The organism is Halococcus salifodinae DSM 8989 (assembly GCF_000336935.1).
In the GTDB taxonomy this organism is placed as follows: domain Archaea; phylum Halobacteriota; class Halobacteria; order Halobacteriales; family Halococcaceae; genus Halococcus; species Halococcus salifodinae.
Window position 1 is genome coordinate 54,059 of sequence record NZ_AOME01000079.1, and the last position, 56,568, is coordinate 110,626.

Genomic DNA, 56,568 nt, shown 5'->3' on the forward strand with positions numbered 1-56,568 from the left:
TCGGTACGTGGCGGATGACCGGTCCGACGTGCCGGCGCGCCGTGTCGACCGCGCTCGATCTGGGCTATCGCCGGATCGACACCGCCCAGGCGTACGGCAACGAGCGCGAAGTCGGCGCGGCGATCGACACCGCCGACGTGGATCGCGAGGACGTCTTCCTCACCACGAAGCTCGACGCCGGCAATCGGGACCATGACTCGGTCCTCGACTCGACCCGCGAGAGCCTCGACAAGCTCCGGACCGAGTACGTCGACCTCCTCCTGATCCATCAGCCGAACCCGGTCGCCGACCTCGAAGAAACCCTCGGCGCGATGGACGAGCTCGTCGACGAGGGTAGTGTGGAGCACATAGGTGTCTCGAACTTCGGCGTCGAACGGCTCCACACCGCACGCGAGCACGCCGACACGCCGATTCTCGCCGACCAGGTCCAGTACCACCCCTTCTGGGATCAGACGACGCTGCGGGATTACTGCCAGATCAACGATATCATGTTGACGGCGTACAGCCCGCTGGCCCACGGCGGCGCGGTCGACGACGACGTGCTCCGTGACGTCGGCGCGCGCTACGGCAAGACTCCCGCCCAGGTCGCGCTCCGGTGGCTGGTCCAGCAGGAGAACGTCTCGACGATCCCCAAATCCACGAGTCCCGAACACCTCGAAGCCAACCTCCAGGTGTTCGACTTCGAACTCACTGACGCGGAGATGGACGAGATCGCGCGACCGTCGCTCTCGCGCACCGCGTCGAGCTTCCTCCACCAGCGCCTCCCGTTCTGAGACGGGCGACGGCCGCCCCAGCCGCATCGGCCGTTTTCAGGCGGCGTCGCGTTCGGTTTCGATCCGTTCGGCGTACGCGCTCGCGATGCGTTCGAGGATCGCTTCGCCCGCTTCGGCCGTTCCTTCCCGCGGATCGCCGAGAACACCGTTCTCGCTGATCGCGTCGAACCCCTCGCTGAGCAGTCGCGACGCCGAAACATCGCCCTCGTGGCCGACCGCGAGCTCGTCCGTCCGGACGAGCCCCTCGTTCACCGCGAGCACGATCGCGGTTTCGGCGGCCCCCGCGTGAATCACCGGCTCCTCGTACTCGACGCCGGCCTCGCGGAGTCCTTCGTTCATCAGCCGCATAACACTCAACAATACTATTACTACACTATCTTAGTCGTCGCTGAACCTGCCGTAGCCGAAACACTTTTTCCATACCTGTTCTTGTGAATAAATCCGACTGACCCAGCCACCCAGTCGGGACGTGAGGAGGAGTGTTCCATGTCGTCTGTCCTCTGTCCCTCCCACGTTTAGACTGAGTAACTATACACGGTTTTGTGCTGTCCTAATCGCCACAGAAGACACTCCTATCGGCTGTTTAGCTGCCGGAAACCGCCAGTAAGTGCGCAAGATCGATCCTGCGACGACAACCAGTATCCGATACAGACTCGAAACCGGGTTGCACGAGATTACCACAAAAGGCGGTACGGTCTCGAGCGAGATTGGAAGTATCCCGTTAACGGTAGATGGCGATCGGCGAAATCCCTATCGATGGGTGTGATACTTTAAATCCGAATTCTGCTGCAATATCATCGGTAAAGTGGTGGAAGGAGCCAAGACTTAAATCATCCATCTCGTCCGGTTGAGTCCCTCCCTCAGATGTAGTTATAGTTTCCACACGAGCAAGAACTGTACAATCAGGAACGCTACTTGATTGATACTTAGACAATAGTTCTGCTGGATTCGAGTTTAACTTCTCGCTTTCTACTAATCCCCAAAAACTCGGCTCAGGGTGTTCATTTTGAGCTCGAATCTCGGCTGCGACCATATTTCGATATTCCTCTGGCATCATATCTTCGAAGAGATCGAAGATCAAGCTAATAAGTTCCATTTCGGCTGAATTGATCTCAGTAATTTCTCCGAGATCATATTCTGCTTTCAATCTCTCGTCAATATCAAGATCTTCTACTTTTTGTTCGAAGTTGTCGAATCCTTCAAATATACCATTCGCAAATTCCAGACTGGTTTGAAAATCAAGAAGATCCAGATCTCCCGTAACCCGTATTATATCGCCCTCTTCGATGCGATCTCGAACTCCTCCCTGTGCTACATTAGGTTGGCGCTCATATTCCTCAAGAATTGTATCAACGTCGTGGAACCACCCTGTTTCGGCCCCATCTAGCCACTCTTCGAGTAGTGTATACGAGTAATGGTGCAGGGATTTAGTTTCCTCAGAGATCTCAGTGTTAGTTTCACCTACTTCCGTCTCATTTTGTGCTGCAAAGCCACCAATTCCGTACAGTGTAGCCTTGACGCTGGCTGTGAAACGATTAGCCCATTGGAACTCGTCTTCTTCGGCCTCTACCATTTCCTCAACAATTCCTTCGTCCATTCGCGATGCGATAGACCGGACTCGTTCCATGTCCAAGTAAAGGAAGCCGGGAACTCGCTCGGACGCCATCTCGGTCTGGGAATCACTAGCACCCATACCTTCGATACGGACGAAAGTGGATTGTATGTTCGCCCTATACAGCTAGTGCTCAGACATGAAGGTAGTAGTTGAAAGCCACATTTGCGATTATAGCTACTATGGACTGTCTCGTGTTTATCCCTAATACTGGTCGAGGAAGCACACAGCAGCGTTTAATTATCACACATCGAAAATGGCAAGCATTTAAGCCCGTTCGTTCGCTCCGGCTGTGGTGTCGTCGTTCGCGTTCCGACGCAAGCGCCGGAGATTTCACCGCGTGGGTCGTACCCCCGACATGGCCACACAGCTCGGCGACGGCATCTGGTGGTTCGGCCTCCGCGGTGTGAACGCCTACCTCGTGGAGGACGACGTGTTGACGCTCGTCGACGCCGGTACGCCGCTCGACGCGGGAGCCATCGCAGCCGGCATCGAAGCGGCGGGCCACGCCGTCGCAGACGTCGAACGCGTGCTCCTGACCCACTACGACCTGGATCACGTGGGCACACTCGACCGGCTCGACGACCTCGACGCGGTGGTGCGGACGGGTGCGGCCGACGCCGCGATGCTCACCGGCGAGACGAACCCACCGTGGCGAAACCACAAGGGTGCGCTCCAGCGCGCCACGGGGACGTTCCTCGGCTGTGACCTCCCGGTTGCGGCGATCGACGACGGCGAGGAGGTCGGCTCGTTCACGGCGTATCACACGCCCGGCCACACGCCAGGTCACACCGCATTCGTGAGCGAGGAGCGCTCTGCGGGATTTCTCGGCGATCTCGTCTTCGAGGGCGGCGGTTCGCTCGACGCCTCGCCGTGGCTCGTGAGCTACGACACCCGCGAGGCCGCAGCGAGCGTCCGCTCACTCGCCGAGCGCGCGCCCGCGTTCGACGTCCTCGGAATGGGCCACGGCGTCCCGTTCGTCCGCGACGGCGATCAGCGCCTCGCGGATCTTGCCGGATCGCTCCGGTGAGAGGGATTTTACGCAGGGGAGTCGAACCCACCGCCGATGAGCGCTACTGACGACCTTCCCGGCGGCTGGACGGAGATCGACGACACCGACGAAAAAGCCGGCCAGTACGATCCACAGCGGCCGCTTCAATACGAACACGCCGACGGGATCGAACTCGTCGTCCAGCCCACATCGCCGAACGTCGCCGACGCCGATCAGGACGTCTGGCGCGTCCGCTCGATCCGTGAGGGTGGCGACGAAACCGAAACCCTCCGTGAGGAAGTCGAAGGCCGCGACGATGCGATCGGCGTCGCCCGCGAGTTCATGACGGTGTACGAAGAGCGGTGTGTCGAGGGTGACGAATCGCCAACGGACCTTGCGGCGTCGTTCTAACCCGCGAGTTCCTCGGCGACGATGTCGGGGTCCAGCAGCCCGGGATCGACGAGCAGATCCGCCTGACCCTTCGCGAACTCGGGCAGCGACTCACGCGCGTAGACGATCACTCGGAGATCGGCCGCGAGATCGAGCGCGACCGGGATCGAGGTCGCGTGACTGACGTCTGTCAGCACGAACAGGTCCGCCTCACTGACTCCACCTTCTTCGAGCGCCGGCCGGTTCGCCGCACCGTCGATCCTGGCCACCGACAGTCCGTGCGCTTCGAGCGCGTCACCGAGTCCCTCGGGATCGGGTCCGGTGACGATTGCCGTCTCGACTTCGTCTCCCGTCATCACTCGTACTCGATGGTCGCGGGCGGTTTGTGCGTGACGTCATAGACCACGCGCGCGACGTTCTCCTGCGAGCCGGTGATCCGGCTCTGGAGGCGCTGGAGGGTCTCCCAGTCGATTTCGAGGGCGCGAGCGGTCATCCCGTCGCGGCTCTCGACTGCGCGGACCGAAACCACCCAGCCGTGAACCCGGTTGTCGCCCTTCACGCCCGTGGCTTTGCCGATGACGGCGGCGAGTGCCTGCCACGGATCGTACTCTTCGAGCTCTTCCTCGACCGCGTGGGTCGCCTCGCGCGCGACCTCCAACTTCTCCTCGGTGACCTCGCCGAGGACTCTGACGGCGAGGCCCGGCCCGGGGAAGGGCATCCGTTCGGCCACCAGCTCGTCGAGACCAAGTTCGCGCGCGACCTCGCGGACCTCGTCCTTGTACAGCTCCCGAACGGGCTCGACGATCCCCTCGAAGTCCACGACGTCGGGCAGTCCGCCGACGTTGTGGTGGGACTTGATGTTGCCCTCGCTCTCGATTCGGTCGGGGTAGATCGTGCCCTGGACGAGGTAGTCGGCCTCGGTGTCGCGGGCCTCGCGCTCGAACTCCCGGATGAACCCTTCGCCGACGATGTGGCGTTTCTCCTCGGGGTCCGTGACGCCTTCGAGCGCGTCGAGGAACCGGTCGTGGGCGTCGACGATCCGCAGGCTGTCCATGTACGAGAAGGTGTCCGCGACCTGTTCGGTCTCGCCTTTCCGCATCAGGCCGGTATCGACGTACACCGGGGTGAGGCGGTCGCCGAGCGCTTCGTAGGCCAGCGCGGCCGCGACCGACGAATCCACGCCACCGGAGAGTGCGATCACCGCGTTCGCGTCGCCGACCTCGTTCTCGATCTCCGCGACGGCTTCCTCGATGAACGATTCAGTATCGACCATCAGGCTTCGACCTCGTCGATCGTTTGGTGGTCGTCATCCTCCATCGCGGCGTCGAGCAGCCCCACGAACGGCGGGCTCGCCCGGCCAGGCCGCGATCGGAACTCGGGGTGGAACTGGGTTCCGAAGAAGAACGGATGATCGGGGAGTTCGAGGATCTCCATCCGGTTGTTCGCTCGGCCCGAGAACTGAAGTCCTGCGTCCTCCAGCCGGTCGATGTACTCGGGATTGACCTCGTAGCGGTGGCGGTGACGTTCGGTACACGACTCGCCGTAGAGGTCGGCTGCGAGCGTCTCGGGCTCGATATCGGTCTCGTGCGCACCGAGGCGCATCGTTCCACCGAGGTCCTCGATGTCGTACTGTTCGGGCAGCAGACCGATCACGGGATTCGCTGTTTCGGGTTCCATCTCGGTCGAGTGCGCGTCGTCGAGGCCGCAGACGTTTCTGGCATATTCGATGACCGCCATCTGGAAGCCGAGACAGAGTCCGAGGAACGGGACGTCGTTCTCGCGGGCGTACCGCGCGGCAGCGATCTTCTCGGTCGTCCCGCGGGTGCCGAACCCGCCCGGCACCACTACGCCGTCGGCCTCCTTGAGCCGCTGGACGTGGGTGTTCGCCATCTCCTCGGCGTCGACCCAGAGCACGTCGACCTCGACGCCGTGTTCGAGACCGGCGTGTTTGAGTGCCTCGTGGATCGAGAGGTACGCATCTTCGAGGGCGTACTTCCCGACGAGAGCGATCGTCACGGTACCGGATTGCTCGCGGGTCACGAGGTCGCGCCACTGACTCGTGCGCTCGTCGGTAGGGAGCGCTTCGCCCTCGATCCCCAGCTCGTCCATCACGTACTTGTCGAGCCCTTCGCCCTCGACCATCAGCGGGACGTGATAGATGTCCTCGACATCGGGGTTCGAGAACACCGCGTCCTCGGGAACGTCACAGAACAGCGCGATCTTCTCTTTGGTCTCGGGATCGAGCTCGTCCTCGCAGCGGCCCACCACGATGTCGGGCTGCAAACCAATGGAGCGGAGCTCCTTCACGCTGTGCTGGGTGGGTTTGGTCTTCTGCTCGCCGTTTTTCGAGTACGGGACGAGCGTGACGTGGGCGAGGAGAACGTCCTCGTCGTCTTCCTCGTGACTGAACTGCCGGATCGCCTCGTAGTACGGTCCGCCCTCGATGTCTCCCACTGTTCCACCGACCTCGATCAGACAGACGTCGTGGCCCGCGGCAGCCTCCCGAACGCGACGCTTGATGTCGTCGGTGATGTGCGGGATGATTTGTACTGTCTTCCCGAGATAATCGCCGCTTCGCTCCTTCTCGATGACGTTCTTGTAGAGCTTCCCGGTCGTGATGTTCTGGTCGAAGCTCATGTCCGCATCGAGGAAGCGCTCGTAGTTGCCGAGATCGAGGTCGACCTCGCCGCCGTCGTTCAGGACGTAGACCTCGCCATGCTGGTAGGGGTTCATCGTCCCGGCGTCGACGTTGAGGTAAGGATCGATCTTGACGGCGGTGACGTCGAAGCCAGCGTTGGCGAGTAGTCGGCCGGTGCTGGCGGCCGTGATGCCCTTTCCGAGGCCACTCATCACACCTCCGGTGACGAAAACGAACTTCGGTCCCTCGCCGGGACCGGTGTCGGGGGTTGTCGGCATATCAACGGTGCGCCAGCGGGGGACAAAATCGTTTCGGAGCCCGCGGTGCCAGCCGTGCGTCACCACTCCTCGTCGAAGAACCCGACGACCTCCGCAGCCACCTTCTCGGCCTGCCCGACGAAGAAGTGATCCGCCGACAGCGCCGTCACCGTCAGATCGAGCTCGCGGGCGCGATCAACCACCGGCTCCCAGTCGGCGGTCGTGTCGCGCTCGGCATAGAGTACCTGGGCCGGACAGTCGACCCCGTCGAGGGCGGCCACCGCGTCCGCACCCTCGCGGCCGCGATCGGGCGCGAGCGCGCTCACCGCTCGGAGGCTTTCGATCTCGGCGGCCGCACACAGCGCCATCGTCGCGCCGAAACTGAACCCGAAGAGGCCGACCGAATCGGCGTGCTCGTGTGCCCACCGCACGGCGTTTTTCACGTCGGCCTGCTCGCCACGGCCCTCGTCCCATTCCCCATAATCGAACCGGAGACACGCAACGCCACGTTCACCGAGTGCGTCGCTCACCGCTACGAGCCGCCGATCCGAGCGCGTTCCGCCGTCCTGGGGATGGGGCGGACACGCGACCACGATTTGTTCGAGTTCCGAGTCCATGCTCTCGTCCGACGTATCGTCGGGATGATCGAGCGTTCCACGCACGTCCCGACCGCCAGGCACCACGACGTCCATCGTCCGGGGTTCGCGTAGGAGGTGTTTTAAGATGACGGGACTCCAACGGGCGGCATGGGAATCCTCTCGCGCGCGTCGTACGTCATCCGGTCGCGGCTGAACTCGGTCCTCAACAGCGCCGAGGACCCGGGCGAAGCGCTGGATTACTCCTACGAACAGCTCCGCGATCAGTTGCAGGATGTGAAGGGCGGGATCGCGGATCTCACCACCCAGAAGAAACGCCTCGAGATCCAGAAGCGCCGGCTGGAGGAGAACGTCGAGAAACACAACGAGCAGGCCCGCGAGGCCGTCCGCCAGGACCGTGAGGACCTCGCGCGTCAGGCCCTCGAAAAGAAAAAGCAGAAGATGACCCAGATCGAGGACCTCGAAGGTCAGATCGCGGAGCTCCAGAACACCCAGGACCAGCTCGTCGAGAAGAAAAACACCCTTCAGGGTCGGATCGAGGAGTTCCGCACGAAAAAGGAAAGCATGAAAGCGCGGTACGAGGCCGCCGAGGCGAGTACGAGGGTGTCCGAAGCGATGACGGGCGCTGGCGACGAGATGGAGGACGTGGGCCGATCCATCGAGCGCGCGAACGAGCAGACCGAGGACATGGAAGCCCGCGCGGCGGCGATGGACGAACTCGAAGAGTCGGGCGCGTTCGAGGACGCCCTGTCGGACAAGGACCAGCTGGATCGTGAGCTCGAATCGCTCAGCTCCGACAGCGAAGTCGACGCCGAACTCGAAACCCTCCAGGCCGAAATGGGGGCCGACGGCGGCTCCGAAACGGCGAGCGACTCCACGAGTGAGGACGTCGAATCGGCGACCTCCGAGGTCGAGGCAGCCAGCAACGGGGCCGACGGCGGTAGTGACGAGTCGGCCGATCCCGCGGTCGAGGCCGAGCTCGAAGAGCTCCAAAGCGACGAGGATACGTAGCGGAACGAGCTCCCGTCGGTAGCGGGACTCCGTTCCCGACGGCCGCAACCACAACCTTTTGCCCGACAGCGATGGGACGGTGAGTATGGCCGAGTCGGACGCCGACCAGCCGAGTGACACGATGCGCGAGCGGGTCGGCGAGAGCCGGACGAAGCTGTGGCTGTTGCTCGACGCCGACCGTCGCGTGATCGCGGCCATTCCTCTCGGTCTCGTGTTCGTCTCACTCGTTCTCCTCGGCGTGCTCGATCCCGCACCGATCTCGGGAGCGATCGCCACGGGTGACCCCATCGAAACCGTTTTTCAGGGCTTTCTGACCGCCATCATCACCGGCGTCACCCTCGTGGTCACCATCAACCAGCTCGTGCTCTCCCAGGAGCTCGGCGCGGTCGACGACCAGCGCGAACGGATGGCGGGCGCGATGGACTTCCGCGAGGACGTCGAGACCGCGATCGAGGCCCCGATCAGTCCTCCGGAGCCGTCGAGTTTCCTCCGGGCGATCATCGACGTGACCCAGACCCGCGCGAACGCGCTCGAAGAGGCCGTCTCGGAGAGCCGGGACGAGCAGTTCAAAGAGCGCACCGAGGACTACGTCGACAGCCTCACGGTAAACGCCGAGACGGTCGGCAACCAGCTCGAAGACGCCCAGTTCGGCACGTTCGACCTCCTGTTCGCTGCGCTGGATTACAACTACTCCTGGAAGATCTACGAGGCGCGCCGCCTCCGCAACGAACACGGGGACGCGGTGACCGACGAAACCGACGACGCCTTCGAGGGGCTGATCGAGGTGCTCAAGTTCTTCGGGCCGGCGCGCGAACATTTCAAGACGCTGTACTTCGAGTGGGAGCTCATCAACCTCTCGCGCGCGATGCTCTACTCGGCCGTACCGGCGCTGGTCGTGGTCCTCTCGATGATGCTGTACGTCGCCAATCCCGGCTCGATCACCGGCACCACGTTCGGCGTCGAGAACCTCGTCTTGGTCGCAAGCGCCGCCTCGACGATCGCGCTGATCCCGTTCATGCTCCTGCTTTCGTTCATCCTTCGGATCGCCACGGTCGCGAAGCGGACCCTCTCGATCGGGCCGTTCATCCTGCGCGAGTCCGCCCGCACCGAGGATATCGCGTGGGACGAGTAGCGCTCCGTCTGGTGGTCTGACGCCGGGTCAATCGACGTTCTCGCCCTGATAGCTCCCGTCGTATCGGCCGTCGTGGTCGGCCTCGGCGAGCACGAGCTGGGCGATGCGCGCGCTCCGCTCGATCTCGATGTCGTGGTGGACCTGAAGAAGTCCCTCGCCCCGTCCCTCGTAGCCCGCGTCCCAGACCGCGGTGTTGAGCATACACGAGTTTCGCATGAGCGACGAGCGCGGGTGGATGAACCCGATGTGGCCATCGGGGATCCGAACGGTTTCGGCGTACCGGACGACGTACCCGCCCGGCGGGAGATAGTACGGATCGGTCGCGTCGTCGGCCCCGAAATCGGTGTCGTCGGCCCCTGAATCTTCGGTGACGTGTTCGCGCCGTCGGTGACGGTCGCCGATCTCCTTGCCGTCGACCCCGATCTGGCCCGGCTCGTGCTGTTCGAACACTGCTTCGAGCGTGAGATCGACGCCGTTGGGCTGGATCTGTTCGTCCGTGACCGGCGTGACGTGCTCGGCGACGAACCGTCCGCTCTCGTACATACACTCGCTTTCCGGCCGTGAGTAAAGGCGTATCGAAGGGTCCGCCTTCCCCGTCGGAACGGTCGGGCAGTTCGACTCGAAATCGGTCACGATGTACGACGCCACCACTGCGAATCCCGATCCAAATGAGAACCGCAGGCCACACCCTCCCCAGCCGATTCGCTCCGTTTGGTCTTCGACCTCGCGTCACTCATCCCTCGCGCGAGTCGTGCGCTTCGCGCACTCCCGCGCGCCGCCGCCTTCAGCAGTCAGTGCTTTCGAGTGTCAGCGTGTGTCCTGTCCCGTCCGGCAATTCTTGCGGAGTGTGGCGGTCTTTCGTGCGAAACGCGCGGGATTTATACCGATGGCCGGCCGAGTATTCGGTGCTATGGGAAAAACGCTGACCGAGAAGATTCTCGACGACCATCTCGTCGAGGGCGAGCTCGAAACCGGCGAGGAGATCGGGATCGACATCGACCAAGTGCTCACCCAGGACACCACCGGTACCTTGGTTTGGCTCCAGTTCGAGGCACTCGGCCTCGACGAGGTCCAGACCGAACTCGCGGCCCAATACTGTGACCACCAGACCTACCAGTTCGACTTCAAAAACAGCGACGACCACCGCTTCCTCCGCTCGGCGGCCGGCACGTTCGGTGCGCACTTCTCTCGACCGGGCAACGGCATCTGTCACCAAGTTCATAAAGAACGGTTCGCCGCGCCCGGCAAGACGATGCTCGGCAGCGACTCGCACACCCCCACCCCGGGTGGGATGGGCGAACTCGCGATCGGCTCCGGCGGTCTCGACGTGGCCGTCGCGATGGGTGGCGGTCAGTACTACATCGAGATGCCGGAGGTCGTGAGCGTCCGCCTCGAAGGCGAGCTGCCCGACTGGGCCACCGCCAAAGACGTGATCCTCCACCTGCTCGGCGAGCTCTCCGTGAAAGGTGGCGTCGGCAAGGTGCTCGAATACACCGGGCCTGGCGTCGAGAACCTCTCGGTGCCCGAGCGGACCACGATCACCAACATGGGGACCGAGCTCGGGGCGACGACCTCGATCTTCCCGACCGACGACCACACCCAGGAGTTCCTCGACCGGCTCGGCCGCGGCGACGAGCACGTCGAGATCGGACCGGACGACGACGCCGAGTACGACGACGAGATCGTGGTCGATCTCTCCGACCTCGAACCCCTCATCGCGACGCCGTCGATGCCCGACAACGTCGTTCCCGTGCGCGAGGTTGCCGGCGAGGACGTCGAACAGGTCATCATCGGCTCGTGCACCAACGGAGCCTACGAGGACATCCTTCCCGGCGCGAAGATGCTCGAAGGCCGCGAGGTCGACAAGCGCACCGAGATGATCGTCGCGCCCGGCTCGAAACAGGCCTCCGAGCTCCTCGCGCGCGAGGGCTGGACCGCCGAGATGATGGCTGCCGGCGTCAACTTCTCCGAGGCGACCTGTGGCGCGTGTATCGGTATCGGTCACGTGCCCGCCTCCGACTCCGTGAGCCTCAGAACGTTCAACCGCAACTTCGAGGGCCGATCTGGCATCGAGGACGACTCGGTGTACCTCTGCTCGCCGGAGGTCGCCACTGCGTCGGCGCTCGCGGGCGAGATCATCGATCCGCGCGACCTCGCCGACGACCTCGGCGATCTCGAGGATCCCGGCTTCGAGATGGCCGACCAGTACGACGGCTCGACCGCCGACCTCATCGCGCCCGACGAGGCGGTCGACGACGGACTCGTGAAAGGGCCGAACATCGGCGACGTGCCCCTGAAGGACCCGCTCGACGCCCACCTCCAGGGCTCGGCGCTGCTCAAGATGGACGACAACATCACGACCGACCACATCATTCCGGCCACCCAGGACATCCTGATGTACCGGTCGAACATCCCCAAACTGAGCGAGTTCACTCTCTCCCGAGTGGACGACGACTTCGCCCAGCGCGCACTGGACGCCGATGGCGGCTTCCTCGTTGCCGGCGAGAACTACGGTCAGGGCTCCTCGCGCGAGCACGCCGCGCTCTGCCCGATGTATCTCGGCGTCGAGGGCGTCCTCGCACAGAGCTTCGCCCGGATCCACAAGGCGAACCTGTTCAACTTCGGACTCCTGCCCCTCACGATCGACGAGGACACCTACGCCGACATCGAGCAGGGCGACGATATCGAAATCGTCGACGATGTCGAGGAGGCCGTCCGGAGCGGCCAGGACGAGTTCACGATCCGCGTGAACGACGACTGGGAGGCAACTGGTCAGCTCGACGCCTCCGCCCGCGAGCGCGAGATCCTCGCCGACGGCGGCAAGCTCCCGCACACGAAGGCCAAGCAGGACGAGAGCTCGGGCGCGGCTCCCGCTGACGACTAACGACTTTTTTACTTCGGGGGTTCGCGCTCCCTGCGGTCGCGCTCAACCCCTCGCAAAAACCTCGACTAAAAACACCCGCTCACTCACGCCTTCGGCGCTCACTCGCGGTACAACTGCTCGCGCTTTCCGCAACCGCCTGCTACCGCAACAGCACCGCCGAAGCCCTCGGTGCTCGCTTCGCTCGCACCTCGCCCTTCATCTGCTGTCAGAGAAACCTCCGACAAGCCTCGTGCTCGTTTCACTCACACGAGACGCCAGGAGAGCGTTGCTCTCCTGAGCCCTGCGGTCGCGGAGCGACCGCAGGACGCCAGGCCCGCACCGCCCGGCGGCCGCAGCCGCCCCCAACGAGAGCAGCGCCGCTATTCGTCGGATCGATCGCTGTATGCGGCGTATCGGAGGAGATTGAGGCTCCACTCCTCGGGGAGTTCGGCGACGAGTTCGTTGACACCGGTCGACTCGTACTCGTCGTCGAGGATGGCGGCGACGTGATCGGCTGCTTTCCCGTACGCGACGCTCTTGCCTTCGGCTTCGCCTGCCTCGCGGTCGGTCAGCTCGTCCTGGTTCTCGATGGCATCGAGCTTGTGCATCCCGCTCAGGACGCGCAGCCGCAGCCGGATGTTCTCCAAGTCCTCACGATCTGCCTCGTCGAGCATGGGGGTGGGTTGTGCGCTCCGGAGTATAAACGGACCGTCGTGACCGCGAGATCAGTCGACGTACGTATCGCGGATCGTCTCCGTGAACAGGCCATCGCGATCGAGCGCGAGCGCGACGAGCACGAAAGGGTGTTCGGCCGGTCGGATCACGAAGGCTGCGTACGGTGGCTCCGCACCCTCGCCGAGCCGATCGATCAGCGGTTCGAGCGGGGTGACACCGTCCCGAAACTCGCCGTAGAGATCGCGCTGGCCCGCCTGCTCGGCGAACGTGTAGACCACACCGTTTTCCTCGCCGTCAGTGTCCTGAGTCACCCGCGAGTTCATCGCTTCCCCCTCGCGCCGCGCCTCGTTCCACGTCTCGCGCGCGACCTCGAAGATGTCGGTCGCACCGTCGACGAACTCGATCGCCGTCCGGGTGTCGATCGCGAGGTCGTCGAACCGCGGCGCGCTGTCGTCCCACGACAGCGTCGCGTCGATCCGGTTGCCGGGTTCCAGTTCCGCGACCGTTTCGGCGAGATCGCCCTCGTAGCCTGCGGTCGTGACGTAGGTCGGGTCCTGACTTTCGACATCGAGCAGAAGCAACTCGTCGGACCCACGCGTGCTGTCGAGCACGCGGTAGGTCCCGGCCGTGGTCGGCTGCATACCCGCCATCGCCCCGCCGCGGGTAAATCTCTGTCACCTGAACGGCTTTGGGGCTCCCGCCCGTAGCGAGTGCATGCGCATCGTCACGCTGCTGCCCTCGGCGACCGAGATCGTCTACGCGCTGGGGCTCGAACCCGTCGGGACCTCCCACGAGTGCGACTACCCGCCCGAAGCGGCCGCAAAGCCCGCGGCCAATCGCTCGCGGGTCGACGCCGAGGCGTCGAGTGCCGCAATCGACAGCCAGGTCCTCGAAGCCGAGGACGGCGAGGGAGTCTACGACATCGATCTCGACACGCTCGACCGGCTCGATCCCGATCTCGTGGTCTCCCAGGGGATCTGTGACGTCTGCGCGGTGGACTCGGTGCTGGTCAGAGAGGCAGTCGACGAACTCGACCTCGACTGCGAGGTGCTGACGACCGATCCCCACAGTCTGGGGGATGTCTTTGCGGACATCCGGCGGATCGGCAACGCCACGGATACTCAGGAACAGGCCGACGAACTCGTCGCCGACCTCGAAGCGCGCGTCGAGGCCGTCGCGAGGACGGCCGAGGATGCCATGGAACGCCCGCGCGTGGCGGTGCTTGACTGGACCGATCCCGTAATGACCGCCGGCCACTGGGTGCCCGAGATGGTCGACCTCGCCGGTGGGTCGTTCGGCCTCGCCGAATCGGGTGACACCTCGCGACCCCGCAAGTGGAACGCAATCCGCGAGTACGACCCCGAAGTGCTCGTGGTCGCGCCCTGCGGGTTCGACCTCGACCAGACCGCCGAAAACCTCGCGGACCTGACCGACCGTGAGGACTGGGACGATCTCACTGCGGTGCGTGAGGGACGCGCGTACGCGCTCGACGGTCATCAGTTCATGAACCGACCAGGACCCCGGCTCGTCGACTCGCTCGAACATCTCGCAGGAATCGTCCATCCCGACCTGTTCGATTCGCCGCCCACCGAGGCTGCCCGCCCGCTCCGGACGCTCCGGGGCGAGCCCACGGTCGAACCCTAAATAAACTACAATGAAATCATCACTTTCGGACCGCAATGCTTAGCGCTGTTGGCGAGTTGAGTGAGTCAATACGAAGAATATGAACAGTACGACACGAGAACTGTTCCGTGATTTTGCTAATGTTGCTACTGGAAAGGTTGTTCAGGAAACTGAATCGGTAAGTTATACCCACGGCTTGAGTGTTGATTGGAGGCCGGCAACTAAACACAACTCAAACACTGGCGAGACGACCGAAATCCCACAAGGCTCTCTTCACACTGAGAACTACGCAAAACCAGACTATTACAGATTAGTTCATGATTGTAGGGAAACAGTCACTCAACTATGCCAATTCAAGCGATTGAGAGAACATCTCTATTCGGAATATGAGTGCATTGTGGAATATCATTCGCCAAACAGAGAATTAAACAAGATTTTGTTGGGATTTCTAGTAGACCTTTTTGAGAAATCTTGTACTAACACACTTGTTTCCTTTTTGGATGAGGATTTTGATAGACAGTTTAAGGACTATATCTCTAGCCTTGATTGTGACTCGATATCAGTTTCAGCTATTGTACCTTTGGCAGGATTAGTATTTGATGGTGATTCAATCAAGTTAGACAAGAACACATGCATCAGACGCACAACAACGGAAGACTTAGAGTTCTTTCTGGGAACCTCAGATCAAGAAGAACATATGCATTGGACAAACTCACAAAGTTTAATAGAGTATCGGTTTGCAAAACAGAAATCTGCCGAGCAAGGTAGAGATACCGACATCTCTCAGAGCAAACGTAGAGAAACAAAACAGCGGATCGAAAATATACTCACATCTATGCGAATCTCGCATTCAGGGAACGCTGTATACTTCGCACATTACGAACGCTCGAAAGCTCCCTGGTTACGAGGCATCCGAAGTACTATTGAAAAGAATCGTGTACGGCCAAGATTATGGGGCGACCTTACAATCGATCAAGAAGAGAAACTATTGAATATGTATGGGATTCTCGAATCAAAGGATTTCTCGTCGATGGAATCCAATTTGCGTATGGCGATAGAGAAATTCAATTCAAGCTATGTTAGGAGAAATGATCGAGTGGCATTTAGTGATTTGATAATCATACTTGAGGCACTCTATTCTGCAAACTCTGGTCAAGAAGGGTTACATAGAAGCGATTTAGCGCAGCGAGTTGCCATCCTATTAGGTACTGATCCTGAATCTAAAGAGAGGATTCGCGATGATATTGCCGAATTGTATGATGAAAGGAGCGGTGTATGGGGAGTCGCTCACGGTGGCGGACGCAGGGAACTGAAAGAGGACAGTTTGGAAAAATCTCGAGGCTATGTTCGAAAATCATTAGAACAAATACTGTCACATGAGATGGATTTTGGCGGAAGAAACAATTTAATCAAAGAGATGAGGGATGAAATCAGACGAAGTAGCCTTGGTATTACATTTCCTTAATTCGACTTAGCTTGATCCAACCGCACACGAGTCGGTGTACTCGATTTCACCGACTGACTCGATCCCTCCCTCGCCACACACCGGGCAGTCGGGGTTCGGTGCGATCGGCACCTCCTCGAAATTCATGTCCATCGCGTCGTACACCAGCAGCCGACCGTCGAGGGTCTCGCCCACACCGATCAGATACTTTGCGGCCTCGGTCGCCTGAATCGAACCCACCACCCCAGGAAGCGCACCGAGAACGCCCACGGTCGCACAGTCCGGCACCGTCCCCTCGGGCGGCGCTTCGGGGAACAGACACCGATAGCACGGCGATCCTTGGGTGAAGGTCGTGACCTGCCCCTCGAAGCGGTAGATCGCGCCGTGGCTGAAGGGAATGCCGGCGAGCGTGCAGGCGTCGTTCACGAGATATCTGGTGCGGAAGTTGTCCGACCCGTCGAGAACGAAATCGTAGTCGGCGACGAGATCGGCGATCGTGCCGGGGCCGACGCGCAGATCGTGAGTCTCGACATCGATATCGGGGTTCAGTCTCGTGACGAAGTCGGCGGCGCTGTCGACTTTTTTCCGGCCGACGTCGCTGTCGCCGTGGACGACCTGGCGCTGGAGGTTCGATCGTTCGACGATGTCGTCGTCGGCGATCCCGAGCGCGCCGACGCCCGCAGCGGCGAGATACTGGATCGCGGGCGAGCCGAGCCCGCCCGCCCCGACCACGAGCACGCGCGCGTCGAGCAGTTTGGCTTGGCCCGCCGGACCGATCTCGTCCATGATGACGTGTCTGGAGTACCGATCGAGCTGGGTCGGATCGAGACCAGGGCCGCTCATGTGGATCGATTGGTAGCGAACCGAATAAGCCCGCGGGTGTACCGGACTGTGGCATCGGCGCAGTCACCGGCCGGGAACCCGCCTCCGGCCGTCGGCCCGCCGGCCCGATCTCCACATTTATGTGCCCCGACTCTGTACGGTGGTCCGTATGCGAACGAGCACACTCACTGTTGCCCTCCTATCGGCGCTGCTGGTGGCAAGCGCCGGTATGGCGGGTGCGCTCACCACGAACGGTCTCCAGCCACAGGAATCACCGACCAACACCACGACGAGCGGTGGCGACGCGGCGGTCGAGGGTAGTCCGAGCGTCACGTTCGATGATCAGGAAAGTAGCGGCGAGTCGCTCCTCGTCGCGTCGGCGAGCCTCCCCCGACAGGGCTTCGTCGCCATCTACGATAGCAGCCAATCCGGCAACCAGACCGATCAGGTCGTCGGTGCGTCGTACCTGCTCGAACCTGGCACGTCCGACAACATCCGGATCGCACTCGACGAGTCCCTCGACAGCTCGGCGTCGCTGACAGCGGTCGTGCACGCCGACACCAACGAGAACGGCGAGTTCGACTACGTTTCCTCGGATGGCCAAGAGGACGCGGCGCTCACGCCCGAGGGCGACCGACGGATCGTCGACATCGCTCAGGTCACCGTCGAGAACGCTGGCGGCACGAACGACAGCGCTGCCGACGGGTCGAACACGACCGCAGCGACCACCGACGACGACGCGGCCGACAACGCCACCACCGGCACGACCGCCGATGGGATGACGACGGCCGACGAGACGAGTGCCGAGGAAACGACGGCTGAAGAGACGAGCGCCGAAGAAACGGCCGCTGACGACGCCACCGAGGCAACCAACGGAACAAACGGAACGGCCGCGAACGAATCGAACGGCTCCGGCGATTCGGGCGGTAGCGGTGCGTTCGGCCCCGGATTCGGTCCCGTGGTTGCCGTCGTTGCACTGCTCGCAGCCGCGTTGCTCGCAAGCCGACGGCGCGAGTAACGTCCACGAACCGTACCGAACTTTTCTTTACACCGGTCCAGCGTTCGAGTCCACCGGACCAGCCAACCGCTCCGCAAACGACTTCGTGAACGATTAAAAGACGTTCTAACGTTGCCGGTGTCTCGCCGATCGAACGCGGTTTCAATCGCCCGGATACGCCTGCTCGAACGGTCGTGGCGGCAGCCGGAGCTCTTCGAGTTCGGGGAGGTGTTTGACGTTGTAGAGCACCTGCATCTCGTCGGTGACCGGGATACCGTTACACGACAGCCGGATGTCCTGCTCGATCATCTCCGGCGGGAGGATGTTGTTGACGGGCATCGAGAGCTCGCCCTGCTTGACGATGACCGCACAGTTCGCACACGCGCCGCCGCGGCAGGCGAAGGGCCACATGAACCCGCGATTTTCGGCGGCTTCGAGCAACGACTCGTGGGGTTCGACGAGGAACTCGCCGTAGTCCTCGTGGTCGAGGTCGCCCTCTGCGGCCTTCCCAAAGAGATCGTCGTCGTCGAGATCCCAGCCGTGGTCGTCGAGCACCGCGTAGTTGAGGTACTCGACCCGCGAGCCAGCCTGCTCGTAACTCTCCTCGTCTTCGAGTTCTGGCTCGGTATCGACTTCGGGCTCGTAGCCCGCCTGGAGCTGCTTGTACGCCGTCCGAACACGTTGAAACTCCTCGGGAGAACCCCCGTGGTCCGGGTGGGCCTCGATCACCCGCTCGCGGTAGGCCTGCTCGATCGCCTCCTCGCTCGCGTCGGGCTCGACTCGGAGGACATCGAACGGGGACGCCACATCGGAGGAAGGGTCTCGGGATCGAAAAGGGTTCTCAATCGGGAAACCGCTGTCGTCGGTGATCGGTTCGCATCACGTTACGGCGGTGTCGATTTCGCCGCTACTCGGCCTCGATACCAAGCCCGGGATACCACCGATCGGCCCCGGCCTCGCGCGCCCGCTCGTCCATCTTGGCGAGCAGCGCGCATGCGAGACTCGCAGTCTCGGCGGCGCGGGTCTCGCCCTCGGTTCGGAACTCGCCGGTGACGCGGTTCGCGTACACCGTACAGACCGCGCCCGCCCGGAGGCCGTAGAGGTTCGCGAGAGTGCAGATCGTGCTCGCCTCCATCTCGATGTTCAGGACGTTGGCTTCTTGGAGATTCTCGACGAGTTCGTCGCTGCCGGCGGCCTCGAACCCCTCGAACCCGGGGCGACCCTGGCCGGCGTAGAAGCTGTCGGTGCTCGCGGTCACGCCGACGTGGTAGTCGTAATCGAGGCGTTCAGCGGCCGCGACCAGCGCCGCCACCACGCGGTCGTCCGCCGCTGCGGGGTAGTCCTCGCGGACGTACTCCTCGCTGGTACCTTCCTGGCGCACAGCGCCGGAGGTGATGACGAGATCACCCACTTCCATTTCGGGCTGGATCGCGCCGCAGGAGCCCACCCGGAGGAAGGTGTCCACGCCGACGCGTGCGAGCTCCTCGACCGCGATCGCCGCCGAGGGGCTGCCGATCCCCGTTGAGGTGGTGCTGATCGGCGTTCCCCGGTGCTCGCCGGTCGCGGTGCGGTACTCGCGGTGTTCGGCCACGATTGCCGCATCGTCCCACACGCCGGTGATCTTCGGGATGCGCTCGGGGTCGCCAGGCAGGAGCACGGTGTCGGCGACGTCGTCCTCGCCGACGCCGAGGTGGTACTGCACCTCGTCGTTCGGGTCCTCGCTGTCGCCGGTCATCGTCCCAGAGTCTCGGCGGTGATCGCGTCGGGCAGGAGGTCGCCGAGGCGGTACTCGGCGAGCTCGTCCGCTTCGTCACAGAGCACGCGAAAGTCGTCGTCACAGAACTCGGTGAAGGTCTGGCGGCACATCCCGCAGGGGAGCACGCCGTCGCGCTCGCTCGACGTCACCGCGACCTGCGCGAACTCGTCGTGGCCGTTTTTCACGGCCTCGGCGATCGCCACCTCCTCGGCGTGGAGGCTGTTCGAGTAGTTCGCGTTTTCGATGTTGCAGCCCGTGAACACCGTTCCGTCGGCGGTTTCGAGTGCCGCGCCGACCTGATATTCGGAGTACGGGACGTGGGCGTTCGCCGTGGCCTCGCGGGCGGCCGCGACGAGGTCTTCGTCGTCCATGCTCCGCGATTCGCTCTCGTTCGTGAAATAACCACCGAGCGCGAGGCTGTGACGGTGGCAGCGGTGGCGGTGTGGCAGCGGCGGCGGTGCCTGGAGGATGAAGGGCGAGGCGCTCGCGGCTTCGCCGCTCGCTCGTTCCGAGGTGCTCGCTTCGCTTGCATCTCGCGGCCGAGGGCTTCGGCGGTGCGGTTGCGGATGTGGACCGTCCGCACGAGCGTGGGCGGCGCTACGCGCCGCGATTCGAGGTGGCTCCGTCGCCTCGCGCCGCCCGTGAGCAGACGCAGCGAGGGCCGCCAAACGAACGAGGAGCAACGTGACCCGTGAGCGTAGCGAGTGCGGTTCACCGCGAACGAGGCCGAAGTTCTCGTGAGGCGGAGGCGAACGAGAGCACGGAAGAGCTCCGCTCTTCCGGAGGCCGAGTGAGCGGGAGTTTTCAGTCCTCCGGAAGACTCGTTTCGCTCGTCTTCCGAGCTCTGCCTTACTTCGTTCGGCAGAACAGGTTTTTGGAAGGGGTTCGAGGGAGCGAGCGAAGCGAGTGACCGAGGACCCCTTGTAAAAAGTGGGGGTCTCTAGTCCTCGCCCGACTCGTAGTGATCGCCGGCCGCCGACGGAATTCGAGTTCGGCCGACCAGCGCCAGCACGATGATCACCGTGATGTACGGGATGGTCTGGACGAGCGAGCTCGGCACTGCGTACGCCGGGATCTGCTGGAGACGGAGCTGAAGCGCGTCGAGACCAGCAAAGAGCACGCCGGCCCCGAACGCTCCCACCGGGTTGTAGTTGCCGAAGAGGTAGGCCACGATCGCGATGAACCCGCGGCCGTTGACCATCGTCTGGCCGTTACCGATGAACAGCCCGACCTGGCCGAGCGAGAGCCCGACGCCGCCGATCCCCGAGAGCACGCCCGAGAGCGTGACGGCCACGTACCGGGTCCGGGTGACGTTCACGCCGGCGGTGTCGAGCGCCTTCGGGTTCTCGCCGCTCGCACGGACGTGCCGGCCGAACGACGTGCGATTCAGGACGTACCACGAGCCGGCCACCGCGAACAGCATGATGTACACCACCGGGCTCGCATCGAACAGTACGGATCCCACGAACGGGAGCTCCGAGAGCACCGGGATCGTCCATGTCCCGAGCGTGCCGACGCTGTCGGTGTTGACGCTGCCGTAGGCGACCTGCGAGATGAACGGGGCCAGCCCGAGCGCGATCAGCCACACCGCGAGCCCGGCGATGATCTGGTCGGCCTGATACTCCAGACAGACCACCGCGAACAGCAGCGACAGCAGCGTGCTCGCGAGCACGCCGGCGAAGAAGCCGACCCAGATCCCGGGCAGGAACGCCAGCGAACCGATCGCATCGGCGACGTAGACGCCCGTGAACGCCGAGATGATCAGCAATCCTTCGAGCCCGATGTTGATCACGCCGGATTTCTCTGCGAAGATCCCGCCGAGCGCAGCACACACGATCGGCACCGCGAGCCGGAGTGCGGCCCCCAGCGTGCTCTCGCTCAGTGCGACTCGAAGGAGATCGCCGGCGGCCGTGTTCGGGAAGATTGCACCGTAGACCACCGCGATCGCGAGGAGCACACCAGCACCGTAGGCGAGCAGCCGCCGGGGTCCGTACTCCGCGACGGTGTTTCGAAGCTCGGTGGTACTCATTGTTCGCCCTCCGTCCGCTCGAACTCCGTGCTACCGCCGGACTCGATTTGCTCGTCCGGCGAGGACCGTCGGTCTTCGACGGGCTTACCGCCGTCAGTCGCGACGGGATCGCGGCCGGTGGTGACGAATCGTTTCCCGAGCAGCCGGAAGAACTCCGGCATCGCCACGAACAGGATGATCAGTCCGCGGAGCACGCCCACGAGCTGTTTCGGTGGCGACTCGGCCGAGAGCTGGAGCGCGAGCGACCCGCTTTTGAGCACGCCGAACAGCAGCGCCGCGGGCACCACGCCGAGAGGGTTGTTGCCCGCGAGGATCGACACCGTGATGCCGTCGAACCCGAGCGAAGGAACCGAGGCCGTGAAGCGTCCCGTGACCATCAGCACCCAGACCGCGCCCCCGATGCCCGCGAACGCACCCGAGAGCGCCATGCTTGTCACGATCGTGCGATCGGCGTCGACGCCACCGTACTCGGCGGCCTCGGGCTGGAGCCCGCTCGTCCGGAGATCGTACCCGAACGCGGTTCGCTCGATCAGGTAGTACAGCCCTGCGACCAGCGCGAGCCCGAAGACGAACACGAACACCGAGAAGTTGCTGCCCGAGCCGAACAGTGTGGATTCGAGCACCGCCGCTCCCGGAACGGTTCGCGTTTCGACCGACTGGCTCCCCGGCGCGGGGAAATACGACGAGACGAGGAAGAAGGCGACCTGGGCCGCGACGAAGTTGAGCATGATCGTCGTGATGACCTCGTTCGCGTCGGCATACGCCTTGAGCGCTCCTGGAATCGCGCCGTAGAGGCCGCCGACGATCGCGCCCGCGATCACGCCGAGCGGCACCAGCACGATCGTGCCGAGTCCGGCGGGCACCAGCGGGGCGGCGAACAGCACCGCGAGCGCGGTCGCGAGCGCGCCAGCCACGAGTTGGCCCTGCGAGCCGATATTAAAGAGGCCGGCGCGGAACGCGACCGCGACCGACAGTCCAGTAAAGACGAGCAGCGTGGTCTCCTTCAGCGTGAGTGCGATCTGGAAGTTGAAGGGATCGGCGAGGACGTTCCCGATCGCGCCCTGGAACAGCTGGACGTACACGCCGACCGGATCGTAACACGACGTCGGCCCGAAGAAAGCGAACGCCGGCTCCTCGCATGTCGCCGCCATTCCCGACACCACCACGATGACGCCGCCGACGACGATCGACGCCGCGAGCGCCGCGAGGCTCAACAGCAGCCGCTCGACCCACGACGCCGCCACCAGCCGTGCGAGTCCGTCTTCGATGTCATCCCGGCGGCTCATCGCTCACCTCCGGTCGAGCGCTGCTCCGCACCGGTCTCGTCGTCACGTGACACGTCGTCCTGCTGACTGCCATCGGCCGTCACGTCGGCGGACTCGCGCTCTGCGAGCTGTTCGCCCGCCATCAGGAGGCCGAGATCCTCCTCGGTGACCGCATCGGGATCGACGACGTCGACGAACCGGCCGTCGTGCATCACCGCGAGCCGGTCGGACAGTCCCCGGACCTCCGTGAGGTTCGCCGATACCAGAAGGACGGCGACGCCCGCATCACGGAGTTCGAGCAAGCGGTCGTGGATGAACTCGGTCGAGCCGACGTCCACTCCTCGGGTGGGGTGGGTCGCCACCACGACGTCGGGATCGCGTTCGAACTCACGGCCGACCAGGAACTTCTGCTGGTTGCCACCCGAGAGCGAGTGGGCTGCCGCCGCCGGTTCCGGCGGCCGGACGTCGTACTCCTCGATGATGTCCGTGGCGTGGCCGCGAGCGCCGTTCCAGTCGATCCGGCCGCCGCCGATCGGCGGGGTGTGCTGACTTCCCAGCACGCCGTTCTCGGTGAGATCGAACTCCATCACGAGACCGCGTTCCTGGCGGTCTTCGGGGACGTAGGCCATCCCGCGGTCGATGTGGCCGCTTCGCGAGACCCGGGTGATATCCTCGTCGTCGAGATCGACGGTGCCGGCGTCGGGTACCCGGAGCCCGGTGATCGCCTCGATGAGTTCGGACTGGCCGTTGCCGTCGACGCCCGCGATGCCGAAGATCTCGCCCTCGCGCACCGTGAACCCCGTATCTGTGACGTGCCTCGCGCCGTGCTCGCCATGAACTGAGAGGCCGTCGACCGAGAGGACGCTATCGCCGGGATCGGCGGGGCCGGCGTCGACATCGAGCACGACTTCACGGCCGACCATCATCTCCGCGAGCTCCTCGCGGGTGGTGGCGTCCGCATCTACGGTGCCGACGTTCACGCCGTCTCTGAGCACCGTGATCTCGTCGGCAGCCTCCATCGCCTCGCCGAGCTTGTGGGTGATGAAGATCAGTGTCTTCCCCTCCGCCGTCAGCTCCTCGAACACGGCGAACAGCTCCTCGACCTCCTGTGGCGTCAGCACGCCCGTGGGCTCGTCGAGGATCAACACGTCGGCACCCCGATACAGCGCCTTCAGAATCTCGACGCGCTGCTGTTCGCCGACGCTGATGTCTTCGACCGTCGCGTCGGGGTCGGCCGCGAACCCGTAGCGTTCGGCGAGCTCCCGAACCGCGTCGCTCGCCTGGTTCCGGTCGGTCGCGAGCCCGCCCCACTTTTTCGGCTCGTGGCCGAGCACGACGTTCTCGGCCACCGACATCGGCGGGACGAGCATGAAGTGCTGGTGGATCATCCCGATTCCGGCATCGATGGCGTCCCGTGGCGAGTCGAACGTTCTGGACTGTCCGTCGAGCTCGATGGTGCCCGCATCGGGTTCGTAGAGCCCGTAGAGCACGTTCATCAACGTCGACTTGCCCGCGCCGTTCTCGCCGAGCAGCGCGTGTACGGTGCCGGGTTCGACCGCGAGCGAGACGTCATCGTTGGCGATCACTCCCGGGAAGCGCTTGGTGATCTCTTGGAGTTCGACTGCGTTCGTCATCGGATCTCCCACGTCGTCCGTGGCATGAATCGTTCGTCGGCCACTCACTCGCCCTGGCCGGGCTTTTGTGGCACCGAGATGTCGCCCGCGATGATCTTCTCCTGGGACTCCTCGAGGGACTGTTTGACCTCCTCGGGGATCTCCGAGCCGAGTTCCTGGCCGTAGACCGCCTCGACGCCGTTCCCTTCGAGACCGAGGGTCGTCACGCTCCCGCCGTTGAAGCTGTCGTTGGCGACGTTCTCGATCGACCTGAACACGGCGTTGTTGACCTTCTTGACCATGCTCGCGAGGATCACGTCGGAGAAATTCGGCGAACTCTTCGACTGATCGGAGTCGACACCGATGGCGTACCGGCCCTGTCCCTGGGCGGCCTGGAACACGCCGATACCACTCCCACCGGCGGCGTGGTAGACGATGTCCGCGCCGTTGTCGTACATCGAGACCGCGGCCTCCTTGCCTGCACCGGGATCGGAGAACGAACCGGTGTACGCGACCCGCACGTTCGCCTCCTCGTTCGCGTGTTTCGCACCTGCCTCGAACCCGGCCTGGAACTTCTTGATCAGCGGGACTTCCTCGCCACCGACGAACCCGAGCGTCGCGTTTTCGGGGTTGGTTTCGCCCGCACCCGCGCTCATCTCACGTGTCGTGAGCAGACCCGCGAGGTGGCCGATCTGGAACGATCCGACGTGTTCTTTGAACGTGTAGCTCGCGACGTTCGGCTCCTCGACCACACCGTCGACGAGCATGAAGTTCTGGTCGGAAAAGTTGGGAGCGACGTCCTGAAGCCCGCTCACCTGTGCGAACCCGATACAACAGATCAGGTCGTAGGCTGGGCTGGTCTGCTGGGCGAACCGGCGCTGAAACGTCGGAAAATCCGAGTTCTGCTCCGGCTGAGCGTTGTTGAAACTGACGCCGATCTCGTTGGCGGCCCGCTTGACGCCGCGGTTGGCCGAGTCGTTGAACGACTTGTCGCCGAGGCCACCCTTCGCGTACACCATCCCGACGTTCATGTCGGAGCCACTACCCGACCCGCCGCTCGCGTTCCCGGTCGCGTTCGAGCCGTTGCCACCGGACCCGTTCGATCCTCCTGAATCGTTCGACCCACCGGAGTCGTTGCCCGAACCGCTTCCACCACCGCCGCTCGTACAGCCCGCAAGACCGGCGATACCGGCTGCTCCAGTGATCTGCAGGAATCGTCGTCTGTCCGGACTCGTGCGCATGCCATGAACCACTGTCGTAGTGGAATAAGTGTATCGTTCATTCGGGACCACCGACGGTGCCGGCGATGTTCGCATAGCGACATCGACGGACACGTGTGGGTGTCGCCCAGCATCGTTCACTCGCCGACCGACGCCTCCGAGAAGTCGACGGGAGACGCCCGTCCGGCGCAAGCAGATCGGTTCGGATGCGGAGGGCAGCAGTGAGAACGCGACGGCGATCGTCGGAATACCGGATGCCGTCGGGGCGATCCCATCGTAGAAAACCTTGAAAACGATTTTCGCGGATTCGACGCTCAGTCTTCGACGGCCGTCTCGACCGTCGCCACCGCCCGTTCGCGGAGCTCTTCGACCTGCTCGCTCTCGGCGTACACCCGGACTTTGGGTTCGGTACCGCTCGGTCTGACGAGCACCCACCCCTCGTCGAGATCGAGCCGGACGCCGTGTTCGGTCTCGACAGCGGCGTCCGGGAACGCCTCGGGAAGCGTCGTCGCGAGGCGCTCCATCACCGCGTCCTTTCGATCGTCGGGACAGTCGACGCTCACCTTCCGGTAGGGGCGCTCGGCGATCGGCTCGCGGAGCGCGGCGAGGCTCCGACCGGCGACCAGCCGCGAGAACACCGCAGCGCTCGCCACACCATCGATCCACGGCCCGAGGGCGGTGTGGATGTGTTTCCACGGTTCGGCCGCAAAGACCACCGACGTGTCGGCGTCGCCCGCCTCGCGCACCGCCGCGATCCCGACGTGGAGCGCTCCCAATCGGACGCGCTCGACTCGGCCGCCGGCCGCCGCGACCCGCTCGTCGATCCGTGAGGAGGCGTTCGGCGTGGTCACCACCACCGGGTCGTCGGCGTCGCTCGCGCGGGTGTAGTGCTCGGCGAGGATCGCCACGATGGTGTCCTCGTGGACGATCTCGCCCGTTTCGTCGAGAAACACGACCCGATCGGCGTCACCGTCGTGGGCGATCCCGAGCGTCGGTCCATCGGTCTCGTTGGCCGCGGCTCCGTCGCCGTCGTCGCTGTCGTCGAGAAACACCTGAAGATCGCCGAGCGTCTCGGGCGTGGGCTTGCTCCCGCGGGCGGGGAAGTGGCCGTCGACGTTCGCGTTCAGCGCCACCACGTCGGCCCCGAGCGCGCGGAGCACCTGCGGGGTCGCGCGGCTCGCCATCCCGTTGCCGCAGTCGACGACGATTTCCATCCCGTCGAGCGCCGCCCCGTGGCCTGCGGCGTAGTCCGCGATGCGGTCACGATAGCCCGTGAGCGGGCCGATCCGTTCGGTGTCGCCCCACTCGTGCCACGCCGTTGGCGACCCGTCCTCCTCGACGCGTTCCTCGATCCGGGCTTCGGCGTCGTCGCCGTACTCCTCGCCGTTTTCGAACAGCTTCAGCCCGTTGTCGGTCGGTGGGTTGTGACTCGCTGTGACCATCACGCCGCGACGGCCGCGCGAGGCAAAGGCGAGCGCTGGCGTCGGGAGTACCCCTGCCCGTCGGACCGTCGCCCCCGCGCTTTCGAGGCCGGCTTCGAGCGCCGCCGCGAGCGCCGGGCCGGTCTCGCGGCCGTCACGGGCGATCACGAACTCGACCGGCTGACCGTCTTGGTCGACAGCGTCGGTTCCGGCGGCCCGGCCGACCGCGAGCGCGAGCTCGGGCGTGAGGCGCTCGCGGACGTCACCGCGGATACCCGCGGTACCGAAGAGAGTCATGGTCGAGGATCGAACGGGCGGTATTTATGGCGGGTGGTTTCCGCCGACGGTCCTGGCTTAGAGCTCGACGCCGCCGGGGATCAGACTGTGCTGGCGCACGAGATTTCCTTCGCTATTGTACACGAGAAACGTCGTCTTGTCCTGGGTGAGCACGTCACGGCCCTCGAAGCGGACGACCATCTGGTAGCGCCCCTCGTCGTCGGTCGCCTCGCCGTAGGCGCGCGCCGCCCGGATGAACCCGAGCACACCATCCGAATCGGCGTTGAGTTCGAGCACGAAATCGCCGGTGATGCGGTTGGTGACGCTGAGGACACCGTCACCATCGTCGGCGTGGAGGCGGTAGTTGACGTCGGTCTCGTCGGCGGCAACGAGGTCGTCGGTTCCCGCGAGTCGCTCCTCGAGCACCTCGCTCGGGCCGTCGAAGTCGATGGTGAGGGTGGGTTTCGCCGGCTGGCCGTCCACCGCCACCCAGTCGGTGTTGCTGACGTGGAGGTCGAAGTACTCGCGCCTCATTCGGTATGGCTCGCCTACGACGCCCGGCGTCATGAACGTAACGCCGGTGTGGCCGATCGGTGGGCGACCGCCCAGCCGAGAATCGCCGAGCCGAACGGTTGAGGTGGGCGGGGACCGAACGCGACTCACTCGATGGACGACGATTCGCCCACGCGCCGCGGCGTCAGAGAAACCTACGACCGGATCGGGAGCCACTTCGCCCAGACGCGTGCACACCCGTGGCCGGCGGTCGAGCGGTTCGTCGAGCGCGCGACGCCCGCGACCGACGCGACCTGGGGACTCGATCTCGGCTGTGGGAACGCGCGCCACGCCGCCCTGCTGACCGACCGAACGGAGCGGGTCGTGGGGATCGACGCGAGCCGCACGGTGCTCGACACCGCACGCGAGCGGGTCCAGGAGGTGGACGGCAAAATCGAACTCTGTCAGGCCGACGCAACCCACCTCCCGCTCGCCAGCAACAGCGTGGCCCTCGCGGTGTACATCGCCACGATCCACCACCTCCCGACCCGCGACGCACGCATCGCGAGTCTCGACGAACTCTCGCACGTGCTCGCACCGGGTGGGCGCGCCCTCGTGAGCGCGTGGAGCACGACCCACGAGACGTTCGACCGGGAGGAGGGGTTCGATACGACCGTCGACTGGACGCTGCCCGGCGGCGAGACCGTTCCGCGATACTACCACATCTACGACCCGGACGAGTTCGAACGGGACCTACGCACAAGCGCGCTCGGAATCGAGCGAACCTTCGAAGAAGCGGGAAACTGCTACGCCGTGGTGGGCGACTAAAGGGAAAGGTCCTTAGTCGCCGCCGAGAGAAACTCGAATGCGCACCAGTGGTCTAATGGCAAGACCTGGGCCTTCCATACGCGGACGGTCCCCGTTCGGGTGAAGACAGCCCATGATCCGAGTTCGATTCTCGGCTGGTGCAATCGCTTTCTTGACGCTCGACGATTCGTTCGGTCGCCCTTCGAGTGTCCATTCGAGTTCGAGGACGACCTACTCGGTTAGTCCGTACCCACGCTGGAACAGCCAGACATCGATCGCGACGACCACTGCGGCCGCACCGCCGAGCACGGCGAGCGAAACGTTTGGCTCGATCGAGGCGATCCCGAGGAAGCCGTATCGCACCCCGTCGACCATGTAGACCATCGGGTTCACCAGCGAGACCGTTCGCCACACGGGTGGAAGCGCGTCGAGCGGATAGAACACCGCACCGAAGAACACGAGGGGACGGATGATGAACTGGTTCAGCACGGTGAGATAATCGAAGTCGCGTGCCCAGAGCCCGCCCATCACGCCGAAGCCAGCGAACAGCACCGCGATCACGAGCACGAACGCGACCGCGTAGACCGGGTTCGCGAGCCCGACGCCCGTCCCGATGGTCAGCGGGATCATGACAGCGCCGACGAGCGCGATGAGCACGCCGATGATCATGCCGCGGAGCGCGCTCGCGCTCACGTACGCGCCGACCATCTCGGTGTAGGAGAGCGGCGAGGTCTGAATCTCGTGGATGTACTCGTTCCAGCGGCCGTGGAAGATCGAAAACGAGGCGTTCTCGAAGGCGTTCGCGATCACGCCGAGCACGATCAGTCCCGGGAGGATGTAGAGGATGTAATCGACGCCCTCGATCGAGCCGACGCGCGCACCGAGGATCACCCCGAACACCGAAAAGTAGAGCACGTTGGTGATCAGCGGCGGCAGGAACGTGTTCCGGGGCCGGCGGACGAACCGGAGGATCTCGCGGTGGACGAGGGTTCGCAGACCGGTCGAGACGACGCTCATATCGAGGCCTCCGGCGATTCCGTTTCGTCGGCCCGATCGGTCCCGTCGGTTTCGTCCGCTTCGTCGCGTCTGGTCAGCTCGACGAACACCTCTTCGAGCGAGGTTCGAGAGATGTCGATGTCGACCACGGTGTGGCCCTGGCGATCGAGCTGGCGGATGAGATCGGGCGCGACCTCGCCACCCTGTGGAGCCGTGATCACGAGGGTGTCGCCGTCGAGATCGACGTTCACGACCCGTTCGTTGTCGATATTGGGAGCTTTCGCGGGTGGTTCGCGGAGCTGGAGTCTGATGGTGTCGTTGCCGCGGGCCATCAGCTCGTCGGGGCTCGCGACCGTGACCTTCTGCCCCGAGTCCATGATCGCGACCTCGTCACAGAGGCGTTCGGCCTCCTCGATGTAGTGGGTGGTGAGGAGGATCGTCGTGCCGTCGTCGTTGAGATCGGTGATGATCTCCCAGAGATCCCGACGGAGTTCGACATCGACCCCGGCGGTGGGCTCGTCGAGGATCAGGAGGTCGGGGTCCGACACCAGCGCGCGGGCGAGCATGAACCGGCGTTTCATCCCGCCGGAGAGCCAGTCGAAGCGCGTCTCGCGCTTGTCGTAGATTCCCACCGTTCGGAGTGCCTCGTCGGCGCGCCGACCCGCTTCCTCGGTCGAAATCCCGTGATAACCTGCCTTGTGGATCAGGACTTCTCGGATCGGGAAGAACCGGTCGACGTTGAACTCCTGGGGCGCGAGGCCGATCCGGTCACGGGCCTCGCGGTACTCGTCCTTGACGTCGTGGCCGAACACGCTGGCCTCGCCGCCGGATTTCCGGACGAGCCCGACGAGAACGTTGATGAACGTGGTCTTGCCCGCGCCGTTCGGGCCGAGGAGGCCGAAGAACTCGCCCCGCTCGACCGACAGCGAGAGCCCGTCGAGCGCCTGCACGTCGCCATAGCTTTTTTCGAGATCGGTCGTAGAAATCGCGAGCGACACTACCGGACAATGGGTCGGCGGGCGATTAAGCGTGTTGGCTTCGGCTGGGCAAGGTCCTCGCTGGTGCGATTCCGGCAGATCAGTCGCCCGGCGTGGGTGTCGCGCTCGGTGCGGGATCGAGGCTGTAGAGTGCGGCGAACACGCCGGTGGCAACCACGATGAACCCCGAGGCCGTCAGGAAAGCGACGAACACGCCCGTCGCGTCCCAGATCGCGCCCACAGTGAAGGGACCGGCGACCTGGCCGACCTTCCACCCGATCGAGCGCAGCGAGAGGCTCGCCGCGACCGCGTCGAAGTGCTCGCCCTCCTCGACGAACAGCGCCATGCTTGCGGGGAGCCGGAGACTGTCGGCGATCCCGATCACCGCGAACGCACTGAATAGCACGAAAAAGGCCGGCACGAGCGTGAACCCACCGAACGCATTCGTCGAGAGGGTGGGGAACACCGCGCCTGCGTACTCGGCCAGCGGGATGATCGCCGCGCCGAGCGCGTACACCAGTGCGCCCGCGATCACGAACTGGTGTTTGTGGCCCACTCGATCGGTGTAGCTGCCGACGCGGCCCTGAAGGAGGGATTTCGTGAGTTTGCCACCCGCGAGCACGATCCCGACGAGGAAGGGGTTCATCCCGAACTCGGTCCGGGCGTAGATCGGGAGGAAGATGATGACCGCCATCTTGCCGAAGCTGAGGCCGAGCCGGAGGACGACGAGCGCGCGGATCGCGGTCCGGTCCATGAGTCTGCGGAGGGTCTCGACGCCGGTGGCTGCCTCGGGGTCGGTCCGCCCGCCGGGGTTGTCCCGGAGGAAGAAGAAGACCGCGACCGTCGCGCCGATGGTGACGACACTTAGAACGGCGTAGGTCAGGGAGAACCCGTAGACGTAGAGCAGGAGGCCGCCGACGAGGTCGCCAGCGAGGCTCGAAAACGCCCCGACCTGGTTGTAGGTCCCGAGCCACTTCCCGCGCTCCTCGCTCGGGCTGAGTTCGCCCACGACCGCCGAGCCGGTGATCCAGAGGACGCTCGCGCCGAAGCCCTGGACCACGCGCATCAGGATGACACCGGAAACGTCGCCGACCTGCGAGAATCCGACGAAGACGAGAACGTTGAGCACCAGGCCGGCGAGCAGGAAGCGTTTCGCGTTGTGGGTGTCGATCAGTCGCCCGAGCGGGAGGACGATCAGGAGCTGGACCAGCGCGAATGCCGTGCCGAACAGCCCTTCCACAGTACCAGTGGTCCCGAACTGGTCGGCGTACAGCGCGAGCGCGATCAGGATGGTGGAGTACGCCTGTGAGCGCGCGAACGCGGTGCTCGCGAGCGCGACGAACTCCCGATTTCTGAAGAGGCTCAGCGAGCCGCCGTCGGTTTCCGCCACTATCGTGGAATCCGCGATGGAGACTGAAATATTCGATTATTCCGGGGATGTTCGGAGGGTTCTGGCACGTTATCGAGGACCACGAAGCGGTTCGTGTGGGCGGCCGCTGTGCAGCTGCGGTGGCGGAGCGGTCGTGGTGGCGGCGGTGCAGTTGTAGTGGTGGCGGTGCAGTCCTGGTGGATCGAGGGCGAGGCCCGAACGAAGTGAGGGGCCGAGGGCTCGGGCGGTGCTGTGCGGGGCGGTTGCGGAGAGCGCAGCGTCCGCACGAGCGGAGCGAGCGCGGTTCACGAGAGACGCTCCGCGTCTCTCTGGCTCTCGTTCGCTCCCTGCGGTCGCTCACGGCGAGCGCCCAGCGGGCGCGAGCGGGGGTTTTTCATGTCCTCGTGAGCAGCGTGGGATCGAAGGTCCCACGGGCCGTTCGCGCGGCTTCGCCGCGCGAAGACGAAGCGAACGAGGGCTCGGAGCGGCTACGCCGCTCCGGTGAACGTTTTTGCAAGGGGGGTTGCGCGAGCGAACGTAGTGAGCGAGCGCAATCCCTCCGCAGTAAAAAGGTTCGTGCGCGGGATTCGAACCCCGGTCGATCGCTTCCTCGCTCCCGTCGGTCGCGAGACTGCGCTCTCCCTGCTTCGAATCTCGCACGGTACGCTGTCGGTTGCTCACGTCCGTTCGCAACACGACAGCGGGCGTGGCGGGACTCCCACGAGCGTAGCGAGTGGGAGTACGTCACGGCCGCGAAGCGGGCGTGACGGGATTCGAACCCGCGATCGAGAGGTTAGGAACCTCTCGCCCTATCCGCTAGGCCACACGCCCCGGCGGGGCGAAGTGGCGGGTGGGAAAAACCGTTGTGTTGTTAGTTGCTCTCGACTTCGGTGTTCTTCTCGTTGACTTCCGGCGGGTTGTGATCGACCGCGTCGCCCCCCGAACTGGCCTCGTTCGCGGCGTTTGCCGTCTCCGAAGTGGCGTCGCTCTGGGCGACGTCCTGCATGTCTTCGAGTTCGTTCTCGACTTCCGATCGTCCTTGCTCGAACTCGCCGCGGGCTTCGCCGAGTGCGCCAGCGAGTTCGGGGATCTTGTTCGCCCCGAACAGGAAGACGATGATCACGAGAATGATCAACACCTCCGGCCCGCCGGGAATGCCTGGTATCTGGAGTATGGCTCCGAACATCGTGGTCATAGCTTACGAACTGTGTAATATAGGCTTTTTGCTCGGGTAGGAAGCGTTTTGCGCTCGTCACGTCTACCCGGCTCGTGGCCGATATCGGCGACACGGCCCCCGATTTCACCACACTGCTCGCGAACGGCGACCTCGCCGAGACGCTCGCCCTCGCCGATCGGTGCGGCGCTGTACCGTCTCGATCATTCACCGCAGCACACGACCCCATCAGTTTTCCTTCCAGCCATCGAACGCCGTCCGATGAGTGACACCGCCGGCACCGCGAACAGCGGTCGCGTCTACGCCCCCGAAAACGACCACGCGTTCCCCGACGAACGGGTCAACGAGGTGCTCGATCTCGTCGAAAGCGACCCCGAGATCCAGGCGTACCTCGACGCCCAGAACGTCAACCCGGTCGCGCGCAAGCGCTACAACGACCACGGAGCGAAACACATCTCGATCGTGCGCAACCGTGCGCTCTGTCTGTACGACCTGCTCAAGGCCGGCAGCGTCCAGTTCAACGGCGCAGCCGATCAGGGTCTCGACGAAGCCGACGAGCCCGTGATCATCGCACTCGCCGCCACGCTCCACGACATCGGCCACGTCGTCCACCGCGACGAGCACCCCTACTACTCGATCCCGCTCGCCGCCGACGTGCTCGATCGGGTCCTCCCCGAGTTCGGGTTCTACGACACCGAAGCCCGCGTCCGTGTCAAGGGCGAAGTCCTCCACGCGATCCTCTGCCATCACACTCCGGAGACGCCGCTGACCCTGGAGGCGGGCGTCGTCCGGGTCGCCGACGCGCTCGACATGGAACACGGCCGCTCGCGCAAACCCTACGAGCAGGGCGGGCGGGGGATCAACACCGTGTCGAGTCAGGCGATCCAGGAGGTCTCGCTCGAAACCGGCGACGGTGCGCCCGTCCTCGTCGAGATCGAGATGACCGACGCTGCCGGCGTCTACCAGGTCGACACGCTCCTGAAGGCCAAACTCACCGACTCCGGTCTCGAAGACCACATCCGGATCGTCGCCGTCACGACCCACAGCGCCGACGAACAGCTGGTCGAACGCGTCGAGCTCTGATCTCCCCGCATCTTCCCCGCCACAGCGCACGAGTTCGGGTGATTTATGTCGTCGAAGCACGTCCTCCCGGATGCGCGTCAGTGGTGTAGCCTGGTATCACCTCAGCTTCCCATGCTGATGACCCGCGTTCAAATCGCGGCTGACGCACTTCTCTCCATCCGACTACCGACTATCGGTCGTCGGGCTCTCGCTCGACGTCGATCGGTGTGCCGATCGGCCCTGCCTCTTCGTCCCCGGTATCGCGCTCGGCCATGGTGTCGGTCGCGCCGTCACCTTCGGTCACGGAGTCCGTGTCCTGTCCGCGACGCTGGCGCAGGCTCTGGCGAGTGAACTCCGGCGTGGCCTGGAGCCGCTGTCGGCTGCGGAACGACCGGTACAACAAGAGTGCAATTCCCACCGAGAACGTCGCGGCGACCGCAGTCGCAAACGGCGTCGCGAACGCGTAGAGTATCGCCACCGAAAGCACGCCCGCCGTCAGCAGGAGGCCGAAGACCAGGCGGTTCGCGAGCGATTCGAACAGGCCGTCGGTGTCGTCGAGATCGGCGTGTACAGTGAGATCGCCCCGGTTGAGTCCGTCGAGCGCACGTTCGAGTTTCGGCGGGGTTCGCACCGTGGCCTCGGCGAGGTCGGTGACCTCCGTGCCGCGCTGTTCGAGGAACTGCTTGATCCCTTCCTCACGATACCCCTCCTCGACGAGGTAGTCGGTCGCGACCGAGATGAAATCGAAGTTCTGATCGAGCGTGACACAGACCCCCTCGACGACGGTCGCGACACGAAGGACCAGGGCGAGGTTCGCGGGCAGCCGGAGCGGGAACTCGTAGATGGTGTCCTCGACCTGCCCGACGACCTCCTGAACGCGGTACTGGTCGACCTCCTCGCCCCGGATGTCCTGTATCGCGAGCTCCATCACGTTGCCCATCGTCTCGCGGTCGGCGGTCGGGCTGAGGGTGCCCATCTCGACCAGTGCGTCGAGGATCGCGTCGATGTCCTGGTTCGCGATCCCGATGTAGAACTCCACGATCTTGCTCTGGATGTAGTCGTCGACCCGACCGCTCATCCCGAAGTCGTAGAACACGAGCGTGCCGTCGGGTTCGACCGCGAGGTTGCCGGGATGGGGATCGGCGTGGAACACGCCGTCGTCGACGATCATCTGGAGGTAGACCCGTTCGAGGCGCTCCGACAGCTTGGTGCGGTCGATCCCCATCTCATCGAGCTCGTCGACCGCGGTGATCTTGGTCCCGGGAACGTACTCCATCGTGAGCACGCGGGGGGTGGAGTGACTCTCGACCACGTTCGGGATGCGGATCGTGTCGTCGCCCGCGAAGTTCTCCCGGATCTCCTGGAGCATCCGTGCCTCCCGAGTGTAGTCGATCTCCTCGTGGATCGTCTTGTCGAACTCCTCGGCCAGCGTTTCGAGCGAGAACGAGCGCGCCTCGCCGATGAACCGGATGAGGACGGGCAGACTCCACTTGATGACCTGGAGATCGGCCTCGATCAGCGATTCGATGTCCGGTCGACGGACCTTGACCGCGACCGGCTCGCCCTCTAGCTCCGCCCGGTAGACCTGACCGAGGCTCGCACCGGATATCGCGTCGGTGTCGAACGCCGAGAACGCCTCGTCGACCGATCCCAGCTCTTCCTCGACCACCGGTTCGGCCTCGGCCCATTCCGCAGGGGGGACCTCGTCCTGGAGCTTCGAGAACTCCGCGACGTACTCTGGTGGCAGGACGTCGGGCCGCGTCGAGAGGAGCTGGCCGAGCTTGATGAACGTCGGGCCGAGTGTCAACAGCGAATCGAGCAGCACACGCGCGCGTTCGCGTCGCATCGTGCTCGTGACCTCACGCCGCCCGCCGAACAGGAAGTATCGTCGGCGGTCCCGAAGGTACGCGACGATCAGCGGGAGGAACTGGCGGAAGACGACGAAGAACCGGCCGTACGCACGGAGGTTCACAGCGTGTGCCCCGTCACAGCTCGTCGGACTCGCTCCCGCCGACCGCTATCGGGATCGACGTCGCCTCGGTGGCGTCGCGCTTCGGGAGCCGGAGCGTGAGGGTGCCCCGATCGAGCGTCCCCTCCGCGCCCGTCCCGGCGACGTCCGGCGGCAGCGGGAGCTCCGCGTCGAGGAAGAGCGGCCGGTCCTCGTCGAGATACCGAAACGCCATCGGGAGGTCCTTCTCGCGCCGGGCCTCGATCCGAAGACGCGCCCCGTCGAGTCGGACATCGAGCGTCTCGCTGCCGACACCCGGAAGATCGATGACGAGGAGATACGCCGCCTCGGACTCCAGCAGGTCGGCGAACACTGGGTCCGGGAGGTCGCCCAACGCATCGCGCAGCGCGGACATGGGGAAACCGTGGAACGCCGGGGCGAAAAACCCCCCGATAGCGGTCACCGACACCCTACCAACGGCCCGATTTCACGTCTGAGACGCCGTGAAACAGTCCGAAACAGTGCTGAACGATCGGGAACGGTCGGTAACGGTCCACATGGTTCATATTGGGGAGGTGCTATCTTCGGATAGATGACGAAGACCCGTCCCGAGCCCAGGGTCGAAGGTGATGCCGCCGCCGGCCCACAGCCCACCGCCACCGAACCGCCGACCGTCCTCCTCCGCAACGAAGACGACACCGATCACGCGCTCGACGTGTGTATCGCTGCCGGCGATGGCGTCCTCGTCGACGATTCGCCCACCGTCGACGGCGACAGTCAGCGTACCGTCACCGCCACGGCCGGCAGTGTCGGCACCGTCCGGGTCGAACTCCGCGCCGACCACGGCGGCTCCGCCAGTCTCGCGTTCGATCCCGGCCAGCCCGGCTCGACGCGGGTCCCGGAGTTCGTCATCCGTCCCGAGACCATCGTCGTCGCCGGTCTCCACTGAAGCGCTCGTTCTCCCGGCTCTCCATTCGATCACTGCCACCAGTCGTTCTCACCGTCTTTCCTCGCCACCGTTCCGGCACACGTTTTTGCCCACCCGCCCGGTTAGGAGTGGTATGAACGACGTCCGCGAGAGCGGGTTCAAACGGCTCACTCGGCTCGAAACGGCGCGCGAACGGCTGCTCGACCGGGCCGAACCCACGGAGCGGGTCGAATCGGTCGGCCTCGTCGCCGCCGACGACCGTGTGCTCGCCGAGCCGGTCGTCAGCGAGCGGGACGTGCCGCACTACCCGCGTGCGGCGATGGACGGGTTCGCGGTTCGGGCCACCGACACGTTCGATGCGAGTCGGCGCTCGCCTGCCGTCCTCCGACGGGATGCGATCGACGATCCCGACACCGCGATGCGGGTTCACACCGGCAGCGAACTCCCGGACGGGGCCGATGCGGTCGTGATGGTCGAACACGTCGAGACGGTCGGTGACGAGATCGAGGTACTCGATCCGGTCGCCGCCGGCGAGAACGTCGCACCGGTCGGCGAGGACGTTCAGTCGGGAAAGTGCCTCTACGAACCGGGCCATCGGCTCCGGCCTTCGGACCTTGGTCTGCTGAAGTCGGTCGGCATCGACGAGGTTTCGGTGTACGATCGCCCGACCGTGGGGGTGATACCGACGGGCGAGGAACTCGTGCAAGCCGACCCCGACCCCGGTGAAGTCGTCGAAACCAACGGTCTCACGACCTCACGGTACGTCGAGCGCTGGGGCGGACGGGCGACCTACCGCGACGTCGTGACCGACGACCGCGCGGCGCTTCGGGCGGCGATCGAGCGCGATCTGACGAAGGACCTCGTGGTGACGACTGGGGGTTCGTCGGTCGGCGAGCGCGACCTCGTTCCCGAGATCGTCGACGACCTCGGCGAGGTGCTGGTCCACGGTGTCGCGTGCAAACCCGGCCATCCCACAGGATTCGGGGTCGTCGCGGACACACCAGTTTTGATGCTCCCAGGCTATCCGGTCTCGTGTATCGTCGCCGCAGTCCAACTGCTTCGACCCGCGCTTCGGCACGTCGGCCACCACTCGGTCCGGTCCCATCCGACGACCGAGGCGCACCTCGATCGAAAGATCCCCAGCGAACCTGGCGTCCGAACCCACGCACGGATCGAGCTACGAGAGGAGGGCGACGACACGCCGACGGCCGTTCCGACGCGGACGAGCGGCGCGGGCGTGCTGTCGAGCGTCGCGCTCGCTGACGGCTGGGTGGTCGTCGCCGAAGAGCGTGAGGGGATTCCAGCGGGTGAGACCGTTGCGGTCGAACACTGGGAGGCAGAAATATGAGCGAGCGCAAGCAGTTCCGCGATCTCGCATCGCCTGCGGCGGCCCACGACGCGATCGCGTCGCTCGACCTCGATCCGGGAACCGAAACCGTGTCGCTCGACGCGGCCGAGGGCCGGGTACTCGCCGAGCGGGTCGACGCGACGCTCGACGTTCCCGGGTTCGACCGGTCGGCGCTCGACGGCTATGCGCTCCACGCACGCGAGACGTTCGGGGCGACCGAAACCGATCCCGCGACGTTCGATCTCGTCGGCGTCGTCGAAGCTGGCGAACGGCCGACGGTCGATCTCGATCCTGGCGAAGCGGTCGAGATCGCGACCGGCGCGGTGATGCCGCCCGACGCCGACGCGATGGTGGCAGTCGAGCGGACCGACCGCGTTGGGGGCGAGGACGTAGCGGGTGACGACGGTGGTGCAGGCAGCGACGATGCAGCGGGCGACACGGGCGGCGAGCGGGTCGCGGTCCGGACGTCGGTGACGCCGGGCGAGAACGTGATGCCCGCTGGCGCGGACATCGCGGCGGGCGAGCGCGCACTCGGGCCCGGAACCCGGCTGACGGCGCGCGAGATCGGGCTGCTCGCCGCGCTCGGCGTCGATCGAGTTCCGGTGCGTGCGAAACCTCGAGTCGGGATCGTCTCGACCGGCGACGAACTCGTCCGCGTTGGCGAGGATCTCGACAGCGAGGCGGGCCAGATCTACGACGTGAACTCCAACGCGACCGCGGCCGCGGTTCGCGAGGCCGGCGGCGAGCCCGTCGTCTACCCACACGCTGGCGACGACTACGACGCACTCGAAGACGTGCTCCGTGAGGCCGCCGCCGAGTGCGATCTGGTCTGCTCGTCGGGCTCGACCTCCGCGAGCGCCGTCGACGTGATCTACAAGGTCATCGAGGAGCAGGGCGACCTTCTCCTTCATGGGGTCGCGATCAAGCCGGGCAAGCCGATGTTGGTGGGCCAGTTGGAGGTCTCCGGGTCCGAACAGGACTCGGACGGTACGGAAGACGAGCAGAGCGAGTCTTCCGGTAGATCGGCGTACGTCGGGCTGCCCGGGTATCCGGTCTCGGCGCTCTCGATCTTCCGGACGTTCGTCGCCCCCGCGATCCGCCGGACCGCCGGGCTGCCGGAACCGGCGACCGCGACGGTCCGGGGACGGATGGCGGTCGAGGAGCGCGCCGAGGAAGGTCGTCATCGACTCGTTCCCGTCGGACTGGTCGAAAACGGTGCGGGTGAGACTCTGGTCTACCCGGTCGACAAGGGCAGCGGCGCGACCACCAGCCTCGTCGAAGCCGACGGGATCGTGGAGATGGACGCCGAGGTCGCCTATCTCGACGCGGGCGAGGCGGTGACGATCGAGCTGTTCTCGCCCGAGGTTCGTCCTCCGACGGTTCTCGGCGTCGGCGAGGACGACCCGCTCCTCTCGCGACTGCTCGACCGGATCGACCGACCGCGCTATCTGGGTGTCGGGAGCCGTGCGGCCCGTCGGTGGCTCCGCGACGGCGTTTCCGACATCGTGGCGGTGACGGGCGATCCCGACGAACTGGACGCCAACACGACTGAGATCGGCGGCTGGACCCGCGAGTGGGGCCTCGTCGTTCCGTTCGGCAACCCCGAAGACGTGGACGATCTCGCCGATCTCGTGGATCGCGACCTCGCGTTCGTCAACCGTCCGACGGCCTCTGGATTGCGAACGACCCTCTCGAACGCGATCGCCGACCTCGCCGACGAGCGCGAGGCCGACCGCCACGATCTCGTCGACGCGATCGACGGGTTCGATTTCACCCTCGAAGCCCACGAGAGCCCGGCCCGGCGGGTGGCTGCCGGCGGGGCCGACGCGGGGCTCGGGCTCCGTGCGACCGCCGAGAAGCTCGACTGTGGGTTCGTTCCGCTCGGCGAAGAGACCGTTCGGCTGCTCGCTGCTTCGGATCGGATGGAGAAACCTGGTGTCGCGGCGCTCGAACGCGCGCTCGACGATCTCGACGAGTTGTGTACGGACCTGCCGGGATTCAAAGGTCGCCGAAGCCAGTGATGCGGCGGTCGCCCCGGACACACCATCCCCGGCGATCGTGACCGTGGCGCTCGACGTGGATCCCGTCGAGGCCCGCGTTCCACGCTGCGCCGACGTCGTGGGGGCCGTCACCGACGAGCACCCCTTGACTCTCGGGCGCGACATCGAGGCGGTCGATCGCCAGCTGGACGGGTGCGGGATCGGGTTTCCAGCCGATCTCGCTCGTACAGCAGACCACCGCGTCGAACCGTTCGCGGAGATCGAGACGATCAAGTACCGGATTGGCGAGGAACGGCTGGCAGTGGGTCACCACACCGATCGGGGCGTCGATCGACGCGAGGAACGCCCGCGCGTCGTCGTAGAGGAAGGTCGCGGCCGCGCGGGCCTCGGGGTCCTCGATCGCGTGGAGCGCGTCCCAGAACCGGGCAACGTCGATCCCCCACGCCCGGAGCTGGTCGTCGCGCAGACCGCCGAGCCCGTGCCAGAGCCTTTCGGCCTCGCGGTCGGTGAACCGCCGGCCGAGGCGCTCGCCGACGCGGTCGAACACGCTGCGGACGTAGCTCGCCTCGACGTCGACCAGCGTGCCGTCGAGATCGAGCAGCCAGAAATCGTACTGTGGAGGGGCCATCGGGCTCTGTAAATACGGTCGCCACCGATAAATCCCTTCTGCCGGGGGCCGATGACGTGCAGCAGTCGCCCGCCGGAGCGGGTCGCTGGTGATCCTGCTGCGTTACCGCACGTCGTCGAACCGTCCTGCCATCTCGATGTCCTGATCGGTCACCCCGCCGGCCTCGTGGCTCGTCAGGCGCACCTCGACCTCGTCGAAGCGCACCTGAATCTCGGGATGGTGAAACTCCTCGTCGGCGATCTCGGCGACATCGGTAGCAAAGGCCACGCCATCGAGGTACTCTTCGAACTCGTAGACGCGGACGATCTCGTCGCCGTCCTGCTGCCACTCTGCGGGGGCGTTCTCGCTGATTTCCTCGTCGGCAAGCGTTTCGGCCATGAGTGAGGTGTCGCGGCCCGGACGAATAAAGATGGTGTCGATGGTCGCCCTCGGCTCGGATTCTCCCCTGAGACGGTCAGTCGGCGCGACCCCACTCGGCGTCGCGTTTCGGCCGCCGGTCGACCGCCGCGACCGCCGAATCCGTGTCGCGCGCCGCGAGGCCGTCGAGTGCGGCGCGGGCGCTCGCCTCGGTCGAGAAGTACGTGACCTCTTCCTCGACACACACTTCGAGCGCCGCGCGATCCCGCGAGATCACGAGATCGACCTTCCCCTCCCGAATCGCCGCTGCGAGGTCGTCGAACTCCTGACAGTCGAAGTGTGCGGCGAACCCGTTCTGGAGGTCGCCTCCCGCATCGCTCTCGGGATCGGGGAACTCAGCCGCCGAGAGGTCGACCGCCGCGACGCCCTCGGCCGGGATCGGCTTGCCCGTCGCGGACTGTGCCTTCCAGTACGCCTTCCCGAACTCCTCGGCGGTCCCCATCACCTCGCCCGTGCTCTTCATCTCGGGGCCGAGTCGCGGGTCGCTTCCCGGGAGCCGGTCGAACGGCAGGACGACCTCCTTCACGCTCGTCTGCTCGGGGACCTGTTCGGTCGCGTCGAGGTCTGCGAGCGACGCACCCGCCATCACCTGGGCAGCGAGTTTGGCGATCGGGACGCCCGTCGCCTTCGAGACGAACGGCACGGTGCGGGACGAGCGCGGGTTCGCCTCCAGAACGTACACCTCGCCCTCCTTTATCGCGAGCTGGACGTTGAGCAGACCGACGGTGTCGAGCGCGCCCGCGATCCCCTCGACGACATCGCGTACCTGCGTTAGCACGTCGGCGTCGAGCGAGCGCGGCGGGATCATACACGCCGAGTCGCCCGAGTGGACCCCGGCGGACTCGACGTGCTCCATGATCCCGCCGATCAGGACGTCTCCCGCTTCATCTGCAACGGCATCGACGTCGAGTTCGACCGCGCCCGCGAGGAACTCGTCGATCAGGACCGGCTGGTCCGGGCTCACGCGGACGGCTTCCTCGACGTACTCGCGGAGATCGTCGTCGTCGTAGACCACGTCCATCGCGCGGCCACCGAGGACGTAGCTCGGCCGGACGAGCACGGGATAGCCGATCTCGTGGGCGAGTTCGAGCGCTTCGGTCTCGCTGACGGCCGCACCGCCGACAGGCTGGGAAACGTCGAGATCGTCCATCAGGACGTTGAACCGATCGCGGTTCTCCGCGAGGTCCATCGCCTCGACCGACGTGCCGAGCACCTCGCAGTCGAGGCCCCGCCGGTCGAGTTCGCTCTCCAGTCCGCGCCCGATGTCGACCGAGGTCTGGCCGCCGAACTGGACCATCACGCCGTCGGCCCCGGTGGCCTCGATCGCATCGGCGACCTCTTCGGGGGTGATCGGTTCGAAGAACAACCCATCGGACGTGTCGTAGTCGGTCGACACGGTTTCTGGATTGTTGTTGACGACGTGGGCCTCGATCCCCATCTCGCGGAGCGCGCGGACCGCGTGGACCGAGCAGTAGTCGAACTCCACGCCCTGGCCGATCCGGATCGGGCCACCACCGACCACGACGACGCTCTCGACGTCGCGATCGACTTCGAGCTCGCCCGCCGCTCCCTCTCCCTCGTAGGGACCGGTGTCGGCGTACTCGGGCTTGCGCGCGGAGTAGTAGTACGGCGTCTCGGCCGCGAACTCGCCGGCACAGGTGTCGACTTGCTTGTATTTCCGGCCTGTCACCGACGACTCGACGTCGCCGACACCGCCGATCTCGGTGCCACCGGCCGCGGCGGTCGCGGCGATCTCGCTGTTGGTGAATCCGGCGCTCGCTGCGGGTTGGAAATCGCCCGCGGCGGCCGCTTGCGCGGCGTCGGCGATCCGAACGTAGCGCTCGGTGTACCACGATTTGATCCCGGTGAGCGCCGCGAGATCGTCGGCGGTGTAGCCCCGCTCGGCCGCCTCGAACATCGCGTAGGGGCGGTCGGGCGTCGGGCGTTCGAGATACTCCGTTTCGAGCGCCGCGTCGTCGAGTGCGTCCCACTCGACATCGGGCTCGTACTCGGTCGAGCGCAGCGCCTTCAGAAGCGATTCCTCGAAGGTCCGCCCGATCGCCATCGCCTCGCCGGTGCTCTTCATCGCGGTTCCGAGCTCGAACTCCACGTCCCGGAACTTCTCGCTCGGCCACCGGGGGACCTTCGTGACCACGTAGTCGATCGCGGGCTCGAACGCTGCGGTGGTCTCGCCGGTGATCTCGTTGTCGATCTCGTGGAGCCGTTTCCCGAGGGCGACCTTCGCGGTGACGCGCGCGATCGGGTACCCGGTCGCCTTCGAGGCGAGCGCGGAGGAGCGCGAGACTCTGGGATTGACCTCGACGACACGATACTCACCGCCAGGCGTGCCGTCGTCGCGCCACGCGAACTGGATGTTACACCCACCCTGAATCCCGAGGTCGCGGATCACGTCGAGCGCCGCGGTCCGCATCTCCTGATGGCCGTCGTCGGGGATCACCTGCGAGGGCGTCACGACGACCGACTCTCCCGTGTGAATCCCCATCGGATCGAGGTTCTCCATGTTGCAGATGATGATACACGAGTCGTCGGCGTCGCGCATCACCTCGTACTCGAGTTCGACCCAGCCCGCGATCGACTCGGTGATGAGGACCTCGCTGTTGCGCGAGAGCCGCAATCCCTTCCGGACGCGCTCGTACAGCTCCTCGCTGTCCGCGACGACGCCCGACCCGCTCCCGCCGAGTGTGTAGGTCGTCCGGGAAATAACTGGCAGTCCGCCGACCGAATCGACGGCCGCGTCGACGCGCTCGCGCAGGCCTGCCTCGTCGAGGTTCGTCTCCGATTCGCCCTCTTCGAGGGTGATCGTCGTCGAGGCAGGCACCGGCTGTCCGATGTCTTCCATCCGCTGGCGGAACAGATCGCGGTCCTCGGTGGCGTAGATGGTGTCGAGCGGCGTCCCCATGATCTCGACGTCGTACTCGTCGAGGACGCCCTCCTCGGCGAGCTCGGCGGTCACGTTCAATCCCGTCTGGCCCCCAAGCCCCGCGATGACGCCGTCCGGGCGCTCCTCGTCGATGATCTCGGCGATCGCGTCGGTCGTGATGGGCTCGATGTACACCTCGTCGGCCATCTCGGGATCGGTCATGATGGTCGCCGGGTTGGAGTTGACGAGGACGACTCGCGCGCCCTCCTCCGCGAGTGCGCGACACGCCTGCGCGCCGGAGTAGTCGAACTCCGCCGCCTGGCCGATCTGTATCGGACCGCTGCCGATGAGCAAAATCGTTCTGTCCTCGTCGGTCATTACCCGTCGTGGTGCGTACATCGTAATAAGCACCACGATTGGGTACGAGATACGCAACTCAGTTTCGAAAATCGAAATCAAGGGGCCGGCGACCTCGTTCCGTGACCTGTTCGAAGACGTGACGCCACAGCAGCTCGTCGGAGTTACTGTCTCGATGGAACGAAGCGCCGCTCCGCTCGAAAAGCAGTCGGTCGACCGAAACCGCTCGATTTCGGCGGGTCAGTTCACCGTACCGTCGAGCACGCGATACCGGTACGGCCGATCTCGGATGACTTCGACCTCGCCGTCCGCACGGCGGCCGAGGACGGTGGCCACCCGGTGTGGACTGTCGAGTGTTTCGTCGCGCTCGTCGAGCAGGTCGTGGATCTCCCGCGCCGTCAGCGGCTCGTCGGGGTTGACCTCCGCGAGCACCGTCCGGATGCGTTCGAACTCGCCCCGGCGGAGTTGCATACGTCTTCCCATGGCCTCCACCCACATAACATGGCGTCAGACAGCCGTATGACGGCGCACTCGATGAATCGCCAGCCGGCACCGATACGCCCGGTGCGGGGGCGTCAGACGGGCGTATCGGTCTCGCGTTCGAACTCGCGCTCGCGGCGGTACTGGTCGACGAACGCCTCGACGTCGAACTCGTGCATCTGGCGTTCGAACTCGCTCGCCGCGTCGTCGTCGGTGTGGCTCACCGCGTGTTCCATCAGCTCCACGACGAGTTCGACCACGATCTCGTGGAGTCGCCGGGCGTCGAAGTCGGTGGCCCAGACGAGGGCGTAGCCGACGTCGCTGTTCTCGGCGACGTCCTCGGCGACGACCTTCTCGGGGAACTCCTCTAAGACGACGCCCATCAGATGGAGCGTGTCGAACTCGTCGCCCTCGGTGGGTTCGATCGTCTCGCGGAGCACTTCGACGAGCGACTCGGGAACGAACCGACTCGGTGGATGGACGTCCATCACGAGCGCGTGGCGCTCGCCGCAGTCACAGTCGAACTCCCGCATCCCCATGTCGAGATCCGCAATCGCGACCGACTCGCCGCAGGGGAGGGCGAGGTCCGACCCCCGACTCCCGGGGACGCGTGGCTCTGCCATACGTCAGCAAAGGGACGGCACGCGGTTAAACGCCGCGGCTCCCCGGCGTTAGACCGCCCACTCGTCGATGTCCTCGCCGTTCTGGACGGCGGCGCGGTCGGCGTGAAGCTGTGCGTACGCACGCGTTATCACCGCAGTCCCGAACACGGCCGTCACGCCGCCGAGAAGGATCGAAACGACCACGTTGAGCAGCGGGCTGACGGCCCCGACCAGCAGCGGCACCACCGTCGAGGCGAGCGTGACGAGGATCGCCACTCCAATCACGAGCGCGAACAGTTCGAGTCGGTTGCCCTTCGTCAACTGCCAGCTGTCTGCCATCGCGTCGACGAAATTGCTGTCTTCGATCGCGATCTCCTGTCTGAGAAAGAGGAAGGCGATCGCGAAGAAGATCCCCGGAACGATCAGGAAGATCAGCCCGATGGCGACGATGATCCCGACGACGATCCCGCCGACGATACCGTTGAGTGTCGCCAGCACGATATTCCGGCCGGCGAGCCCGCCCGAAAGCGCTCGGCTACTCTCGGCGAAGAAGGCCCGAGCGGCAATGATGTTGGCTGCCTCCCCGAGGACGGCAGTGAGTGCGATGAGCAGCCACGCGACGATGGGCGGAACCGGCAGGGCGAACGGCGTCAGTCCCTCGGTCGACGTCTCGACCATCCTGATCTGCTCGCGAGTGAACTCCGCCTCGCCAGCCCCCTGATTCGATCGCATGAGTTCGAGCACCGTATCGACGGCGTTCGCGGCGATCGTCTGTGTGGCCAGAGCGGTAACGATCCCGATGACGACGAACACGACGGCGAGAACGAGACCGTCGCGCGTGAACGTCCGGCGGGCTCCCTCACGGAGCGCCGTCCCGATTCGCAGTGACATATCACGACCGTCCACGCGGCAGATATTAAATCAATGCATGTGGCCGGCGATTGCGGGCCGGGAAATCAACGCACACGAACGGCGATCGGATTCAGGGCCAGTCGTCGCGCGTCGCGGTGTCGGTGTCGGGATCGTCCTCGTCGGGTGCGTCGGCAGCGAGCGTCCACCCGGCGGCGTCGGCCGCGTCGTCGAGCGCCAGATACTCCCACTCGACATCCTCCGCGAGGTCGACGTCATCCTCGTCGGTGCCGACGAAAACGTGGCGTTCGGTGTCGAACTGGCGTTTGACGTTGTCGAGGCTCTCCTCGCGCCCGCGCGGTCCCGAGAAGAAATCCTGCCGGATGCGGTGTTTCCGGGTGAAGTTCGTGACCACGTAGGTGGGCTGGTCGGAGATCACGCCGACGTACTCGGTCCACCGGCGTGCGTCCGAAACCACCTCGGTGGGGTCAGCGAGCGCTTCGAGCGCCGCGAGTTCGAACGCCAGCGTCATGTCGCCGCTGCCGCCTTCCATACCTCGGATCGGCCGTGCTGGAGGAAAACGGCTTCGATGCGATTCCCGCTTTTCGACGGAGACGACGGACTGTCGGCAGCTCGTTCGACGGACCCAGTTGCAGGACCCAATCGCGACGAGGACTCTCCCGACACAAATGAGAACCGCAGGCCACTCCCTCCCGCACCCACTTTTTTACTCCTCGGGTGCGCTCGCTACGCTCACGCACCGCTCGTCGCAAAAACCTGGACTAAAAACACCTGCTCACTCGCGTTGCTCGTTCGCAGTTCGATCACTGGTACCCCACCCCAGCACCGCGCCGCGACCGCCACACCCTCCCCAACCGACTCCCTCGTTCGCTCACTCCGTTCGCTTCACTCGGTCATCCCTCGCGCGGGTCGCACGCCTTCGGCGTGCTCCCGCGCGCCACCACCGGGCGTCGGTGGTGCAGACTGCCGGAGGGATCGAGGGTCGTTCGCTATGATAGCCGTTCGTGCCGGTCTACTGCTCCGGGGCGGGCGCGAGCTCGTCGAGATCGACCTCCTCTCGCATCAAGACGTCTTTCTGATCGGCCACGACACGCTCCTCGCGAGCCAGCTTCTTGTACTTGCTCTGGGGGGCGAGATCGCCGATCAGGACGCCGCCGACGATCTTGCCGTCCTTGAACGCGAGCCGCCGCCACTCGGTGTCGGAGAACTTCGCCTCGGCGTGGTCGTCGCCGAGAGTCGGATGGCCAAAGGAGAGGAAGGGGAAGTCGAAGTGGGTGATCGAATAGGACGAAACCCAACGGAACGCTTCCTCCTCACCGTCGACGGCTTCGCCGTCTGCTCGTTGCGTCTCCGACGCAACGGTGTCCGCGAGCATGTTCTGAGCCGCGATCGAACCCTGCTCTTTCGCGCTGCCCCACGAGCCGTTCTGGGCGTAGTCGTCGATGATCGTGTCGTAAAACCGGGTGAGGTCGCCCGCGGCGTAGACGTCGTCGACCGAGGTCTGCATATACTCGTCGACCACCACGCCGTTGTCGCGCTCGATGTCTGTCCCCTGGAGCAGTTCGAGATTGAAGTCGAGCCCGATCGCCACCCCGGCGAACTCGCTGTCGTAGGTCTCGCCGTTCGGGTCGACAGTCGAGGAGATGTGGCCCGAATCGTCGACTTCGAACCGATCGACGCCGCTGTCGAAGACGGGGGTGACGTTGTTCTCTTCGAGCGCGTCGTGGATGATGTCGGCTCCGTCCTTCGAGAGCGCGTACCGCCACCAGCACTCGCCGCGCATCAGGTAGTGGGCGTCGATCTCCTGTGCGCCGCAGATGGCCGCGAAGTCGATCCCGAGGAGCCCGGCACCCACGACGACGCCGGTGTCGGCGTCTTCGGCGTGTTCCTTGATCGCGCGTGCGTCGTCGAACGTCCAGAAGTGGTGGATTCCCTCGGCGTCGCTGTTGTCGACGGGGAGCTGGACCGGCGTCCCGCCCGTCGCGACGAGGAGTTTGTCGTAGCTGTACTCCGTGCCCTCGTGGGTGTGGAGGGTGTGTGCGTCGGTGTCGATCTCGGTGACGTGGGTGTCGAGCTGGAGGTCGATGTCGCGCTCGTCGTACCAGTCGGGATCGTGGATCGACATCGGGGCCGCGGGTAGTTTCCCCTTCGCGAACTCCTTGATCAGAATGCGATTGTAGAGCGCTTCACCCTCGTCGGTGATCACGGTGATGTCGGCGTCGGGAGCGCCCTCCCGGAGGCTCTCCGCCGCGGAGCTCCCCGCGATCCCGTCACCGATGATGACGTACGACCCAGCCATAGGTGGGCTTCGACACCCGGGGTAATGTGAATTGCTATCTCCGTAGCCGGTCGGCTCGGCGGCTGGCGCGCCCACGATCGATTCGGCGTGATCGGTCGTCCCGATCCGCTCGCCCTGGTCCGCTCGTCGCCGTCCGCGCTGGTGTGTCAGCCCTGCGTCTCGCCGCCGTCGACGGGGAGTGCGTGGGCGGTCACGAACGACGCATCGGCCGAACAGAGCCACACGATCGCGCTCGCTATCTCGTCGGGCTGTGCCGGCCGATCCATCGGCACGTCGGCAGTGACTTTCTCGCGCTCTTCGGGCGACAGCGATTCGATGGCCGCCGTCTCGACGATGGTCGGACAGACGGCGTTGACCCGAACCCCCTCGGTCGCGTACTCGACGCCGGCCGAGCGGGTCAGCCCGACGACGCCGTGCTTGCTCGCTGCGTAGGGCGTCCGCCCGGGACTGGCCTCGATGCCGGCCGTCGAGGCGACGTTGACGACCGCCCCGTCGCCCTCGCCGTCGAGGATCGCCGGGATTTCGTGTTTCAGCCCGAGCCACGTCCCCTTCTGGGCGATCGCCGTGACACGATCCCAGTCGTCCTCGTCGATGTCGGCGGTGCGCGCCGCCGGGGCGCCGGCAGCAACGTTGTTCACCGCGAAATCGAGCCCCCCGAACTTGTCGACGGCGAACTCGACCATCGCCGCAACGGCGTCCCCGTCGCTGACATCCGCCTCGACGAACGCCGCGGTGCCGCCCTCGTCCCCGATGCGTTCGACCGTCTCCTCGCCGGCGTCCACATCGATGTCCGAGACGACGACCGAGGCCCCCTCGCGAGCGAACCGTTCCGCCGTCGCTCGTCCGATCCCCGCCCCTGCACCCGTCACCAACGCCACGTTGTCGATGATCTCGTTCATACGCACCACTACATACTGACCATTCATTCAAACCGGTTTTGTTCCCGGGCCGATCGGAACGAGAGTCCGGATCTAACGGTCGAGGCGGTGCGTTGATGTGACTCCCACCCCAAGATCGGCCGATGAAGATCAACCAGAACGTGCGTCACTTCGCGGCGAAACAGGCGCTCACGACGCCCGGGGTCGCGTCGGTCGTCAGCTACGGGCTGGTCAAACTCCACACCCGGGTGTTCCTCGGGAAGGCCGACCCCGCCCACGCGGAGGAGCGCGAGGACCACCTCGACGGGCTCTTCGAGGCCACGACCGATTCGTACACCGCGGCGCTCAAAGCGGGATTCACCGAGGCTGAGGCCCGCGAGATCACCCATATCCAGGCCAACTTCGACTTCTACAACCACGGCTGGACCGAGATGATGGAGATCCCGGCCGACGAGATCGAGGCCCACTACGACCGCTACCACGAGTTCTTCTCCCAGTACGACATCACCATCGCCGATCCGCTCGGGTCGTTCGCGCCGCGTGGCGGAATCCCCGAGGCTCCCTCGACCCCCGAGAGGCTCGACGAGCCCGAGCATCCGCACGCGAAAGGTGGGTTCGCCGACGACGTCTACGTCGAGGGCCCGGACGGCGAGATCCTGGTCGGCGGCCACGACGAGCCGGACGATGTCGATCTCACCGACGCGCCCGGCGTCGGATCCGAGGACGTCGACGACTGAGACGATCGGCGACCGCGAACGGTCGAGTCGCAGGCCACGGATTTATTTTGTCCCCGACGGTGACGACGGTATGGTCGATCCCGAACTCGGTCGCGCCACTATCGTCTACGACAAACTCGACGAAGGACAGGTCGAGATCACCGTCGACAACGAGTACATCGCATATTTCGACGACCACTGGCTCGTGAAGGTCGGCGAGGACGACGACGGCAACGACGTCGTGCGCCGGATCCCGAGAGATCGCGTCCAGCACGTCGAGCGCTCGGTCGAGAAGTTTCAGGACAAGCTCGACATGATGGCCGACGAGGCGAGAGAACGACTCCCGTTCTGAACGCCAACGGACGGCCGCTTTCCGTCCCGTTATCGCCTGTCGAAGAGGCGTCGGAGCCACGACGTGATCCCGAGGTTCCGTTTTGCGAGGATCACCGTACTCTCCGCGGCCTCGCCGACCCGTTCGGGGATCGAACCGAACACGACCTGCTGGAGGAGTCCCGACCGGGTCGCGCCGATGACCGTGAGATCGTGGTNTGGTCCGCCGAGTGATCGACGATGGCGTCGACGACGTCGTCGCTCTCGGCAACTGTCGCCGTCGTCTTCACGCCGTCGAGCGCGTCGGCGGCGGTGTCGACCGTCGTCTGCGCTTCGGTGCGCTCGCTCTCGGGTGCGTTCGGGTCGACGACGGTGAGCAGTTCGACGCTGACGCCGGTGGGTCGCGCGACGGCAGCGGCGACGTCGCCGGCCAGCTCCGCGTGCGGCCCGCCGGCGGTCGGCAGCAGGATCGATTCGACCGACGCCGAGGCGTCGGGATCGATGCGTTCGACGAGGACATCGCAGTCGGCTTCCTGCACCACCGTGTCGACGATGTTCCCGAGAACGACGTCCCGCCGCCGGGCCCGCCAGCCACCCCAGCCCATCAGGACGGTGTCGCCGTCGTACTGCTCGACGGTGTGGAGGATCGTGTCGTCGATGTGGTGGCCGATACGAACCGTCCCGCTGATCGGAACGTCCCCCGCACCGTCGAACTCGCTTCGCTCGTCTGCCGATGTTCGAGAAGCTGTGCTTCTCTCACCACCGTCCGCGAGCGCCATCGCCCGGTTCAGCACCTCGCGACGATCGTCGACGTACTGGTGGCCCTCCGACAGCGGCGTCTGCTCGGGGAGATCGACGACCGAGAGCACGAGTATTTCGCCGTTCTCGTCGCGCGCGAGGTCGAGCGCCGTTCCCATCAACTGCTCGACGTGGTCGGGGTTGGCGATCGGGACGATGATCCGGTGGTCGCGCTCGTGGCCCGACGGGTTGCGCTCGGCGACGGCGGTCGGCGTCTCCCGTTCGAGTTCCTCGGTCGAGGGCGTGCGCCGCTTCCACGCGAACCAAAAGCCGATCCCGACGAGTTCGGCAACCAGTCCGAGGAAGAAACTCGATGGCTCGACGTTGAACAGAAGGACGAGAGTCGCGAGCACCGCGACTGCGGGGATCCACGGCACTGCCGGGACTTTGAAGGATCGATCGAGGTCGGGGAACTTCCGGCGCGATCGCACGATCGCGAGGTTGACCACGACCAACCCGGTGAGCAGCATGAAGTCGGCGAAGTGCGTGATGGCCTCGATACCGAGGTGGAGCTCCGTACCGAGCAGCGGCAGCGCGAACGGCAGGTGGACAAGGGCCTCGCTGCCGGGGCCGCCGCCGAACACCACGGTAAAGACGAAGATGAACAGGACGATCAGCCCGCCCGTGAGAAGCACCGACTGATACGGCGTGTTGAGCGAGGGATGCAGCTTCTCGAACCGATCGGGGAGGTGGTCCCGCCGACCCATAGCGAGCTTGACCCGCGAACCGGCGAGGATCGTGGCGTTCGCCGCGGACAACATCGAGAGCAGCGCACCGACGATGATCACGTAGAACCCGGCAGGGCCGAGGTAGTACTGGGCGGCGTACGCCATCGACACCTCGCCGTTGTTGGCGATGAACTGTCGGGGGGCAACGCCGCCGAGATCGGTGTTCGTCGTGAGGAACTGGAGGAAGGCGTCGTTGTTCACCGCGAAGACGATGACCATCACCACGAGCGCGTAGACCACCGTGACGAACCCCATACTGAAGAAGATCGCGCGCGGGATGGTCGTACCTGGTTCCTTGATTTCCTCGGCGTTGGTCGCGATCGCCTCGAATCCGAAAAAGGTGATGAACACGAGCGAGCTCGTGACGGCGATGTCGCGGAAGTCGGCGATTCCCTGGGTGTTCTGTGCGATCGAGGTGCCGATCACGTCGGTGTTGAACGCCTGGAGGCCGCCGTAGAGGAAGAACAGGATCAGTACGACCTTCAGGCCGGTGACGACGATCTGGAACGCCCCCGTTTCCTCGGTTCCCTTGAGATTGACTCCGACCAAGAGGGCGAGCACCCCGACTGCGGAGAGCCAGTACGGGACCGCTTCGGGGATCGAGAGGACGGGATAGATGAATCGGTAGAACCAGTCACCGAAGCTCGCGAGATAGAACGCCGCACTCGCGGGATAGCCGAGGATCATCGACCAGCCGACGATGTACGTCCAGTCGCGGTCGAACGTGTTGGCGACGTAGGCGTACCCGCCGCCGCTCTCGGGGTAGAGCGCGGCGAACTCCGCGTACGCGAACGCGGTGAACGAAGCGACGAACGCGGCGATCAGGAACGCACCGATCGCCATGATGCCCACGTTGCTCACCGCAAGCCCCGAGAGCACGAAGATGCCCGCCGCGATCATCGTGCCAACGCCGAGCGCGACCGCACCGACGAAGCCGATGTCACGGTCGAGTTCGGTCTCGATGTCGCCCGCCCCGCCAGCAGTCTCACCACCGGCTCCATCGCTCATTGGGAACGACGATGACCGAAGGGCCAAAAACCCTTCACCCACTCTCCCGGTCGCCTTCCTGACATCATCGTCCGCTTCGAGGAGCAACGAACCGCGATAGCGGAGCCGTTTTGCCTGCGCTCGACTCCGATGGATCACTGTAATCTCGGACGTTTCGCTCCCGCTCGAAACGCCCGGGCCGATTCACTGTGGGACTACGGATCGAGCCCGTACAGCACCGCACGGGCGAACACGAGCACTGGGATGATTTCGAGCCGCCCGATCCACATGTTGACGACGAGCATCGCCTCGGCGAGCGGTCGCATCGACGGCCCGGTGATCCCGGTCGAGAGGCCGACGTTGCCCTGAGCACTCGCCACCTCGAACAGCGCGTCGGCGTAGCCGAACTCCGGCCCGGCGAGGTTCGTGAGCACCACGCTGCTCGCGAGCAGGACGAGCAGCCAGAGCAGGCTCACGATGGCGGCCTCGCTGAACTCGCGTTCCATCCCCTCCCTGTCGAGTTGCCGATCCCCGATCCGGGCCGTCACAACCGTACTCGCGGGTAGGAACACTCGCGAGAACTGCCACTTGATGCCGCGCGCGATGGTGTACCCCCGGATGATCTTGATGCCGCCGACGGTGGAACCGGCCGCGCCGCCGAGCACCATCGCCCCCGAGGTGATGAGTTTCCCGCCCGCTGTCCACGACCCAATCGGCGAGGACTGAAAGCCCGTGCAGGTGAGTGCGCTCACGAACTGGAACGCCGAATCGCGCAGCGAGAGCGCTGGGGCGAACGTCCGCACGTTCTGGAGCGTCAGGACGACGATCCCCACACCGAACAGCACGAACAGCCAGCGCGTCTGGAGGTCCGCGACGAGCGCGCGGAGATCGCGATCCCTGAGAACGACGTAGTGGATGGGAAAGGCGATCGCGCCGAGGGTCATGATCGGCAGCAGGACGGTTTCGATCAACGGTGAGTCGTAGGTCGCGATCGAGTTATCAGTGACCGAAAATCCACCGGTGGCAAGCCCCGTCATCGCGTGATTGAGCGCCTGCCACGCCGCCTCCGCCGGCGGCAACGACTCGCTTGCGAGGATCGCGCCGAACAGCACGATCACCGCGAGGACGGTGTACGCGAGGAAGATCTTCCAGACCGTTCTGACTGTGGAAACGATGCTCGGATGGATGCGCTCCTCGCGCGCCTCGCTGCGGTAGAGCGTGTAGCTCCCGCTGCCGGGCCGCGAGAGGATCGACACCGTGAGTACGATCACGCCGACGCCGCCGACCCATTGAATGAGCGAGCGCCACCACAGCAGCGCGCGCGGCAGCGACGGCTCGTGAATCGCCATCGTCAGCCCGCTGCCGGTCCAGCCCGACATCGACTCGAAGACGGCGTGGAGCGGATCGGCGAAATATCGGAGGCTCGACTCGGCGTAGCTCGCCCCCGCAGGCACGTAGGCGGCCGTATCGGCCGGCGAGAGGAGGTGTGCCGAGATGAAAAAAGGGAGTGCGCCGAACAGCGCGGTGAGGAGCCAGCCGGCGGCAGCGATGACCATCCCGTGTTTCATCCGCGGGGCTGGCGCGGTGGCGAAGACGTGTCTCGTGGCCCCGCCGACCGCAAGCGTCGCCACCGCGGAGAGGATGAACGCGAGTGCGACGCCGTACTCCCCGAGTGCGAGCGCCACCAGCGCGGAGCCGGCCATGAGCACCGCCTCCATCGACAGCAACGAACCGACATCGCGCGCGATGGTGGCGAGGTCCGACGGCACGCTGGCGACGGTGTGACCGCGGCGCATTTCAGTACCGCTCGCGTCGTTGTCGGGGCGCTCCGGCGTGGTCCTCGTCGCAGCCGAAGACGTCCGTGACTTCGGGCGTCGCGCCCTCGCCCGAGTACACCGCCAGCAGATCGCCGACCTCGATCCTGGTTCCGCCTCGCGGCGTGATCGGATCACCACCCTCGCGTTCGACCGCAACGATCAACGTCTCCTCGGGGAGCAGCCCCGCCTCGTCGGCCTCGGCGAGGGTGTAACCGGCAATATCGGCGTCCTCGGCGACGGTGACTTCGAACACTTCCGCGTGCTCACCGATCCGCATGAAGTCGACGATCGACGGGCGCGTGGCGGCGCGATAGAGGTGTTCGGCGATCAGCCGCTGGGGGTTCTCCATCCCGGTGACCCCGATCTGTCGGAAGACGTTCAAATGGTCGGGGTCGTGGACGACCGAGACCACGTCGGGGACGTCGAGTTCCTGGGCGAGCAGGCAGACCATGATGTTGGTGGCATCACGCTCGGTCGTCGAGATCAGCGCGTCCGCACGGTCGGCCCCCGCGTCTTCGAGCGTCTCCTTGATCGTGGCGTCGTCGTTGAGAACGAGACAGTCGTACTCCGTGGCGGCCGCCTCGGCCTTCGCCGCATCGTGCTCGATCACGACCACCTCGTTGCCGCCCGCGGTGGCGACCTCGATCAGCGGCGTGCCGATGCCGCCCGCACCGACGATCACGATGTACATTCTTTCGGCGGTTCTGCCCCACCGGTAGAAAACCTACCGTTCTAGTCAGACGGCTGTAACCCACGCACGGTATCCGTCAGAGCGGTCGTAGACCTGTCGAAAGACCCGATCCACGAACTCACCGACGCGCTTGTCGTCCGTTCGCGCCATCACCCGAACGTTGGTGCCGTCAGCCTCGTCCGGGGTGGCGAGATCGTCGATGGTGAACGACGGGAACTCGTCGAGCAGCGACTTCAGACGGTCGAGCTCGTCGTCGGTGCAGTCGAGGTTGAGTGTGCCGTCGGCGTACTGGACCCACGGCGGTCCGTCGGTGTCGGTCGCATCGGCTTCGTCGCCGGTCGCGTCGGCTTCGCCGGTCCCACCGACTTCGTGGGTCGCGTCGTCGCTCTCGCTCGTATCGTCGGTTCCATCCGCGTCGACCGTGGCGGTCTCGATCGTCAGGAACGTGCTGTCGCGCTCGGTGTGGGCACGGATCGCATCAACGAACAGCTCTTGGCGGGTGTCCGCGGTAGCGGCGTCGAAACGGGTCATGAGCCAGCTTCGGCCGTCGGAGTGAAAAGCCGGACGAACGCCGTGTCGTCCGG

53 protein-coding genes, 3 tRNA genes and 2 pseudogenes (1 of these 58 running past the window's edge) are annotated in these 56,568 nt (G+C 65.1%); 19 read left to right on the plus strand and 39 right to left on the minus strand.

Translation table 11 applies throughout. From position 1 onward, the window contains the following. On the plus strand, nt 1-773 hold the 3' portion of the coding sequence (locus C450_RS17600) for an aldo/keto reductase (RefSeq protein ID WP_005045706.1). Its footprint begins 46 nt before the window's first position; only the last 773 of its 819 coding nucleotides appear in the window; its start codon lies beyond the left edge, outside the window; it ends in the stop codon at nt 771-773. A 36-nt stretch (nt 774-809) separates the two neighbouring features. On the opposite strand, the pseudogene C450_RS17605 reads toward C450_RS17600, so the two are convergent. After that, nucleotides 810-1,124 (minus strand): annotated as a pseudogene (locus tag C450_RS17605) (creatininase family protein); the annotation flags it as partial. 370 nt (nt 1,125-1,494) lie between these two features. Next, nucleotides 1,495-2,466 carry a DUF6414 family protein gene (locus tag C450_RS17610; RefSeq protein ID WP_005045711.1) on the minus strand — a complete coding sequence of 324 codons (972 nt, stop codon included), beginning with the start codon at nt 2,464-2,466 and terminating at the stop codon, nt 1,495-1,497. A 277-nt stretch (nt 2,467-2,743) separates the two neighbouring features. Between C450_RS17610 and C450_RS17615 the strand changes: the two genes are divergently transcribed. Both C450_RS17615 and C450_RS17620 read left to right on the plus strand, forming a co-directional pair. Continuing rightward, entirely contained in the window at nt 2,744-3,415 is a 672-nt protein-coding gene (locus tag C450_RS17615; protein WP_005045713.1) for an MBL fold metallo-hydrolase, read from the plus strand. Nucleotides 3,416-3,451: 36 nt separating this feature from the next. Then, a complete protein-coding gene (locus C450_RS17620) occupies nt 3,452-3,787 on the plus strand; it encodes a hypothetical protein (protein WP_005045716.1) in 336 nt (111 codons plus the stop codon). Here the strand turns inward: C450_RS17620 and C450_RS17625 are convergent. From C450_RS17625 to C450_RS17640, 4 genes are read right to left on the minus strand one after another with little or no spacing between them, the layout of a single operon-like run. Beyond that, nucleotides 3,784-4,122: a DUF7126 family protein gene (locus C450_RS17625; protein ID WP_005045718.1), complete on the minus strand. Its 339-nt coding sequence runs from the start codon at nt 4,120-4,122 to the stop codon at nt 3,784-3,786. The two genes, C450_RS17620 and C450_RS17625, sit on opposite strands and share 4 nt — an antisense overlap. Beyond that, a complete protein-coding gene (guaA, locus tag C450_RS17630; RefSeq protein ID WP_005045722.1) occupies nt 4,122-5,039 on the minus strand; it encodes a glutamine-hydrolyzing GMP synthase in 918 nt (305 codons plus the stop codon). The genes C450_RS17625 and guaA overlap by 1 nt, the downstream gene beginning before the upstream one ends. Then, entirely contained in the window at nt 5,039-6,682 is a 1,644-nt protein-coding gene (locus C450_RS17635; RefSeq protein ID WP_005045726.1) for a CTP synthase, read from the minus strand. The genes guaA and C450_RS17635 overlap by 1 nt, the downstream gene beginning before the upstream one ends. A 59-nt stretch (nt 6,683-6,741) precedes the next feature. Beyond that, nucleotides 6,742-7,353, minus strand: coding sequence for an alpha/beta hydrolase (locus tag C450_RS17640; protein WP_005045728.1), 612 nt, complete (start codon nt 7,351-7,353; stop codon nt 6,742-6,744). 54 nt (nt 7,354-7,407) lie between these two features. Here C450_RS17640 and C450_RS17645 point away from each other — a divergent pair, with 54 nt between their 5' ends. Both C450_RS17645 and C450_RS17650 read left to right on the plus strand, forming a co-directional pair. Continuing rightward, entirely contained in the window at nt 7,408-8,268 is an 861-nt protein-coding gene (locus C450_RS17645) for a PspA/IM30 family protein (protein WP_005045731.1), read from the plus strand. An 85-nt stretch (nt 8,269-8,353) separates the two neighbouring features. Then, nucleotides 8,354-9,400 (plus strand): hypothetical protein, encoded by a 1,047-nt coding sequence (locus C450_RS17650; RefSeq protein ID WP_005045735.1) that lies wholly within the window; start codon nt 8,354-8,356, stop codon nt 9,398-9,400. Nucleotides 9,401-9,427: 27 nt separating this feature from the next. Here C450_RS17650 and C450_RS17655 read toward each other — a convergent pair whose 3' ends face one another. After that, nucleotides 9,428-9,943 carry a deoxyuridine 5'-triphosphate nucleotidohydrolase gene (locus C450_RS17655; RefSeq protein WP_005045737.1) on the minus strand — a complete coding sequence of 172 codons (516 nt, stop codon included), beginning with the start codon at nt 9,941-9,943 and terminating at the stop codon, nt 9,428-9,430. A 367-nt stretch (nt 9,944-10,310) separates the two neighbouring features. Between C450_RS17655 and C450_RS17660 the strand changes: the two genes are divergently transcribed. After that, nucleotides 10,311-12,284 carry an aconitate hydratase gene (locus C450_RS17660; protein WP_005045738.1) on the plus strand — a complete coding sequence of 658 codons (1,974 nt, stop codon included), beginning with the start codon at nt 10,311-10,313 and terminating at the stop codon, nt 12,282-12,284. A gap of 359 nt (nt 12,285-12,643) precedes the next feature. Here the strand turns inward: C450_RS17660 and C450_RS17665 are convergent, their stop codons facing one another. Both C450_RS17665 and C450_RS17670 read right to left on the minus strand, forming a co-directional pair. Further along, nucleotides 12,644-12,937, minus strand: a complete 294-nt coding sequence (locus C450_RS17665; protein WP_005045741.1) for a hypothetical protein — start codon at nt 12,935-12,937, stop codon at nt 12,644-12,646. 51 nt (nt 12,938-12,988) lie between these two features. Next, entirely contained in the window at nt 12,989-13,579 is a 591-nt protein-coding gene (locus C450_RS17670) for a DUF6663 family protein (protein ID WP_005045743.1), read from the minus strand. Between the two features lie 73 nt (nt 13,580-13,652). On the opposite strand from C450_RS17670, the gene C450_RS17675 reads away from it, so the two are divergent. Together C450_RS17675 and C450_RS21795 are read left to right on the plus strand one after the other, a co-directional pair. Next, the gene (locus C450_RS17675) at nt 13,653-14,582 is read left to right on the plus strand and encodes a cobalamin-binding protein (RefSeq protein WP_005045746.1); all 930 of its coding nucleotides are present in this window, start codon (nt 13,653-13,655) and stop codon (nt 14,580-14,582) included. 79 nt (nt 14,583-14,661) lie between these two features. Next, a complete protein-coding gene (locus tag C450_RS21795) occupies nt 14,662-16,026 on the plus strand; it encodes a HEPN domain-containing protein (protein ID WP_152424530.1) in 1,365 nt (454 codons plus the stop codon). Between the two features lie 6 nt (nt 16,027-16,032). Here the strand turns inward: C450_RS21795 and ubaA are convergent, their stop codons facing one another. Then, nucleotides 16,033-16,848, minus strand: coding sequence for an SAMP-activating enzyme E1 (gene ubaA, locus C450_RS17680; protein WP_005045748.1), 816 nt, complete (start codon nt 16,846-16,848; stop codon nt 16,033-16,035). 148 nt (nt 16,849-16,996) lie between these two features. Here ubaA and C450_RS17685 point away from each other — a divergent pair, with 148 nt between their 5' ends. Beyond that, nucleotides 16,997-17,845 (plus strand): DUF7282 domain-containing protein, encoded by an 849-nt coding sequence (locus C450_RS17685; RefSeq protein ID WP_005045751.1) that lies wholly within the window; start codon nt 16,997-16,999, stop codon nt 17,843-17,845. Nucleotides 17,846-17,986: 141 nt separating this feature from the next. On the opposite strand, the gene fer is transcribed toward C450_RS17685, so the two are convergent. The 9 genes and pseudogenes from fer to C450_RS17730 all read right to left on the minus strand — a co-directional run bounded on the left by fer (nt 17,987) and on the right by C450_RS17730 (nt 27,938). Then, nucleotides 17,987-18,631 (minus strand): ferredoxin Fer, encoded by a 645-nt coding sequence (fer, locus tag C450_RS17690; protein ID WP_005045754.1) that lies wholly within the window; start codon nt 18,629-18,631, stop codon nt 17,987-17,989. A gap of 100 nt (nt 18,632-18,731) precedes the next feature. Beyond that, nucleotides 18,732-19,559 (minus strand): nucleoside phosphorylase, encoded by an 828-nt coding sequence (locus C450_RS17695; protein ID WP_005045756.1) that lies wholly within the window; start codon nt 19,557-19,559, stop codon nt 18,732-18,734. After that, nucleotides 19,556-19,966, minus strand: a pseudogene (gene cdd, locus C450_RS23545) (cytidine deaminase); the annotation flags it as partial. The pseudogene cdd and the gene C450_RS17695, both read right to left, overlap by 4 nt. A 554-nt stretch (nt 19,967-20,520) precedes the next feature. After that, complete coding sequence (locus tag C450_RS17705) at nt 20,521-21,609, minus strand: ABC transporter permease (RefSeq protein WP_005045761.1); 1,089 nt, start codon at nt 21,607-21,609, stop codon at nt 20,521-20,523. Beyond that, complete coding sequence (locus C450_RS17710; RefSeq protein ID WP_005045763.1) at nt 21,606-22,895, minus strand: ABC transporter permease; 1,290 nt, start codon at nt 22,893-22,895, stop codon at nt 21,606-21,608. The genes C450_RS17705 and C450_RS17710 overlap by 4 nt, the downstream gene beginning before the upstream one ends. Next, nucleotides 22,892-24,508 carry an ABC transporter ATP-binding protein gene (locus C450_RS17715; protein ID WP_049910385.1) on the minus strand — a complete coding sequence of 539 codons (1,617 nt, stop codon included), beginning with the start codon at nt 24,506-24,508 and terminating at the stop codon, nt 22,892-22,894. The genes C450_RS17710 and C450_RS17715 overlap by 4 nt, the downstream gene beginning before the upstream one ends. Nucleotides 24,509-24,552: 44 nt before the next feature. Further along, nucleotides 24,553-25,728, minus strand: coding sequence for a BMP family lipoprotein (locus tag C450_RS17720; RefSeq protein ID WP_005045768.1), 1,176 nt, complete (start codon nt 25,726-25,728; stop codon nt 24,553-24,555). Between the two features lie 293 nt (nt 25,729-26,021). Further along, entirely contained in the window at nt 26,022-27,425 is a 1,404-nt protein-coding gene (locus C450_RS17725; RefSeq protein ID WP_005045770.1) for a phosphomannomutase, read from the minus strand. 57 nt (nt 27,426-27,482) lie between these two features. Then, the gene (locus C450_RS17730; RefSeq protein ID WP_049910396.1) at nt 27,483-27,938 is read right to left on the minus strand and encodes a DUF5793 family protein; all 456 of its coding nucleotides are present in this window, start codon (nt 27,936-27,938) and stop codon (nt 27,483-27,485) included. 132 nt (nt 27,939-28,070) lie between these two features. Here C450_RS17730 and C450_RS17735 point away from each other — a divergent pair, with 132 nt between their 5' ends. Both C450_RS17735 and C450_RS17740 read left to right on the plus strand, forming a co-directional pair. Then, entirely contained in the window at nt 28,071-28,724 is a 654-nt protein-coding gene (locus C450_RS17735; RefSeq protein ID WP_005045774.1) for a class I SAM-dependent methyltransferase, read from the plus strand. 41 nt (nt 28,725-28,765) lie between these two features. Further along, a tRNA-Gly gene (locus C450_RS17740) sits at nt 28,766-28,866 on the plus strand. A gap of 68 nt (nt 28,867-28,934) precedes the next feature. Here the strand turns inward: C450_RS17740 and C450_RS17745 are convergent. The 5 genes from C450_RS17745 to C450_RS17765 all read right to left on the minus strand — a co-directional run bounded on the left by C450_RS17745 (nt 28,935) and on the right by C450_RS17765 (nt 33,240). Further along, nucleotides 28,935-29,720, minus strand: coding sequence for an ABC transporter permease (locus tag C450_RS17745; RefSeq protein WP_005045776.1), 786 nt, complete (start codon nt 29,718-29,720; stop codon nt 28,935-28,937). Further along, entirely contained in the window at nt 29,717-30,697 is a 981-nt protein-coding gene (locus tag C450_RS17750) for an ABC transporter ATP-binding protein (protein ID WP_005045778.1), read from the minus strand. Before C450_RS17750 ends, C450_RS17745 begins: the two co-directional genes overlap by 4 nt. 79 nt (nt 30,698-30,776) lie before the next feature. Continuing rightward, nucleotides 30,777-32,066, minus strand: a complete 1,290-nt coding sequence (locus C450_RS17755) for an MFS transporter (RefSeq protein WP_005045780.1) — start codon at nt 32,064-32,066, stop codon at nt 30,777-30,779. A 737-nt stretch (nt 32,067-32,803) separates the two neighbouring features. Continuing rightward, nucleotides 32,804-32,876 (minus strand) — tRNA-Arg (locus C450_RS17760). A 40-nt stretch (nt 32,877-32,916) separates the two neighbouring features. Beyond that, entirely contained in the window at nt 32,917-33,240 is a 324-nt protein-coding gene (locus tag C450_RS17765) for a Sec-independent protein translocase subunit TatA/TatB (protein WP_005045783.1), read from the minus strand. Between the two features lie 74 nt (nt 33,241-33,314). On the opposite strand from C450_RS17765, the gene C450_RS22180 reads away from it, so the two are divergent. The 3 genes from C450_RS22180 to C450_RS17775 all read left to right on the plus strand — a co-directional run bounded on the left by C450_RS22180 (nt 33,315) and on the right by C450_RS17775 (nt 34,449). Then, the gene (locus C450_RS22180) at nt 33,315-33,488 is read left to right on the plus strand and encodes a hypothetical protein (protein WP_161606977.1); all 174 of its coding nucleotides are present in this window, start codon (nt 33,315-33,317) and stop codon (nt 33,486-33,488) included. After that, entirely contained in the window at nt 33,481-34,302 is an 822-nt protein-coding gene (locus tag C450_RS17770; protein WP_005045786.1) for an HD domain-containing protein, read from the plus strand. Before C450_RS22180 ends, C450_RS17770 begins: the two co-directional genes overlap by 8 nt. A 74-nt stretch (nt 34,303-34,376) precedes the next feature. Next, nucleotides 34,377-34,449: transfer RNA gene (locus tag C450_RS17775), tRNA-Gly, on the plus strand. A gap of 22 nt (nt 34,450-34,471) precedes the next feature. Here C450_RS17775 and C450_RS17780 read toward each other — a convergent pair. Both C450_RS17780 and C450_RS17785 read right to left on the minus strand, forming a co-directional pair. Continuing rightward, nucleotides 34,472-36,253, minus strand: a complete 1,782-nt coding sequence (locus C450_RS17780) for an ABC1 kinase family protein (protein ID WP_005045788.1) — start codon at nt 36,251-36,253, stop codon at nt 34,472-34,474. Nucleotides 36,254-36,266: 13 nt separating this feature from the next. Then, on the minus strand, nt 36,267-36,644 hold the full coding sequence (locus tag C450_RS17785) for an Hsp20/alpha crystallin family protein (protein WP_049910387.1): 378 nt from the start codon (nt 36,642-36,644) through the stop codon (nt 36,267-36,269). A gap of 177 nt (nt 36,645-36,821) precedes the next feature. On the opposite strand from C450_RS17785, the gene C450_RS17790 reads away from it, so the two are divergent. The 3 genes from C450_RS17790 to C450_RS17800 all read left to right on the plus strand — a co-directional run bounded on the left by C450_RS17790 (nt 36,822) and on the right by C450_RS17800 (nt 40,526). Continuing rightward, nucleotides 36,822-37,178 (plus strand): hypothetical protein, encoded by a 357-nt coding sequence (locus tag C450_RS17790; protein ID WP_005045794.1) that lies wholly within the window; start codon nt 36,822-36,824, stop codon nt 37,176-37,178. A 112-nt stretch (nt 37,179-37,290) separates the two neighbouring features. Further along, nucleotides 37,291-38,505, plus strand: a complete 1,215-nt coding sequence (locus tag C450_RS17795) for a molybdopterin molybdotransferase MoeA (RefSeq protein WP_005045796.1) — start codon at nt 37,291-37,293, stop codon at nt 38,503-38,505. Then, the gene (locus C450_RS17800) at nt 38,502-40,526 is read left to right on the plus strand and encodes a molybdopterin biosynthesis protein (protein ID WP_005045797.1); all 2,025 of its coding nucleotides are present in this window, start codon (nt 38,502-38,504) and stop codon (nt 40,524-40,526) included. Before C450_RS17795 ends, C450_RS17800 begins: the two co-directional genes overlap by 4 nt. Here the strand turns inward: C450_RS17800 and C450_RS17805 are convergent. The 9 genes from C450_RS17805 to C450_RS17845 all read right to left on the minus strand — a co-directional run bounded on the left by C450_RS17805 (nt 40,504) and on the right by C450_RS17845 (nt 49,938). Further along, complete coding sequence (locus C450_RS17805) at nt 40,504-41,133, minus strand: HAD family hydrolase (RefSeq protein WP_005045801.1); 630 nt, start codon at nt 41,131-41,133, stop codon at nt 40,504-40,506. The two genes, C450_RS17800 and C450_RS17805, sit on opposite strands and share 23 nt — an antisense overlap. 102 nt (nt 41,134-41,235) lie before the next feature. Further along, a complete protein-coding gene (locus tag C450_RS17810) occupies nt 41,236-41,511 on the minus strand; it encodes a 4a-hydroxytetrahydrobiopterin dehydratase (protein ID WP_005045803.1) in 276 nt (91 codons plus the stop codon). A 76-nt stretch (nt 41,512-41,587) separates the two neighbouring features. After that, nucleotides 41,588-44,809, minus strand: coding sequence for a carbamoyl-phosphate synthase large subunit (gene carB, locus C450_RS17815; RefSeq protein WP_005045805.1), 3,222 nt, complete (start codon nt 44,807-44,809; stop codon nt 41,588-41,590). 219 nt (nt 44,810-45,028) lie between these two features. Further along, a complete protein-coding gene (locus tag C450_RS17820) occupies nt 45,029-45,259 on the minus strand; it encodes a hypothetical protein (RefSeq protein ID WP_005045806.1) in 231 nt (76 codons plus the stop codon). 104 nt (nt 45,260-45,363) lie between these two features. Next, on the minus strand, nt 45,364-45,891 hold the full coding sequence (locus tag C450_RS17825) for a DUF5815 family protein (RefSeq protein ID WP_005045808.1): 528 nt from the start codon (nt 45,889-45,891) through the stop codon (nt 45,364-45,366). A gap of 48 nt (nt 45,892-45,939) precedes the next feature. Further along, nucleotides 45,940-46,761 carry a hypothetical protein gene (locus C450_RS17830; protein WP_005045810.1) on the minus strand — a complete coding sequence of 274 codons (822 nt, stop codon included), beginning with the start codon at nt 46,759-46,761 and terminating at the stop codon, nt 45,940-45,942. A gap of 91 nt (nt 46,762-46,852) precedes the next feature. After that, nucleotides 46,853-47,272, minus strand: coding sequence for a DUF7124 domain-containing protein (locus tag C450_RS17835; RefSeq protein WP_005045812.1), 420 nt, complete (start codon nt 47,270-47,272; stop codon nt 46,853-46,855). Nucleotides 47,273-47,752: 480 nt separating this feature from the next. After that, nucleotides 47,753-49,039 carry an NAD(P)/FAD-dependent oxidoreductase gene (locus C450_RS17840; RefSeq protein ID WP_005045814.1) on the minus strand — a complete coding sequence of 429 codons (1,287 nt, stop codon included), beginning with the start codon at nt 49,037-49,039 and terminating at the stop codon, nt 47,753-47,755. Between the two features lie 146 nt (nt 49,040-49,185). Continuing rightward, complete coding sequence (locus C450_RS17845; RefSeq protein WP_005045816.1) at nt 49,186-49,938, minus strand: SDR family NAD(P)-dependent oxidoreductase; 753 nt, start codon at nt 49,936-49,938, stop codon at nt 49,186-49,188. 122 nt (nt 49,939-50,060) lie between these two features. On the opposite strand from C450_RS17845, the gene C450_RS17850 reads away from it, so the two are divergent. Both C450_RS17850 and C450_RS17855 read left to right on the plus strand, forming a co-directional pair. Continuing rightward, on the plus strand, nt 50,061-50,654 hold the full coding sequence (locus C450_RS17850) for a DUF6149 family protein (protein WP_005045818.1): 594 nt from the start codon (nt 50,061-50,063) through the stop codon (nt 50,652-50,654). Nucleotides 50,655-50,724: 70 nt separating this feature from the next. Next, nucleotides 50,725-50,985, plus strand: a complete 261-nt coding sequence (locus tag C450_RS17855; RefSeq protein WP_049910398.1) for a hypothetical protein — start codon at nt 50,725-50,727, stop codon at nt 50,983-50,985. A 91-nt stretch (nt 50,986-51,076) separates the two neighbouring features. Here the strand turns inward: C450_RS17855 and C450_RS17860 are convergent, their stop codons facing one another. From C450_RS17860 to C450_RS17875, 4 genes are all read right to left on the minus strand, one after another. Next, nucleotides 51,077-53,497, minus strand: a complete 2,421-nt coding sequence (locus C450_RS17860; protein WP_005045823.1) for an amino acid permease — start codon at nt 53,495-53,497, stop codon at nt 51,077-51,079. 194 nt (nt 53,498-53,691) lie between these two features. Then, on the minus strand, nt 53,692-55,272 hold the full coding sequence (locus C450_RS17865; protein ID WP_005045826.1) for a TrkH family potassium uptake protein: 1,581 nt from the start codon (nt 55,270-55,272) through the stop codon (nt 53,692-53,694). Nucleotide 55,273: 1 nt separating this feature from the next. Beyond that, nucleotides 55,274-55,984 carry a potassium channel family protein gene (locus C450_RS17870; RefSeq protein ID WP_005045828.1) on the minus strand — a complete coding sequence of 237 codons (711 nt, stop codon included), beginning with the start codon at nt 55,982-55,984 and terminating at the stop codon, nt 55,274-55,276. Between the two features lie 45 nt (nt 55,985-56,029). Beyond that, the gene (locus tag C450_RS17875; protein WP_005045830.1) at nt 56,030-56,515 is read right to left on the minus strand and encodes a hypothetical protein; all 486 of its coding nucleotides are present in this window, start codon (nt 56,513-56,515) and stop codon (nt 56,030-56,032) included. Nucleotides 56,516-56,568: the final 53 nt, after the last annotated feature.

Coding starts and splice junctions, on each gene's coding strand:
- C450_RS17610 (WP_005045711.1), bottom strand. CDS start 2,466: ATGGGTGCTAGTGATTCCCAGACCGAGATGGCGTCCGAGCGAGTTCCC.
- C450_RS17615 (WP_005045713.1), top strand. CDS start 2,744: ATGGCCACACAGCTCGGCGACGGCATCTGGTGGTTCGGCCTCCGCGGT.
- C450_RS17620 (WP_005045716.1), top strand. CDS start 3,452: ATGAGCGCTACTGACGACCTTCCCGGCGGCTGGACGGAGATCGACGAC.
- C450_RS17625 (WP_005045718.1), bottom strand. CDS start 4,122: ATGACGGGAGACGAAGTCGAGACGGCAATCGTCACCGGACCCGATCCC.
- guaA (WP_005045722.1), bottom strand. CDS start 5,039: ATGGTCGATACTGAATCGTTCATCGAGGAAGCCGTCGCGGAGATCGAG.
- C450_RS17635 (WP_005045726.1), bottom strand. CDS start 6,682: ATGCCGACAACCCCCGACACCGGTCCCGGCGAGGGACCGAAGTTCGTT.
- C450_RS17640 (WP_005045728.1), bottom strand. CDS start 7,353: ATGGACGTCGTGGTGCCTGGCGGTCGGGACGTGCGTGGAACGCTCGAT.
- C450_RS17645 (WP_005045731.1), top strand. CDS start 7,408: ATGGGAATCCTCTCGCGCGCGTCGTACGTCATCCGGTCGCGGCTGAAC.
- C450_RS17650 (WP_005045735.1), top strand. CDS start 8,354: ATGGCCGAGTCGGACGCCGACCAGCCGAGTGACACGATGCGCGAGCGG.
- C450_RS17655 (WP_005045737.1), bottom strand. CDS start 9,943: ATGTACGAGAGCGGACGGTTCGTCGCCGAGCACGTCACGCCGGTCACG.
- C450_RS17660 (WP_005045738.1), top strand. CDS start 10,311: ATGGGAAAAACGCTGACCGAGAAGATTCTCGACGACCATCTCGTCGAG.
- C450_RS17665 (WP_005045741.1), bottom strand. CDS start 12,937: ATGCTCGACGAGGCAGATCGTGAGGACTTGGAGAACATCCGGCTGCGG.
- C450_RS17670 (WP_005045743.1), bottom strand. CDS start 13,579: ATGCAGCCGACCACGGCCGGGACCTACCGCGTGCTCGACAGCACGCGT.
- C450_RS17675 (WP_005045746.1), top strand. CDS start 13,653: ATGCGCATCGTCACGCTGCTGCCCTCGGCGACCGAGATCGTCTACGCG.
- C450_RS21795 (WP_152424530.1), top strand. CDS start 14,662: ATGAACAGTACGACACGAGAACTGTTCCGTGATTTTGCTAATGTTGCT.
- ubaA (WP_005045748.1), bottom strand. CDS start 16,848: ATGAGCGGCCCTGGTCTCGATCCGACCCAGCTCGATCGGTACTCCAGA.
- C450_RS17685 (WP_005045751.1), top strand. CDS start 16,997: ATGCGAACGAGCACACTCACTGTTGCCCTCCTATCGGCGCTGCTGGTG.
- C450_RS17695 (WP_005045756.1), bottom strand. CDS start 19,559: ATGACCGGCGACAGCGAGGACCCGAACGACGAGGTGCAGTACCACCTC.
- C450_RS17705 (WP_005045761.1), bottom strand. CDS start 21,609: ATGAGTACCACCGAGCTTCGAAACACCGTCGCGGAGTACGGACCCCGG.
- C450_RS17710 (WP_005045763.1), bottom strand. CDS start 22,895: ATGAGCCGCCGGGATGACATCGAAGACGGACTCGCACGGCTGGTGGCG.
- C450_RS17715 (WP_049910385.1), bottom strand. CDS start 24,508: ATGACGAACGCAGTCGAACTCCAAGAGATCACCAAGCGCTTCCCGGGA.
- C450_RS17720 (WP_005045768.1), bottom strand. CDS start 25,728: ATGCGCACGAGTCCGGACAGACGACGATTCCTGCAGATCACTGGAGCA.
- C450_RS17725 (WP_005045770.1), bottom strand. CDS start 27,425: ATGACTCTCTTCGGTACCGCGGGTATCCGCGGTGACGTCCGCGAGCGC.
- C450_RS17730 (WP_049910396.1), bottom strand. CDS start 27,938: ATGAGGCGCGAGTACTTCGACCTCCACGTCAGCAACACCGACTGGGTG.
- C450_RS17735 (WP_005045774.1), top strand. CDS start 28,071: ATGGACGACGATTCGCCCACGCGCCGCGGCGTCAGAGAAACCTACGAC.
- C450_RS17745 (WP_005045776.1), bottom strand. CDS start 29,720: ATGAGCGTCGTCTCGACCGGTCTGCGAACCCTCGTCCACCGCGAGATC.
- C450_RS17765 (WP_005045783.1), bottom strand. CDS start 33,240: ATGACCACGATGTTCGGAGCCATACTCCAGATACCAGGCATTCCCGGC.
- C450_RS17770 (WP_005045786.1), top strand. CDS start 33,481: ATGAGTGACACCGCCGGCACCGCGAACAGCGGTCGCGTCTACGCCCCC.
- C450_RS17785 (WP_049910387.1), bottom strand. CDS start 36,644: ATGTCCGCGCTGCGCGATGCGTTGGGCGACCTCCCGGACCCAGTGTTC.
- C450_RS17790 (WP_005045794.1), top strand. CDS start 36,822: ATGACGAAGACCCGTCCCGAGCCCAGGGTCGAAGGTGATGCCGCCGCC.
- C450_RS17795 (WP_005045796.1), top strand. CDS start 37,291: ATGAACGACGTCCGCGAGAGCGGGTTCAAACGGCTCACTCGGCTCGAA.
- C450_RS17800 (WP_005045797.1), top strand. CDS start 38,502: ATGAGCGAGCGCAAGCAGTTCCGCGATCTCGCATCGCCTGCGGCGGCC.
- C450_RS17805 (WP_005045801.1), bottom strand. CDS start 41,133: ATGGCCCCTCCACAGTACGATTTCTGGCTGCTCGATCTCGACGGCACG.
- C450_RS17810 (WP_005045803.1), bottom strand. CDS start 41,511: ATGGCCGAAACGCTTGCCGACGAGGAAATCAGCGAGAACGCCCCCGCA.
- carB (WP_005045805.1), bottom strand. CDS start 44,809: ATGACCGACGAGGACAGAACGATTTTGCTCATCGGCAGCGGTCCGATA.
- C450_RS17820 (WP_005045806.1), bottom strand. CDS start 45,259: ATGCAACTCCGCCGGGGCGAGTTCGAACGCATCCGGACGGTGCTCGCG.
- C450_RS17825 (WP_005045808.1), bottom strand. CDS start 45,891: ATGGCAGAGCCACGCGTCCCCGGGAGTCGGGGGTCGGACCTCGCCCTC.
- C450_RS17830 (WP_005045810.1), bottom strand. CDS start 46,761: ATGTCACTGCGAATCGGGACGGCGCTCCGTGAGGGAGCCCGCCGGACG.
- C450_RS17835 (WP_005045812.1), bottom strand. CDS start 47,272: ATGGAAGGCGGCAGCGGCGACATGACGCTGGCGTTCGAACTCGCGGCG.
- C450_RS17840 (WP_005045814.1), bottom strand. CDS start 49,039: ATGGCTGGGTCGTACGTCATCATCGGTGACGGGATCGCGGGGAGCTCC.
- C450_RS17845 (WP_005045816.1), bottom strand. CDS start 49,938: ATGAACGAGATCATCGACAACGTGGCGTTGGTGACGGGTGCAGGGGCG.
- C450_RS17850 (WP_005045818.1), top strand. CDS start 50,061: ATGAAGATCAACCAGAACGTGCGTCACTTCGCGGCGAAACAGGCGCTC.
- C450_RS17855 (WP_049910398.1), top strand. CDS start 50,725: ATGGTCGATCCCGAACTCGGTCGCGCCACTATCGTCTACGACAAACTC.
- C450_RS17865 (WP_005045826.1), bottom strand. CDS start 55,272: ATGCGCCGCGGTCACACCGTCGCCAGCGTGCCGTCGGACCTCGCCACC.
- C450_RS17870 (WP_005045828.1), bottom strand. CDS start 55,984: ATGTACATCGTGATCGTCGGTGCGGGCGGCATCGGCACGCCGCTGATC.
- C450_RS17875 (WP_005045830.1), bottom strand. CDS start 56,515: ATGACCCGTTTCGACGCCGCTACCGCGGACACCCGCCAAGAGCTGTTC.